Source organism: Gilliamella apicola (assembly GCF_003202915.1).
In the GTDB taxonomy this organism is placed as follows: domain Bacteria; phylum Pseudomonadota; class Gammaproteobacteria; order Enterobacterales; family Orbaceae; genus Gilliamella; species Gilliamella apicola_Q.
The window spans coordinates 1-57,671 of the sequence record NZ_QGLP01000003.1 but is presented as its reverse complement, the minus strand read 5'-3'; the positions used below and the strand labels follow the sequence as shown (position 1 = coordinate 57,671).

The following is a 57,671-nucleotide window of genomic DNA, read 5'->3' as shown; positions in this document are numbered from 1 at the left end:
TATTGCGCCAGAACTTTACTTAAAACGTTTAGTTGTTGGTGGATTTGAACGTGTTTTTGAAATCAACCGGAATTTCCGAAACGAGGGCGTATCACCAAGACATAATCCAGAATTCACAATGATGGAAATGTACATGGCTTATGCCGATTATAAAGATTTGATCGTATTAACCGAGGCATTATTCCGCCGCTTAGCTATTGCCGTAACAGGAAATCCAGTAGTGCAATATGGCGAACACACTTTTGACTTTGGTAAGCCTTTTATCAAAATGACTATGCGCGAAGCGATCTGCCATTATCGCCCAGAAACCAATAACGCTGATTTAGATGATTTTGATAAAGCGTGTGCAATTGCAAAATCAGTCGGTATCAAAGTTGAAAAAGGCTGGGGACTTGGTCGAGTAGTAACCGAAATTTTTGAAGAAGTTGCTGAAGCAAATCTTATCCAACCAACGTTTATTACCGAATATCCAGCGGAAGTATCACCACTTGCGCGTCGTAATGACGAAAACCCATTTGTCACAGATCGCTTTGAATTCTTCATCGGTGGTCGTGAAATTGGAAATGGGTTCTCAGAACTTAATGATGCCGAAGATCAGGCGCAACGTTTTGCTGATCAAGTATCGCAAAAAGATGCTGGTGATGACGAAGCAATGTTCTATGATGAAGATTACATCACTGCATTAGAACACGGCCTACCACCAACAGCAGGACTCGGAATTGGGATTGACCGAACTGTGATGTTATTTACCAATAGTCATACTATTCGTGATGTGATTTTATTCCCGACGATGCGACCTGTTAAATAGTCATTACTAATTTAATAAAACTCACTTATTTTTTAAATAAGTGAGTTTTTCAGTTTCAAAAACCTCGTTCCTCAACTTTTTAAAATCCATTCAACGCTTAAAGTTATTACTCACTTAATTTTATGCCACAAGACACTAAGTATTATGTTATTGATAAAAAATACGCTTTAAATCCAATACCTAAATAAGCATATTGATAGGAGAGTTTTTAGCAAAGTTGTTACTTGCTAACTAAAATTTGTTATTGCTAAACAAGATAATGAACGGCAAAAACAGCATTGCGCAACTTTTTTGAGAAACGTCATCAACACTTTTAGCCGTTAATCAATTTAATGATTAACGGCCACTTGACTTGACTTGATTAGTCAGCTGATTGGGTTTTATGAGGTAAAATTAAATTTAACACAATCGCTAAGATTCCACATAAACTTATACCTTGCAGTGCATAAGATCCAAAGTCAAAAATCATACCACCAATACCAAATACTAGTACTAACGAAACAATACACATATTACGTGATACGGAAAGATCGACTTTGTGTTTGACTAAAATGTTAATGCCAACTGATGCAATTGAACCAAACAGTAAAACCATGATTCCCCCCATCACTACTGTAGGAATCGAACTTAAAAAGGCACCAATTTTACCTATGAAAGACATTAAGATTGCCCAGATTGCTGCCCATGTCATTACTTGTGTTTTGAAATTACGCGTTAAAGTCACCGCACCAATTACTTCAGCATAAGTTATACAAGGAGGTCCCCCTAAAAATCCAGCCGTACTTGTAGCTAGGCCATCGCCTAATAATGTTCGTTGTAAACCTGGGTCGCGAGTATAATCTTTACCGGTTACTGAGCCAATTGCCATAATGTCACCTACATGCTCGATGGTTGGCGCAATAACAATGGGTATCATATATAAAATAGCTTGCCATTGAAATTCAGGGAAGGTGAAATCGGGTGTTTTAAACCATGGCGCGTCAATTACCGGTTGAAAATTAACAATACCAAAAACACAAGAAAGCGCGTATCCAACCACAATACCGGCAATAATCGGTACCAATCTAAAAAAACCTTTTGCCCAGATAGCGACAATTAATGTGGTTAGTAAAGAGCCCATTGAGATAATAATAAGTTGGTAATTTTCGGCTTGAAGTCCACTGTTTTTACCCATGGCCATCCCAACAGCAACGGGCGCTAGTGATAATCCGATTACCATGATAATTGGTCCAGTGACTACCGGAGGTAAGATCCGGTCAATGACATTGTTACCATTAATTTTTACTAAAAAAGCAAAAAACATAAATACTAAGCCAGCTGCCACTAATCCACCTAAGGTTGCTGGTATTCCCCATTGCGCTACCCCAAAAGATATTGGAGCAATAAAAGCAAAAGAAGAAGCTAAAAATACCGGTACTTTTCCTTTAGTGGTGAGTTGAAATAGTAAAGTTCCCACCCCTGCGGTAAATAGTGCTACGTTTGGGTTTAATCCTGTTAGAAGTGGTACTAAAACTAAAGCGCCAAATGCGACAAATAGCATTTGTGCGCCGGTGAAAACATCTTGCCAAGATGGCTTTAATTGCGAAATATCTTTTTGTATCTCGTCATTGGTGTTTTTAGCCACGTTATCCTCTCTTATTGAACTTCATGTTTAATATAATTTCATTGTTAACTAGCAGACATAAAAAAACCGGATAAACCGGTCTAAAATTTGAGATTTTATTTAGTGCCAAATATCTTGTCACCTGCGTCGCCAAGTCCGGGCAAGATGTAGCCTTTATCGTTTAATCGTTCATCGATTGATGCAGTATAAAGTTCAACATCTGGGTGAGCTTGTTCTAATACTTTAATACCTTCTGGCGCAGCCACTAAAACCAGTACTTTGATATTTTTACAACCGGCTTTTTTAAGTAGATCAATAGTAGCCACCATAGAGCCACCAGTAGCAAGCATTGGATCTACCACTAAAGCCATACGTTCTTCAATATCAGAAGTGAGTTTTTGGAAATAAGGAACAGGTTCGAGAGTTTCTTCGTTACGATAAAAACCAACAACACTAATTCTTGCACTTGGTATATGTTCTAAGACACCATCCATCATACCTAAACCAGCACGTAAAATAGGAACAACGGTAATTTTTTTCCCTTTGATGCGTTCGACTTCAACTGGTCCACACCAACCTTCAATCGTCACTTTTTCAGTCGGTAAGTCAGCTGTTGCTTCATAAGTCAGTAAACTGCCAACTTCACTGGCAAGGTCTCGGAAATCTTTTGTGCTAATGTCATGTTCACGCATTAAGCCAATTTTATGGCGAACTAGAGGGTGTTTTACTTCAACAATTTTCATTGGGGGCCTCAGTGTTATTCTTTGATGATCTAATTAGTAGGTATAAATAACCACTGAGAGGTAATTATAGCAGAGATATCAAATCATGAAAACCAGAAATCCCAACAAAGCAGATCGTTAATCTAGATTTTTAAAAAACTCTTTATTTTTTATAAACTTTCACCCTCTAGGTATGCAACAGGTAAGTCGATTACCTTTTGATCTATCTTTTCACCATTGATGCGTTTTAGGAGTAATTCGGCAGCAATGTTACCCATTTCTATTCTTGGCGTTTGTATGGAGGCTAATTTCGGATTCATATATTGGCCAATTTTGTGTCCATGGAATCCGACTATAGCTATCTGCTTAGGTATTTCAATACCAATACGTTGACATTCAAGTAATACGCCTATAGCTAAATCATCATTGGTACTAAAAATACCATCAACGCTTGGGGTTTCTTCTAGAACTTGGTGTAAAAATCTTGCACCTAATTCATAGGATGAAGCTTCTTTTGTCGCTAATGTTTTTGGCGTTAATCCCGCCTCTTGCATAGCTTTTTCATAACCTTGCTGGCGAATGATACTTCGCTGATCTTGTCTGGCACTAAAGTAGACAATATTACGTCGCCCTTTATCTATCATGTGATGAATCATATTTTTGGTGACGGTGAAATTATCAAAGCCAACAGCCATATCAATACAAGGTGAGACACTGTCCATAATTTCAACTACCGGCACACCTGAAATTTCGATCATTTTAAGTGTGGCGGGATTATGTATTCTTTCGGTCAAAATTAGTCCATCAATATTGTAAGACAGTAATGAGCGTACCCGTAACTCTTCTTTATCGGCGCTGTATCCGGTATGCGTGATCATGGTTTGGTACCCTTTTACATCTGTGACCATTTCGATACCTTTTAAAATATCGGCAAAAACTTGGTTGGTTAACGAGGGTAATACCACCCCAATAGCATAACTTTTGGCATTAGATAACATGTCTGGAGCTTTGTTAGGGATATACCCCAGTTTATCGATAGCCGATGAAATTTTTAATCGAAGAGATTCTGATACAAGATTGGGATCTCGCAAAAAGCGACTTACAGTCATTTTGCTGATACCAAGTAAATTGGCGATTTCTTGTAAGCCTGGTCGACGTTTTTTATTCATTACTTATTTTCCGGTAATCTTGGTTGCCAATCAATTGGCGTTTTACCATGTTGTAAAATAAAATTATTCGCTTTTGAGAAGTGTTTACATCCAAAAAATCCCCGATGAGCAGACAATGGCGAAGGATGTACAGCGGTTAATATATGGTGTTTTTGACGATCAATAAATTGACCTTTTTTTTGCGCCGGAGAGCCCCAAAGTAAAAACACGACACCTTGTAAATGTTTATCGATCGCTTCAATAACATGATCAGTAAAAGTTTCCCAACCTAATTTGGCATGAGAATGAGCTTGTCCGGCCTCAACAGTTAAAACATTATTTAACAGTAATACCCCTTGGGTTGCCCAATAACCTAAGTAACCATGATTTGGAATAGTAAAACCTTCAATATCGGTTGAGAGCTCTTTATAGATATTTAATAATGATGGGGGCGGTTTAACTCCCGGCAAAACAGAAAACGATAAACCATGAGCTTGGTTTGGACCATGATAAGGATCCTGCCCTAAGATCACCACTTTGATATTATTAAAAGCAGTAAAACGAAATGCATTAAACACATCGTGCTGAGGTGGATAAATAATTTTACCTTCAGCACGTTGTGTAGCAACAAACTGCATTACATGTTGAAAATAGGGCTTCTCTTTTTCAGAGCCAATAACATCATTCCAGGTTAATTGATTACTCATAATTTACCTTTACTATTATTTTATCTAGTATTGAGATGATAATAATTATACCTAAAAATAATAATAAACCTAATGCTAATCAATGTTGAACCATGTTAAATAAAGACCCTTAAATATTCAGTTAAACATAAAATCGCCATGGATTGACCATATGGCATCGATGTTAACGGAATATTTTTATAATATTCTAAATTGCTGCCCATTGCCGTTCCAAATGAAACATTTAAGAGCGTTCCTTTATCGTCAATATTTGTCATTACGCCTTTAATTGCTTTTTCTGCCATTAATGCATAATCTGACGAGATATAACGTTTTCTTATTGATTTTAAAATACCATAGGCAAAGCCCGCGGTTGCCGATGTTTCTAAGTAAGAATCGGGATCATCTATAATGGTGTGCCATAATCCACTTTGATCTTGATATTTATCAAGCGCTTCTATTTGCGCATTGAGTACTTCAATAAGTAATTTTCTAAAAGGATCATGTTGATCAAGATCAAGTAATTCAATAAATTCGGGAATGACGATTGTCAACCAACTATTTCCCCTTGCCCATCTTGCTTTAGCAAAATTGTGGTTACCTTCAAATGTCCATCCATGAAACCAAAGCCCGGTTTGGCGATCCATTAAATATTGGATATGAATGAGTATTTGATAAATTGCTTCTTGTATATATTCTGGCTTATTAAGTAATTTACCAATCTTGGCGATAGGTAATACACTCATCATGAGAGTATCATCCCAAAGTTGTTGGTGATTTTCATTGTTATAAACGATGTGTTGTAAACCACCAAATTTGGTTCTTGGCATTTCATACATTACCCAATCAGCCCAGCGTTCCAAATAAGGTAGGAAAACCGGATTTTTAGTTTCTTCATACCGATAAGCTAAAGTTAAAAGAGGGCAAACGGTATTAACATTTTTGGTTGGTGTCCCTTCTGATAAACGCTGTATAAACCAATTGTCTATAATGTCGAGAGTCGATTTATCACCGGTTTGTTGATAAAATTGATACATACCATAAAGTCCAATTCCATGAGTCCATTCCCAACCATTCCAACCCTTGGTATCAATTACGCGTCCATCATCTAATCGTAGTAGAAATTCACCTGTTTCATCTTTAATATTAATGAGATTATTAACAATTTTGTGAATCAGTTGTTTCAATTCAGAATGCGAAATTATATATTCTGGCTTGCAAAGTAATTTGCTATGTTTTACAGGAAATATCTGCATTTTTTACCTCTACTAATCATTAAAAACGAATTTATTTATTTTTTATAACCTATATTATTATTTCCCCAAAGTTGGGAAACCGGCATGCCTGTTAACATTTCAACAACAGGTTTACCTTCATCACTAATTCGTTTTTCAGAACTAGAGCCAATACCTTTTATGTTATTAATTTCATTGATTAGAATTTTGTGAGTGGTTAAATTTAATTTAAATTTTAATGAAATTAAAAATCCTAATGAGAGAACAAAGATTGTTCCAATCACTAATAAAAATAAGATGGTTAGTGAAACTTGTTCAGGTTGTTGATTTTGACCACTAACAAAACCAGACCATTGTAAACACACACCAATCAACATTACCGCACCAGCTTGCGAAGCTTTACGTGTGAAGGTCATTACGCCAGCAAAAATACCTTCGCGACGTTTGCCAGTAATAATTTCATCAACATCGGAAATATAGGTATAGATATTCCAAGGAACGTAATTGATACCGCCTCGACCTAGGCCTGTAATTGCTGAGATAGTAACGAGTAAGGTATGAACGTGACTTAAGTTGTAATACCAAATGACACCATACGAAAGGCAGCTTATACCGAAGATTGTGACGACAGCCCGGTATGCTGGCGCAGGACCATATTTGATGCATAATGGCATCATGCATAATACAGCAACGAATTGTGTGATAGACATTGTTCCAATTAGCATTGAAGCCACGGTTGGTTCTTGTAATAGAACGAAAATTACATAATAGGTAAATACCGCATTAAAAACATCCTGAGCAATATATCCGCCCAGATACATACCTAAATGCTGTCTAAAGATTTTTATTTTGAACGTGGATAATAATTCGATGACTAAATGGCGGATACTTTCTTTAAATGGTAATGAAGCAGCCAGTTGTTCGGCAAGTAATGCTTCTTTTGATTTAAGCTCATTCGGTCTTTCCCAGGTAAATAGGTATACCATGCAAAGAGCAAATGAACATAAGATTGAGAACACCAAACTGGCATAAAAAAATGATATTGCGTTATCTTTACCAAAATAGTTGAGTAAAATTCCAGGTAAGAATCCTGCTAATATTGCCGACAATTGTGCCATTGAAATTCTAGCACCAGAGAATTTCGTTTTTTGTTTAAAATCATCGGTCATTTCAGGGACTAAGGTTTCGTAAGGAACAAGCACCATAGTGTATACCATGTCGAAGAAAAGATAGGTGATTAAGTAGTAGAGATAATTCATACCGGGCGCCCACATTACGCTATAGCTAAATATGAGGGGAATACCAAGCAATATGAAGAATTTACGACGACCAAAACGTTTTCCTAATCGAGTTCGACCAAAGTTATCGGTTAAATAACCCATTAATGGACTAATCACCGCATCGAGAACCCTTGCGGCCGCGAAAATAAATGTGGCTTCAATTGGCGTTAGTCCACAAAAATTGGTATAAAAATACAATAACCATACAGCCGTCAATGCTGTTGTACCGGCACCTAAAAAATCACCCGCGCCATAGGCTAAGTAATTTTTTAATCCTATCACTCTCTTTTTCATATTTTCCCCACTCATTTTTCCTTATTCCAAAAGATAAATAACTTTTTTAATTACTGTGACTAGTCTATGGTGGGAGCTTGTCTTAAACTTTAATATACCTGCCAACTTTCCATAAAAATGGCAAAATTTTGAAAGTCGATGTGATTTTGTTCACATATATTTTATTTTTATAAAATAAATCCTACTTTCAAAAAAAATTTATGAAACAATGATTCAAATTTCAACCTTTATTGTGAGTTTTTATGATGCATGTCCCAAAAATAGCCATTTTGTTAGCTGAAGGTTTTGAAGAGGCCGAAGCAATTATTATTTATGACGCACTTTGCCGAGTGAAAATAGATGTCGATCTATTAGCCTGCCAAGATGATATTAAGGTAAAAAGCTATCATGGTATTGAGATGAGAGCTCATGCGTTACTTAAGAATAAACTAAGCACACTTTACGATGCGGTGATTTTACCAGGCGGACCTGATGGCACGGTTAATTTAGGTAATAATGCCAATGTGATTGATTTCATTAAACGCCACGATAAAGAAAATAAGTGGATTTGCCCAATATGCTCAGCTGCAGCAAAAGTTTTAAGTAAGAATAATTTATTAAATGGTCGGAAATATGTCTGCTCTGGTGATTTATATAAAAACGTATCAGATGGTATTTTTGTTGATCAGGATGTTGTCTGTGATGCCAATCTTTTTAGTGGTAAAGGATTAGGAATGGCATTTAAATTTGCTTTCACACTTGCAGAATTATTGAAATTAGATAAAGATGAGATTCGCTTTCAAGCCGATCATATTTATATCAATTACTGAACCACTGATAATTCATAACGTTATTGGAATATTTTTATTTATATCGACAAGATCCTAAATATCTAATCAACGGTAAAACTTATCAGATTAATAGTTTTTTTTGACTTTAATCAAATATTCAAAGTGCTATATTAAGCTTAAATAGTTTAGGACAATAAGGTCCCAATCCATTAGGAGGATTTAAAAATGATTACAGGTATCCAAATTACTAAAGCTGACAACCAAGCACTACTTAACTCATTTTGGTTATTAGATGATTCAACAAAAGAAGCTCGTTGCGTCGCTGCTAAATCAGTTTATAAAGAAGATCAAATTGTACCAACCGCAGAACTTGGTCAAATCGAATATCGTGAAATTCCATTAGATGTTGCACCAACAATTAAAGTTGAAGGTGGTCAACATTTAAATGTAAACGTACTTCGTCGTGAAACTTTAGAAGATGCAGTACAACATCCAGAAAAATATCCACAATTAACTATTCGTGTTTCTGGTTATGCGGTACGTTTTAACTCACTAACAGCTGAACAACAACGCGACGTTATTGCTCGTACTTTTACAACTAAAATGTAATTTACATATTTTAAATATTTACGTAGTATAAGTCAGATTAACCCAGTAATTATACTGGGTTAATTTTTTTAATGGCGATAATTTTGTTCTATTCTTTCTATTTCTTCTTTTTATCTTTCACTTTCGGTTATTTTCAGCGCGTTATTTAATTGTCCTTCAATTCAACGGAATTTTAAATTAAAAAGCTTATCTACTGGCAATATTACATTTAATTATTTCTCTAAATTTCTGGTTCATAAATATAATTTTTTAATATCCCTCTTACCGACAATTTCCAATATGATTCACTTATTCAATTCACATTTTTACAATTATAGCGACATTTTTAAAATTTATAGCCTAATCAAAACAGCCCACACATGATGGTCTGTTACTTTATTCCGCCCGTTTTTTACCAACGAAAATATATGCCATGATGAAAGAGGAGCAAATTGATATTAATACGCCCAATATTGCGAAAATAAAGTAAGGACCAATATAAGCAGGTAAACTAAAGATACTCGATAGAATATAGCCATATAACCTTACCCCAAATAATGCAATGAAGGCGGAGGCAATCGCACTACCGACAGTTGCAGCGATAAAAGCTTTTTTATACTTAGTTAATACTCCGAATAGTGCTGGTTCAGTGATACCTAATAATGCGGATACCGCGGCAGAAACAATCACCGTTTTTTCTTGTTTATTTTTCGCCTTAAAATACATAGCAGCAGTCGCTCCGGCAATTGCCATATTCGCCATAAACATCATCGGCATCAACATATCATAGCCTAATTCAGCAAAATTTTGCAGCGCTATAGGGGTCATCGCATGATGCATCCCAGTTAAAATAGCGACTGGTCGAATCGCGCCAACAATAGCACCAGCAAACACAGCAGAAACATCAAATAATGAATGGATAAACAGTGCTAATAATTTGCCTAAATAGATACCTATAGGACCAATTACGGTAAGAGCCAATAAACCAGCAATAAATAAAGTAACCGTTGGTGTGAAAACTGTTTTTAGTACATTAGGCATAATTTTATCAACAAATCGATAGATATAACTTAATGCCAGAACCGAGAAGATAATAGGAATAACACTACCAGCATAGTTAAAAATCGATATTGGTATCATATCCAAAAAATAATAAAAACTGGCAGCATCAGGATTAGTTACTAACAATTTTGCCGCATCAATTAAAGTTGGATACATCAAACACGCGGCGATAGCTGCGGCTAGATACTCATTAGTTTTAAATATTTTTGCTGCCGAAACCGCCAAAAAGAACGGTAAAAAGTAAAACACACCACTGGCGATTAAATCAATAATAATAACGGTATCACTGGTTTTAGGAACCACTTTTAACGCAATGAGACCCGCAAGTAACCCTTTAATCATCCCTGCTCCAGCAATTGCCGGTACGATAGGACCAAAAACACCAGAGACCGTGTCCATAAACAAAGAAACAATGCCTTTATGTTGTTTAGTTGATTGTTTAGCTTGATCATTTACTGGTGTTTGTAATCCTATTTCATCAGCCAGAATGTCAAAATAAGCTTTAACTTGAGTACCTACTACAATTTGGCATTGATCACTTTGAAATTGAGCTGCAATTACCCCAGAAATTTGTCTAATTTCTTCCCAATTGACCTTGGTTTGATCTACTAAATCAAATCGTAAGCGTGTCATACAATGCCAAGCATTTTTAATGTTTTCCTTACCGCCAATATTAGCAATAATTTTTTGAATACTTTCTTGTTTACTCATTAGAACCTCAATCGTCCTTAGAATTGGTTTATCTAAAATAATAGAAACTTTAAATTACCAATACAAGAATGAAAAATTTGATCTAGATCACAAAAAAAGCGGTTTTGACACTGAAATTTACTTTATTTTCCAATTGGTATGCTTTTTCTCAACAATTTTTATTTAAATTTGAACCAATAATTTTTCACCAATATTTTGCGCTTTACAGATGTGAAAAATATCGGTAATTATATAAAAAGAAAAAGTTTTAAAGAGGATACTAACCCTATGTTACCAACCCATATTACTGACATTGAATGTATCATTAGCAAACCAGATAGACATAATCTTGTTAGCGTAATTATTTATACGGATAAAGAGGTAATCGGTTATGGCTGTGCAACTTTTCAACAGCGACCATTAGCCGTAAAAACCATTGTCGATGAATATTTAAAACCATTGCTCATTGGCCGAGATGCCAATCATATTGAAGATATTTGGCAGATGTTAATGGTTAATGCTTACTGGCGTAATGGACCAATTATTAATAATGCTATTGCTGGAATTGATATGGCATTGTGGGATATTAAAGCTAAACTAGCGAATATGCCTCTTTATCAATTATTTGGTGGTAAATCAAAAGATGCGATAGAAGTGTATACCCATGCAACCGGTGAAACACTGTCAGAACTTTTTAAACAAGTTGACCAATGTATCAGCCAAGGTTATCGCCACATTCGTTGTCAATTAGGATTTTATGGTGGCAAACCAGATGAATTGCATAGTCCACAACAGTCAAGTTGTGGGGCTTACTTTGATCAAGATCAGTATATGCAAAATACTTTAGAGATGTTTAAAAAGTTACGAGAAAAGTATGGCTATAAAATCCATTTTTTGCATGATGTACATGAAAGATTATTTCCTAATCAAGCCGTCGCTTTTGCAAAACAAGTTGAACAATATCAGCCCTATTTTATTGAGGATATTTTACCGCCTAATCAAAACCAATGGTTGGATCAAATTCGTAGCCAAACTTCAGTTGCTTTGGCAACCGGTGAACTATTCAATAATCCATTAGAGTGGCAAGATCTGATTATTCAACGTAAAATTGATTTTATTCGTTGTCATGTTTCACAAATTGGCGGAATCACACCTGCTTTAAAATTAGCCGCATTTTGCCAACCATTTGGGGTAAGAGTTGCCTGGCATTGTCCACCAGATATGACACCAATTGCTGCAGCGGTAAATACTCATCTAAATATTCATTTGCATAATGCGGCAATTCAAGAATATATTCCTTATTCGACAAATACACAGGCAGTATTTCCAGGCATTGTTGCCGCCAAGCAAGGCTATTTATATCCAATCGAGCAAGTAGGTATTGGTGTTACACTTAATAAAGCTGAGGCAAGTAAATATCCTGTGGTTTATCGACCACATGAATGGACTCAAAGCCGTTTACCTAATGGGGTCATACATACGCCATAAATCAGGTTTAATGAAAGTTTTTTAAACTAGTTGACACCAAGTTGATGGGTAAATTTACTTTTTATCATCAACTAATCTTAATTCAAAATTAGGTTTATTAAATGGTGTGATATAGGTACAAGTATAGTGAATATCAATAATTTCACTAATGGCATAAATTGCACCATTATTTAAAAAACACCGATTGATAATTTTCATTGCAGGCATGCCTTTTTTGCATTTGAGTAATTCTGATTCCTGACGATTAATGGCAACAGCTTGATATTGCGTCAAATAATGGGATATTTCATAACCTTTACTTAATACATATTGTTGGATAGAGCTTTCAATGTTTTTTTGTTTTAGATCTGGAAAATATCGACAAGGTAACTTAGAAATCTCAATTTGGGTACCACGACCATCAACAAAACGAATACGATGAAACTCCCAAATATAATCATCGTCAATTAGATTAAAGGTCTGTTTCTCTTCTAACTGTGCATGTCTTTTACGAAATAAAATAAGTTTAGAGTTAATTTGATCGTAATGTTTTTCCGTCAGCGAATTATAAATTAATGGATTATTTTTAGCTTGTTGATTAATAAAAGCACCCGAACCTTTTTGAACCGAAATAATACCGATTTGCAGCAATTTTTCTAGTGCTTTACGTATTGTATGACGAGAGACGCCATAACTTTCTGCAAGCTCTCGTTCGGCAGGCAATTTTTGATTAGCAAAACTTAATTGCTGATAAATTCGCCCTAAAAGATCTTGAGCAATAAAATCTTTTTTCTTTATCTTCACAAGCTATTACCTTATAACTCACTCACCACAGAACAACAATATAATGTTACTGCTCATGCCTTTACGACTAAAATGTAAGTTTATACTTTTAATTAAATTTAATACAAAAAAGGATAATATTAAATATTATCCTTTTTTACATAACAGTAATAACTTTTTATATGGTTAAATAAATTTATATTACTAACTATGATTAATAGGCAGTTATGCTACTAGTTTTTCATTAGTTTAATACTTTTAGTAATTCAGATATATCAGCTCGTTCCATATAATTAGCATTAACATAAGCAAACTGAATCTTTTTATCCTGCCCAATTAAATAAGTTGCTGGTATTGGCAATGTATAACTATCATCATCATTAAAATCGAATAAATTAGCGCCTAAACTTTTATATAATTCTCGCATTTTTTCAGGTAATGTGAATACTAAACCAAATTGGTTAGCTATGTTGTTTTTAATATCTGATAGTATCGTTATCGACATCGATTTTTCTTTTTTTAACTGTCCACTAATTGAAGATTTCTGCGGTGAAATAGCAATGAAATGTGCATTTTTTTGCATCAATTTTAAGTTATTTTGAAAATGCTCCAATTCTTTTACACAAAACGGACACCAACTACCTCGAAAGAAACTAATGATTACCGGTTGAGTTTCCAGTAATTGGTATAAATTGATTTCTTCATTTTCAGTTGAGATTAATGAAAAGTCAGGTGCAATATCGCCACATCGTAAAGCATGACTTTCTAGTTTTTCACTTAGCATATCAGCTAGTGAGTTATCTAACATATTTAGTACATCGGGTGGTAATTGTGCTAATAGATCTTGTCTTAATATTTTTAAATCTTCAATTACTTTCATTTAATAATTTCCTTTTTTGATACATTTTCATGAATTTGGCTTAGTACTTTTCTGAATATAGCAACATCACTATCAGATAAGTTATTAGTGATTTTTTCGATCCAAACACTGTGTTCGTTTAACGTTTCCGTTAATAAATCCATTCCTGTTGAGGTTAGACAAATGATTGAAATTCTTTTGTCATTTTCATCATTTCTCTTTGACACTAGCCCATCATTAATTAAAGAGCTGACAAGCGTGGTTGTCGAAGCTTTAGTTATTCCTAATAATTTGGCAATTTCTTGCAAAGATAATTCTTGATATTCTTTCAGTAAAACTAAAATAATTAATCGACTTTCTGAAAGATGATATTTATCAAGACGTTTAGCACACTCTATATCGATCAGATTAGCAACAGATAATAATGTAAAGCATGTTCTAATCTTTTCTAAATCAACCGTATTTTGTTTTTTCAAAATATTGCAAAAAGATAAATAGCGATTTTCGAGCTGCATGTATTATCCTCCAAATTAGTTAGCCCCCTTACTAATTAGATATATTAAATACTATATGACTTAATGTCAAATTATGAATATTTAATAATAAAGGAAAAATTCAAGTTAACTGAAATGAAAAATATTAAGATATCAATAAGATAAAAAAAATCGAGCCTTAATCATAAGGCTCGATTGTATTATTAACGATTTATGTTATCCAAAAAACTTCTTCACTTTATCAAAGAAGCTTTTTTCTTTTGGACTATGTTTTGCATTTTTATCGGCTTTAAAACTGTCACCCAACTCTTTGAGTAACTCTTTTTGTTTGCCAGTTAAGTTTACTGGAGTTTCAACCACGACATGGCAATATAAATCACCTACTGTGCTACCACGTAATGATTTAATACCTTTTCCACGTAATCTAAACATTCTACCGGTTTGCGTTTCTGCTGGTATGGTTAAACTAACTTTACCATTTAGGGTTGGTACTTCAACTTCACCACCAAGGGATGCTAATACAATGTTAATTGGAATTTCACAATGTAAATTAGTACCATCTCGCTCAAAAATTGCATGTGGTTTTACTTGTACCTGAACATATAAATCACCCGCTGGTGCGCCATTTAGTCCTGCTTCCCCCTCACCTGAAAGTCGAATACGGTTTCCTGTATCAACCCCAGCTGGAATAGTAACGGATAACGTTTTCGTTTTTTGAATTCGTCCTTCACCACGACATTTTTTACATGGGTTTTTAACGATTTTTCCACGACCGTGACAGGTTGGACACTCTTGCTGTACCGCAAAAAAGCCTTGCCGCATTTGGACAACACCAGCACCATGACAAGTGTCACAGGTTACCACATCAGATGATTTTTCAGTCCCTTGTCCATGACATACATCACAAGTTACCCAGGTTGGTACTTTGATCTCTTTACTTACACCACTTGCTGCTTCTTCTAGCGTTAAGGAGATATTGTATTGTAAGTCATTGCCTCGTGACGCTGTTTGCCCTCGTCCTCGACCACCGCCAAAGAAATCACTGAAGATATCATCAAATGCCGAACCACCACCAAAGCCGCCAAAACCACCGAATCCTCCTGCACCAGCACCACCGTGCCCTTGTTCAAAAGCAGCGTGGCCATACTGATCATAAGCAGCTTTCTTTTGCGGATCGGTTAAGATTTCATAAGCTTCTTTGACTTCTTTAAATTTTGCTTCAGCTTCTGCTTTATTATCCTGATTTTTATCCGGATGATATTTCATGGCTAGGCGTTTGTAGGCTTTTTTTATCTCAGTTTCAGTGGCACTTTTACTTACGCCTAATGTTTCGTAATAATCTTTCTTCGCCATAATTAACCTTTACTTTAATCATTATATAAACAACTAAACGGGCTTGAGTTACCTCGCGCCCGTTTGATGTTTTACATGTTTAAAACTCGTTGCAATAACTCATTAAAAAACATATTAGTTAATGCTTATTTTTTCTCGTCATCAACTTCTTTGAAGTCGGCATCCACTACATCATCTTGCCCTGCAGAACTTCCGCTATTTGCTTGACCTGCAGATTGATCAGCCTGAGCTTGTTGCTGTGCTAACTCAAGTAATTTTTTTGACGCTTCCATTAATGCATTAATTTTAGCTTCGATCTCTGCTTTATCTTCACCGCGGGCAGCATTTTCTAAATCACTTACCGCGCTTTCGATAGCGTTTTTGTCATCAGCTGATAATTGATCGCCAGCTTCAGTCACTTGTTTACGAGTTGAGTGAACAAGGTGATCCGCTTGGTTACGAATTTGTGCTAATTCTTCAAACTTACGGTCAGCATCAGCATTTGCTTCTGCATCATTTACCATTTTTTGGATCTCTTCTTCACTTAATCCTGAAGAAGCTTTAATGGTAATGTTTTGCTCACGGCCAGTATTTTTATCTTTTGCTGATACATGTAAAATACCATCAGCATCGATATCAAAGGTTACTTCGATTTGTGGCATACCACGTGGTGCAGCTTGAATACCATCAAGGTTAAATTGACCTAATGATTTGTTGTCACTTGCACGTTTACGTTCACCTTGTAATACATGGATAGTTACAGCTGATTGATTATCTTCAGCAGTTGAGAATACTTGACTATGTTTTGTTGGGATAGTCGTGTTTTTCTCAATCAAGGTAGTCATTACACCACCCATTGTTTCAATACCTAATGATAATGGTGTTACGTCAAGTAATAATACGTCTTTAACATCACCACCTAATACACCACCTTGAACCGCAGCACCAACTGCAACTGCTTCGTCAGGGTTAACGTCTTTACGTGGCTCTTTGCCAAAGAAGTCAGCAACGGCTTTTTGTACCATTGGCATACGTGTTTGACCACCAACTAAGATGACATCTTTAATATCAGAAACAGAAAGACCTGCATCTTTTAATGCTGTTTTAACTGGCTCCATTGAACGTTTAACTAAATCTTCAACTAATGATTCAAGTTTTGCGCGAGTCACTTTGATATTTAAGTGTTTAGGTCCTGTTGCATCAGCAGTGATATAAGGTAAGTTAATATCAGTTTGTTGAGCTGATGATAATTCGATTTTCGCTTTTTCAGCCGCTTCTTTTAAACGTTGCATAGCAAGTGGATCATTTTTAAGATCGAAACCTTGTTCACGTTTAAACTCATCAACTAAGTAGTTAATTAAGCGTGAGTCAAAGTCTTCACCACCTAAGTGAGTATCACCATTAGTTGCTAATACTTCAAATGTTTTTTCACCGTCAACATCATCAATTTCGATAATTGAAATATCGAAAGTACCACCACCAAGGTCATATACTGCGATAGTGCGGTTACCCACATCTTTATCTAGACCATAAGCAAGCGCAGCTGCTGTTGGTTCGTTGATGATACGTTTTACATCTAAACCAGCAATACGACCAGCATCTTTGGTTGCTTGACGTTGTGCGTCATTAAAGTAAGCTGGAACAGTAATAACTGCTTCAGTAACCGGTTCACCAAGATAATCTTCTGCGGTTTTTTTCATTTTCTTTAAAACTTCAGCAGAAATTTGTGGTGGTGCAATTTTTTGACCTTTAACATCAACCCAAGCATCGCCATTATCTGCTTTAACAATTTTATATGGCATAATACCAACATCACGTTGTACTTCAGCGTCTTCATAACGACGACCGATTAAACGTTTAATTGCAAATAATGTATTTTGTGGATTTGTTACTGCCTGACGTTTAGCTGGTTGACCAACTAGAATTTCGCCATCTTGTGTGTAAGCAATAATCGATGGGGTTGTGCGATCACCCTCGGCATTTTCTAATACTTTTGCTTGGCCGTTATCCATTACTGCAACACATGAATTTGTTGTACCTAAGTCGATACCAATAATTTTACCCATAATCGTTTCTCCTCAAACCTGTATTTTATTCTCTGTATATAAGTCTTAAATATTCAATTTCAAGCCCTTATTTTGACAAAGATATGTAATTGTTTTCACATAGATGGGAACATTATTATTAATATCAAGGGGGCAAATAAAAATAATTTTTTTATAGACCTTGATTCCGATAATCTCACCTCTTATTATTGCAACCCATTTTTATTATTGTGTTTAAAAATAGGAATTTTATGCAACAAACTAAACTTGCCAATCCGGGACCATTGGGTCTTATGGGATTTGGTATGACAACAATTTTATTAAATATTCATAATGCAGGCTTTTTTTCGGTTACCACAGCCATCGTTGCTATGGGTATTTTTTATGGTGGACTGGCTCAAGTGATTGCCGGAATTTTAGAATTCCGTAAAGGCAATACCTTTGGCACCACAGCTTTTACTTCATATGGTTTTTTCTGGATAGCATTAGTCGGTATTTGGTATTTACCAACTTCATCAGCAACGGTAAACACTGATGCAACTTTTTTAGGTATTTTTCTAGCATTGTGGGGGATTTTTACCGCCTTTATGTTTATCGGCACCTTAAAAGCAAATCATGCATTGCAATTTGTTTTTGCTAGCTTAACGGTTTTATTTGCTTTATTAGCAATCGGTAACATCTCTGGTAACCATGACATTATTCATATTGCCGGCTTTGAAGGCATTATTTGTGGTGGGAGTGCAATTTATCTTGCTATGGCTGAAGTTCTCAATGAGCAATACGGCCGTACAATTTTACCAATTGGCGCGGCAAAAGGCGCAACACATTAAGCAATATTTTTTTGTGATAATAGCATTGTGAGCATTAAAAACGGGGAAATATCCCCGTTTTTTATTTTTCTTTACAATACTATTTATTTTTTATAAGCATCATTATGGACACCAACTGCTGCACGACCTGATGGATCATTTAGATTTTTAAATGACTCATCCCATTCAATCGCTTTCGCTGTTGAACAAGCAACGGTTGGACCGCCCGGTACACAATGTGCCGCACTTTCAACTGGGAATAGTTCGTCAAAAATTTCACGATACATATACGCTTCTTTTGAGGTTGGCGTATTGTATGGGAAGCGGAATTTTGCGTTTTCTAACTGTTGATCGGTAATTTTGCTTTCAGCAATCTCTTTTAAGGTATCGATCCAACTGTAACCTACACCGTCAGAGAATTGCTCTTTTTGGCGCCATACTACTGAAGCCGGTAAGTAAGATTCAAAGGCTTCACGGACAATGTGTTTTTCCATTTTACCGTTACTACCACACATTTTATCTGTAGGGTTAATGCGCATTGCAACATCTAAGAATTTTTTATCTAAGAATGGTACCCGAGCTTCGACACCCCAAGCCGCCATTGCTTTATTAGCACGAGCACAATCATACATATGAAGTGCAGCTAATTTACGAACGGTTTCTTCATGGAACTCTTTTGCATTTGGCGCTTTATGGAAATACAAATAACCACCAAATACTTCATCGGCGCCTTCGCCTGATAGAACCATTTTTATACCCATTGCTTTGATCTTACGCGCCATTAAATACATTGGCGTTGAAGCACGAATGGTTGTTACATCGTAAGTTTCGATGTAGTAAATGACATCGCGAATCGCATCAATACCTTCTTGAATAGTAAAGTTAATTTCGTGATGAACGGTGCCTAAATGGTCAGCAACAGCTTGCGCGGCTTTCAAATCTGGCGCACCTTTTAAACCTACTGCAAATGAATGCAATTGTGGCCACCATGCTTCTGATTTTTCATGATCCTCAACGCGACGCGCAGAAAACTTTTTGGTAATCGCAGAGATAACTGAAGAGTCAAGTCCACCTGATAATAAAACCCCATAAGGCACATCAGACATCAGGTGGCTTTTAACAGATTCCTCTAATGCAACACGAAGTTCATTGATATCAGTTTTGTTATCTTTGACATTATCGTATTCCATCCAATCACGTTTGTAATAGGTTTTGATTTCACCTTCAGTGCTAGATAAATAACAGCCTGGAGGGAAAGCCTCAATAGTTTTACAAACTGGGACTAATGCTTTCATTTCAGAGGCAACATAAAATGTGCCGTTTTCATCATATCCCATATACATTGGGATAATACCGATATGATCACGACCAATAAAATAAGTACCTTTATTAATATCATAAAGGATAAACGCAAACATACCTTGTAAATCATCAAGACAATGAATACCTTTTTCTTGGTATAAAGCTAAGATCACTTCACAGTCAGATCCTGTTTGAAACTCATAACGATCTTTATACTGATTTCGGAGTTCTTGATGATTATAAATTTCGCCATTTACCGCTAAAACGAGTGTTTTGTCTTTATTATAAAGCGGCTGAGATCCTGTATTAACATCTACAATTGATAGACGTTCATGGGCTAAAATAGCTTTATCAGAAGCAAAAATACCAGACCAGTCAGGTCCACGATGACGTTGTAGACTTGATAGTTCTAATGCTTTTGTTCGTAGTTGTTCTGGATCTGATTTAATATCAAGAATACCTAAAATCGAACACATTGAATTTCTCCATTTAAAATCGTTAAAACGATACTATTTACTAATAAGATTTATTTTAAATATTATTACAAGCAAAGCATAAAAATGACAGCATACACATTATTGGTTAACAATTAAAGTACAATATCATTATACTTTTTCTATTTCAGTAAAAGTTGACTATTATTTTTTTAACCATTGCCCTTGCTGTTTAATATATTGACCAGCTGGTGTTTTTTCTTGTGCTTTAGTTCCTGCTCTATTTTGAACTTCCACTAATGGCACATTACTTTGAGCTGATACTTTTTGATACTCTTGTTTACGAGCCTGATTAATTAACTGGGCAATTTCGCTGGCATTACCTTCATTTTTTACTACCCCTAAATAACCATCAGCTTGTTCTCCCACTAACCCATTGGCTTTAGCTTGGCCTAGTGAATCAATCGCTTGATCTAAATTTAAAGCAAATACTGGCAAAGCTAAGGTGATTGATAATAATGCTACTGTTGCTTTTTTATAGATATTCATAACAGACTCCTTATTAAATACATCATATTAAAATGAGATGAATATGTGTAAAAACGATTAAACTTTAAATCTTTCGCTGTAAAGGTCAGTTTCATTAACCAATAACAACAAATACTATTATCAAGTTAATATAATCCTGATTTATTGATAATATTATCTAGGGCTTTATCCACTTTGATATTAATTTCGTGATCAATTTTAACGTTCAAATTGATATTAATTGGTTCGTTAGGCGCTTGTACTTTAACCGTTGGCGTACAACCCATTAGTACAGCACTACACACTATAATAGTAATAATATTTTTAAGCATAGATTAACCTCTTATCTATCAAGATTTCCTTTTTAAATACGCTTCAATACGTTTTCGAATAGGTTCGTTTATTTGATCAGCAAGTTGTAAACTGATTATTAATTTTGCAATATTTTCTTCAAGATTAATATTTAAATTTACTGCTTTATCATTCTCAACATCACGGTTACTTCCTTGAATGTTTAGTCCTAATTTAGCAATTTCATTGGCGTAATTAACGGTACCAGATAATTTAGTATAATGAAAATTCTTAATAAGATCAGTGAGAATTTTCATATTAGGATTTGCAAGCGCGTAATTTTTCAGGGCAGAATTATCGAACCGCAAGGAACCTTCATTAACCGTAACTAATTGACCATTTTTGATAATTACTTCCGTTAAAGCCGACCCTTTTTTACTCGATGGTAATAGTGTTACCGGCAAAGTTCCATCAATAGCGCCATCACCAGCTAAACCTTCCGCCGGATATTTAGCAAAGATATCCTTTAATTGTAACTTTTTTAACCTTAAATTAAATTGTTGAGGTAATTTAGCAAAGTTCAATTGTCCTTTATCAAGAAAAACTAAACCAGAAAAAATAGTAGCTTGAGCTAATTGCCATTTTACAATACCGTTAAGCGGTTTATCTAAAGATGCCAAATAACTACCAGCAAGTTTAACTTTCTCGAAACTTACACCAATATTAACTTCTTGAATAGTTAGTGACGAAGTCGAAATAGAAAGTTGATTATTTTTTACTAAAATGCTGATATCACCAACTGCAGATTTAATTGCACTCGCTTTATATATCCCATTAAATTGGTTGATAATTAACGCCACATTACCATTGATCTGTCTTGATTGGAATGGAATCGGTATGACTAATTCAAATACAAGTTTACCAACTAGTTTTTGCACCAGTAAATCATCTGAAAATTTAGCTTTATCGATATTAAGTAATGCTTTGTCGCTACTTTTTAAAGTAAGTTGTTTATCGGTTAAAACTCCGCTAAATGGTAAAGTTAAATTACCTTTTTCGATACCAAAGTGGTGTAAAGAGGTAGTCAAAATGCCACTTTCAATGACAAAACAAGAATGAGATTGATTGAATGAGACATTGCCCGCAAGCGTTGCCATATCCTGAGTATTGCTTGCTAGATTGAGCTCAATAGTGTTTTGATTTTTAGTGGCTTCAACCTTTAGATTAACTAACTCATTTTTTTGTTGATAAAATTTTAACGAATCGACTTTAATTGTTTTCGGTAACCAATAAATGACGGTAGATATAAGCGAAGAGTTGAATCGGGATTGCTCGAGTTGTTGGTTAACATTATCTGCCACCTTTGGCAAAGTGGATTTGTCAGTTAACCCGATAGGTTGCCAATAAATATCAATACTTTTTGCAGTTAAAGTTGACCAAGATAGTTTAATATTGTTTGCTTTTAACGATAATTGTGGTTGTTGAGAAATACTGAGTTCAGCAAAAGATAATCCGTCAAGGCTGATATCGAGACCTTGCCAGTCTACAGAAAGATTATGTTCATCCTTAAATGCTAGCCAATATCGCCAACCATATAAGCTTACTATTACTATAATAAGTAATATAATGGCTGGAATCCAATAACGTTTCTTTAAGCGAGTCATCATAAACTCTCTATAAGTGAGTCGCCGAATATTATCGGCGACGGAATATGATTATGCTTGAGTTTGCTCTCTGTTAGCAATATAAGCTAATGCTTTGTCAATTCTTGCTAATGTGCGTTTTTTCCCAACAGCATAAACCGTTGCATCAACAGAAGGTGATTGACCTATCCCCGTTACTGCAACACGAAGTGGCATACCGACTTTTCCCATACCAACTTCAAGTTCAGTTGCGGTTTCCTCAATAGCATGATGAATTTTATCAATTTGCCAATCGAAATCGGAAATCGCTTCAATTTTGGCTTTAATTGCTTCTAAAGGTTCTTTGGCGACCGGCCGTAAATGTTTTTTAGCCGCATCACTATCAAACTCATCAAAATCTTGATAACAATAATGACATGATTCAGCCATCTCTTTTAATGTTTTACAACGTTCACCAAAGAGTTTAACGATAGTAATTAAATCTGGACCTTGGGTTAAATCATAACCTTGTTGATTCATATGCCAAACTAAATGTTGGGCAACATAATCAGCATCTAAATGGTTAATATAATGATGATTTAACCAGAGTAATTTTTCAGTATTAAAGGCACTGGCTGATTTGCTAACGGCTTCTAGCGAGAAGAAATCAATCATTTCTGGTACTGAAAATATCTCTTGATCGCCATGCGACCAACCAAGACGAACTAAATAGTTAAGCAAGGCTTCTGGCAAATAGCCATCATCACGATATTGCATCACGCTCACTGCGCCATGACGTTTCGAGAGTTTTTGACCATCATCACCTAAAATCATCGATACATGACCATATTCAGGCAGTGGTGCCCCTAATGCTTTTAAAATATTAATTTGTCGAGGGGTATTATTGATATGATCTTCACCACGAATCACATGGGTGATTTCCATATCCCAGTCATCAACAACAACACAAAAGTTATAAGTTGGAGAACCATCAGTACGACGAATGATGAGATCATCAAGCTCTTTATTGGCAATTTCGATCGGTCCACGAATTAAATCATTGAAAATCACAACGCCATCAACCGGATTAGCAAAACGAACAACATGCGGTTCGCTATGGGAATGTTGTTTTTGCACTTCATCACAACGGCAATGGCCATCATAACGTGCTTTTTCGCCTTTAGCCATTTGCTCTTCACGCAATTTTTCTAGGCGATTTTTTGAGCAATAGCAACGATAAGCCGTTCCCTTCGCCAACATTTCTTCAATAACTTGATTGTAGCGATCAAAGCGCTTAGTTTGGAAATAGGGACCTTCATCCCATGATAATTTTAACCAGTTCATACCTTCCATAATCGCATCAATGGCTTCTGGTGTTGAACGTTCAAGGTCGGTATCTTCAATACGCAATACAAAGGCGCCATGTGCATGGCGGGTATAAAGCCAAGAATAAAGCGCAGTACGAGCACCACCAACATGTAAGTAACCTGTTGGGCTTGGCGCAAAACGGGTTTTAATTTTCATGAAATAATCCTATAAATAACAAAAAAGAACACTAGAACATCAATTCGTCACTCGCGCTCTTTTTTATTCAAACTTTTCCCGTAAATGGGAAAGACAATAATATTTTGTGATAAATTAGATTTAGTTGCCTATTCTAACATGCCAAAAGGTTTCAGCAAGCCACTAGTCAAAGGCATAATCAGTAACTTATTTTAACTATTTACTCAATATATATTCTAATATAAAAAAACACACTATATACTATCGGATGAAGTTAATTTAAAAATTAATGCGCTTCATCCCAATTATTACCTACACCGACGTCTACTTTTAATGGTACTGACAGTTGGTAACAATTTTCCATAATTGATTTAATCAATGCACTATATTCACTCACCAACTCTTCTTTAACCTCAAACACCAGTTCATCGTGCACTTGCATCACCATTTTGATATTACCGGTCGGTTGATTTTTTATCCACTCACTCATCTTAATCATAGCGGTTTTGATGATATCTGCTGCAGTACCTTGCATTGGCGCATTAATTGCGGCACGTTCAGCTCCTCGTTTTTCAATAGCATTGCCAGAAATGATTTTTGGTAAATATAATCGTCTTCCTGATAGAGTTTCCACATAGCCTTGTTGTGCTGCCAATTGGCGTGTTTCCTCCATATAAATTTGTACACCAGGATAACGTTCAAAATAACGATCAATATAGAATTGAGCTTCTTTACGAGGAATATTAATTTGTTTCGATAATCCAAAAGCACTCATACCATAAATCAAACCGAAATTGACCGCTTTAGCGCGTCGTCGCTCTTCGGCTGTCACATCTGCTTCTGGTTTACTTAATACTTCACTCGCGGTTACTCTATGAATATCTTTATCATTAGCAAAAGCGCTAAGCAGACTTTGATCTTGTGATAAATGCGCCATAATGCGCAACTCTATTTGCGAATAATCGGCTGAAATAATCTTATAATCTTGTGGTGCAATAAATGCTTGCCGAATTCGCCGCCCCTCTTCATTACGAACTGGAATATTTTGTAAATTTGGATCATTTGATGACAGCCGTCCTGTTACCGTACCAATTTGGTTGTAATTGGTATGAATTCGGTGGTCGATTGGACTCATCATCAAAGGTAATTTATCAGTATAAGTATTTTTCAGTTTTGCCAAGCTACGATAAAACAAAATTTTACGTGGTAAAACATATTGCTCAGCAAGCTCACTGAGCACATCTTCACTCGTTGATGGATCACCTTTTGGGGTCTTTTTTAATACGGGTAGTTGGTGTTTATCAAATAAAATAGCTTGGATCTGTTTTGGTGAAGAAGGATTAAATTTTTCACCCGCTAGAAATTGCAATTCAGCTTCTATTTCTAGCATTTTTTTATTTAATTCTGTGGAATACTCATTTAACTGTTTAGCGTCAATTAACACCCCTGTTCTTTCCATATCGGCCAACACAATCGCCAGTGGCATTTCAATATCGGTAAATAATTTGGTGAGCTTTTGGTCTTTTTCCAGTTCCGGCCATAGTTTCTGATGAAGTTGCAGAGTAACATCGGCATCTTCAGCGGCATACTGTGTGGTTTTTTCAACCTCAATAGCATCGATGGTGACCTGTTTTTTATCCACCTTGGTTAATTCATTATAGGTAATAGTTTTAAGATGCAAATAACGATTTGCCATACTATCCATATCGTGTCGTTCAGTACTGTTTAACACGTAAGACTCTAACATGGTATCATAAGCAATACCTTGCACATGGATACCATAATTAGCTAACACACTATAATCAAATTTGGCATTTTGAGCGATTTTTTTAATTTTAGGGTTTTCTAATATTGGTTTTAACTTAGTTAATACCTCATTTAATGGTAATTGATCTGGCACACCAAGATATTGGTGATTAATTGGAATATAAGCAGCTTGATGAGGTGTAACACTTAGCGATATGCCAACCAATTTAGCATGAATATGGTCAACATTATCCGTTTCAGTATCAAAAGCAAACTGCTGACAGTTAGCTAATTTACTGAGCCAATCATCGAACTGCTCATGGGTTAATATGCATTGATAATCGGTGTCAATCTTATCTTTAACGGTATCGCTTTTCTGTGAGAACAACGACATATTATTAATATCAGTAGCCGTTAGTTTTTGTTGTTTTAAAAAATTACCCGCTATTAATTCTTTTTGCCAACGATGAAAACCATAATAAGCGAATAATTCGACTAACTTATTTACATCAATATCTGTAACAAGTAGTTGTTCATTGGTAAAATCTAATGCCACATCGGTTTTAATGGTTGCTAATAGATAAGAAAGCTCAGCATCTTTTTGATTGTCTATTAATTTTTGCTTTAATGATTTAGCGCCTCGAATCGATAATTTTTCAATATCATCTAAATGGTTATAAATATCTTTTACACTATCAAAAGCGGTTAATAAAGCCTGTGCTGTTTTTTCTCCAATCCCTGCTACACCTGGTATATTATCGGAATTGTCGCCTCTTAATGCTAAATAATCGATAATTTTTTCTGGCGGCACTCCAAATTTATCCATAACACCTTGCGGATCAAGCACTGTATTATTCATAGTATTAATCAGTGTAACTTTATCACTCACTAATTGCGCTATATCTTTATCCCCAGTACTAATGAGTACCTCAAGATTTTCTTTTTCTGCTTGTCTGGCTAAAGTTCCTATTACATCATCAGCTTCAACACCATCAACGCAAAGCAAAGGCAATCCCATTGCTTTTAAAATAGTATGAATTGGTTCGACTTGTGGGCGTAAATTCTCAGGCATTTCGTCACGTGTTGCTTTATATTCGCTATAAATTTCATTTCGAAATGATCCACCTTTGGCATCAAATACTACTGCAATATGGGTAGGATTATATTGATTCATCAAACTACGAATCATATTGATAACCCCGAAAATAGCCCCAGTTGGTTCACCTTTGGCATTAGTTAAAGGAGGACAAGCAAAAAAAGCTCGATAAAGATAAGAAGAGCCATCAACTAAAATAATTGGCGTATTATTTGGCATTAATAGTTACCTAAAAAATGTTATTTTATGCAATTGTTATCAGTATAACCTAATTAGTAGTAATATTCTTGTGGACCACGATAATATAGTATAAAAATATTCGCTATAGCTAACGCTTTATCCTCAATTGATTGGTTAAAAATACTGTATATCGCTATATCTGTATTATATAATGCGATATCTATTTTCGTCTGAGTATTGAATAAATGACAGAATTAAGTCTTGCTGCGCAAGAAGTCAAAAAAGCACTAGCAGCTAAAAATCTTGAAACCCCATCATGTCGTTTACCTATGGACAGTAACGAACGGAAAACCAAAATTGAAGAACATTTCCGCGAAATCATGAAACTCATGGAGCTGGATTTGAGTGATGATAGCCTTAGCGAAACGCCACATCGCGTTGCCAAAATGTATGTTGATGAGATCTTTTCCGGACTTAACTATCATAACTTTCCCAAAATTACCCTGATTGAAAACAAAATGCAGGTTGATGAAATGATTACCGTTCGGGATATTACTTTAACCAGCGTTTGTGAACACCATTTTGTTACCATTGACGGAAAAGCTACCGTTTCTTATATCCCAAAAGATAAAGTGATCGGTCTATCGAAGATTAATCGGATTGTTGAATTTTTCTCCCAGCGCCCGCAAGTACAAGAAAGATTAACCCAACAAATTTTGGTTGCCCTGCAAACATTATTAGGAACAGTCAATGTTGCCGTTTCAATTGACGCTACCCATTATTGTGTGAAAGCTCGTGGTATTAAAGATTCCAATAGTTTAACCACCACCACCGCATTAGGTGGGGGATTTAAAACGAATCCTAGTACTCGACAAGAATTTTTAAGAGCGCTAAAACACTATTAACAAAATCATCAGAAATATCCAGTAGCAAAAATGCCAAAACGCTTGGTATCCACATCAAGCGTTTTCAATTTACTCATCACAGAATTTTGCTTATCTAAAAGCCCTATTGATATTAGGTGCATCTTTGCGAAAGATTGGTATAATCCACAACTATTTATGTTAAAACATCACAATTAATAACACGCTTTCATGAAGATAATCCGCGGTATAGCTAATTTAAACAATCAATTTTCTCAATGTGTACTTACATTGGGCAACTTTGATGGCGTGCATTTAGGACACCAACAATTAATTAACCATTTAATAGAACAAGGTAAGAAATTAAACTTGCCAACAGTGGTTATGTTATTTGAACCTCAACCTTTAGAGTTTTTTAGCAAACAAAATGCTCCGGCAAGATTAACGTCATTTAAAGAAAAAGTGCAGTTAATCGAAAAACTCGGTATCGACTATATTATCGCGGTTCCATTTACCCAAACCTTTGCCAATATGTCAGCCGCAAATTTTATTCAAGATTGGTTGATAAACCAATTACAAGCTAAATATATTGTTATTGGTGATGACTTCCGGTTTGGCCATGAGCGTAAAGGTGATATCACTCTTTTACAACAGTATACGCATAATAATCAATTTGCCGTAGAAAGTATGCCAACGTTTGTATACAACACATTAAGAGTCAGCAGCACAGCGATTCGTGAAGCTTTATTTAATAGTGATTTTAAATTAGCTCATTGCCTTTTAGGCCGCGATTACGCAATTCAAGGCAAGGTGGTTCATGGCAATGCGTTGGCAAGACAATTAGGTTTCCCGACAGCCAATATTCATTTAAATCGCAGTAAGCCAGCTTTGCAAGGCGTCTATTTGGTTAAAGTCAGGAATTATTGTGATGATCAACATTATCATGGTATTGCCAATATCGGTATCAGACCAACTATTCAAGGTAAAAAAGCGATTTTAGAGGTGAATCTATTTGACTTTTCAGGTGATATTTATGGACAATATTTAGACGTTACCTTTGTTCGTAAATTACGCGACGAGAAAAAATTTGATTCTCTAACCGATTTACAACAACAAATTGCACAAGATGTTTGCACTGCGCAACAGATCAGTGCAAAATTAACCAATTAAAAAGTAGTATCAACAAAATTAACTGGAATAAATTAGCATGACAGACTATAAAAATACATTGAATTTACCGGAAACCGGATTCCCTATGCGAGGTGATCTTGCTAAACGTGAACCGGCAATGTTGCAAAATTGGTACGATAAAGAACTTTATCGCAAAATCCGTCAAGTGAAAAAAGGTAAAAAAACCTTTATTTTGCATGATGGCCCTCCTTATGCAAACGGAAAACTTCATATTGGTCATGCCGTTAATAAAATAATTAAAGATATTATTATCAAATCAAAAGGCTTGAGTGGTTATGACTCCCCGTATATTCCAGGATGGGATTGTCATGGTTTGCCGATTGAGCAAAAAGTTGAAGAACAAGTTGGTAAACCTGGCGTAAAAGTAACACCGGCCGAGTTTCGCCAGATTTGCCGCGATTACGCTGCTTCACAAGTTGAACTACAAAAAGCTGATTTTATTCGTATGGGTGTACTTGGCGATTGGCAAAACCCATATCGTACAATGAACTATGATACTGAGGCGAATATTATTCGGGCTTTAGGTAGAGTGATTGAAAATGGTCATTTAGTCAAAGGTGCTAAACCAGTTTATTGGTGTACCGATTGTATGTCAGCGTTAGCTGAAGCCGAAGTTGAATATTATGATAAATCATCACCAGCAATTGATGTCAAATTCCGAGCCACCGACAATCAAGCGGTAGCGAGTAAATTTGGTATCAATACCGATTTAACCATTTATGCCGTTATCTGGACCACTACACCATGGACACTTCCAGCTAGCCGAGGAATTGCACTTAATGCAACAGTAGAATATCAATTAGTCCAAATCAATGATAAAGAGTGCTTAATTTTAGCTGCCGATTTAGTGGAATCAGTAATGAAACGCGCTGAAATAACTGATTGGAAAATCTTAGGCGCTTGCCAAGGTGATGCGCTTGAATTATTGCGATTCAAACATCCGTTCCTCGATTTTGATGAGCCAATTGTACTTGGTGAGCATGTTACGGTTGATGCTGGTACTGGTGCTGTGCATACTGCGCCAGGTCACGGTGCAGAAGACTTTATCGTTGGTCAAAAATATGATCTTGAAGTCGCTAATCCTGTTGGTGGTAATGGTTGTTACTTACCTGGAACTGGCGCTGGTTTAGATGGCTTATTCGTTTTTAAAGCCAATAAAGTAGTAATTGAATTATTAAAAGAACATAATGCATTACTACACTTTGAAAATATTGAACATAGCTACCCATGCTGTTGGCGACATAAAACCCCTGTTATCTACCGTGCAACACCACAATGGTTTATCAGCATGGATAAACAAGGTTTACGTGCACAATCACTAAAAGAGATTAAACAAGTTCGTTGGATTCCAGATTGGGGACAAGCTCGAATTGAAACCATGGTAGCTAACCGCCCTGATTGGTGTATCTCACGTCAACGTACCTGGGGTGTACCAATGACGCTATTTGTACACAAAGAGACTGAAGAGTTACATCCAGACACATTACAGTTAGTCGAAAAAGTGGCGAAATTGGTGGAGCAAAACGGTATTCAAGCATGGTGGGATGCCGATATTAAAGATCTATTAGGCCCCGATGCGGATGATTATCGTAAAGTACCAGATACGCTAGATGTATGGTTTGATTCAGGTTCAACTTTTTACTCTGTTGTCGGGGTTCGTCCTGAATTTGCTGGCCACGAAGCCGATATGTACTTAGAAGGTTCAGATCAACACCGTGGTTGGTTTATGTCTTCGTTAATGTTGTCTACGGCAATTGATAACAAAGCACCTTATAAACAAGTATTAACACATGGCTTTGTGGTCGATGGACAAGGTCGTAAAATGTCTAAATCGCTAGGTAATATCGTTACACCACAAGAGGTAATGAATAAATTAGGTGCCGATATTCTACGATTGTGGATTGCTTCAACCGATTATTCGGGTGAAATGAGCTATTCGGATGAAATTATTAAACGTGCCGCCGATAGTTATCGTCGTATTCGTAATACCGCCCGTTTCTTACTGGCTAACTTAAATGGCTTCGATCCAGCTAAAGATATGGTTAAACCAGAAGATATGGTTGTACTTGATCGCTGGGCAGTCAGTGTGGCAAAAGAGGCTCAAGAACAGATCATTCAAGCTTATGAAAACTACGATTTCCATAGAGTTGTACAACGCATTATGCAATTTTGCTCAATTGAGATGGGTTCATTCTATTTAGATATTATCAAAGATCGACAATATACAGCGAAAAGCGATAGTATTGCGCGCCATAGCTGTCAAACGGCTTTATATCATATTGCGCAAGCAATGGTTCGTTGGATTGCACCTGTTTTATCATTTACTGCAGATGAAATTTGGCAATATCTACCTGCAACAGAAAAATCAGAATTTGTGTTTGAAGATGAATGGTACACATCACTATTCAGCCTGTCTGAGAGTGAAACACTAAATAGCGCTTACTGGGCACAAATTTTAACTATTCGTAGTGAAGTGAACAAAGTGTTAGAGCAAGGTCGTAATGATAAAGTTATTGGTGGATCGCTTGAAGCTGCTGTTACACTTTATGCCAATAGCGAAATTGCGACAGCACTAGCTAAATTAGAAAACGAATTACGGTTCGTATTACTGACTTCACAAGCAAGTGTGAAACCTTTAGAAAACGCGCCACAACAAGCGGTACCAAGCGATATTCAAGGTCTAAAAATTGAGCTTGTTAAAGCCCAAGGCGATAAATGCCCTCGCTGTTGGCACTATACCGTTGATAACAACCCAACTACTCACTTATGTAAACGCTGTGAAGAAAATATTCATGGTAATGGTGAAGTTAGACATTTTGCCTAAGTGATAAAAAATAAACCGGGCTATAAACATAATATTATAGCAATTAAGTATACTTACCGCCGACGATTGTCGGCGGCATTATTATAATGAGAACTATATGAAAAAAGATACCGGACTTTACTGGTTATTATTTGCGGTAATCGTTTTTGTGATAGATATCGCAAGTAAGTTTTGGATTCTTAACCACTTTTTCTTATATGAATCAGTAAATCTTTTGCCCTTCTTTTCGATCACCTATGTACACAATATCGGGGCTGCTTTCAGTATTTTTGAAGGTCAGCGTTGGATGCTTGCCGCAGTGGCATTTGTTGTCAGTGTAGTGATTGTCTATATGCTATACCGCAATAACCGACAACAAAAATTAGAAAACATTTCATTAGCGTTGATTTTAGGTGGCGCCTTAGGAAACCTGTTTGATCGGCTTTATCATGGCTTTGTGGTCGATTTTCTAGATGTCAATTTTGGTGATTGGCATTATCCAACTTTTAATATTGCCGATTGTGCAATTTGTTTAGGTATTGGATTATTCATCCTAGGCAATTATGCAAAACCCCAAAAAACAGTCTAACATGCAGATTATATTAGCTAATCCTCGTGGCTTTTGTGCCGGCGTTGATCGAGCTATAACTATTGTTGAACGCGCACTGGAACTATTTGGTGCTCCGGTTTATGTTCGCCACGAAGTTGTGCATAACCGCTACGTAGTTAACCGCCTTAAAGAGCTAGGCGCAATATTTATTGAAGAGATCCATGAGGTACCGGACGGCAGTATCCTTATTTTTTCCGCTCATGGCGTATCTAAAGCGGTTCGTGATGAAGCAAAATGCCGTCAACTACGCATATTTGATGCTACATGCCCATTAGTAACCAAAGTTCATATGGAAGTCGCCAGAGCGAGCTATCGAGGTGAAGAGGTTATTCTTATTGGTCATGCGGGTCACATTGAAGTTGATGGCACGATGGGACAATACAGTAACCCTGCAGGTGGCATTTATTTAGTTGAATCGATTGAAGATGTAGAAAACTTACAAGTCAAAAATGATAGTCATCTCTGTTTTACCACACAAACCACCTTATCGGTTGATGATACAGCAGAGATTATTGAAGCGTTAAAAAATCGATTTCCCAATATTCGTAGTCCCCGTAAAAACGATATCTGTTACGCAACCACCAACCGTCAACAAGCGGTTAAACAGTTATCATCACAAGCCGATATTGTTTTAGTCGTTGGTTCTAAAAATTCATCAAACTCAAATCGATTGGCTGAACTTGCACGGCGCAACAGTAAAAATGCCTACTTAATCGATTACGCCTCTGACATTAACCTAGAATGGTTGACCAATGCTCGAAGAATTGGTGTAACCGCTGGTGCATCTGCCCCAGATATTTTAGTCAAACAAGTTATTGATCATCTAAAAGGTTTAGGCTGTACATCAATGATTGAAACCGAAGGTATTTCTGAAAATATTACTTTCGAAATTCCAAAAGAGTTACGCATTGAAATTAAAACAACAGACTAAGAAGAATGGGTCAGTTGCTTAAATTTTTCCAATAACTCTTCTTGGCTTTCCACATGGTCTGGATCTGCAATAATTGCATTTTGAATCGGACAAACGCGTTGACAAGTTGAATGATCATAATAGCCTACGCATTCGGTGCATTTATTGGGATCAATTTCATATGTATCAAACCCCATCGAGATGGCTTCATTTGGACACTCAGGTTCACACATATCACAATTAATACACTTATCAGTTATTTTTAACGCCATTGCTATAATATCTTTAACGAATAAAAAATTTGCGCCATTATAACGCAATAGCAAATAAATCCTAATACGGATCCACGTTAACATTGAGCATTGACAAAATTTTTGCAAAAATTTTTGAGGATCGGGGTTGGGCAAGTTCTAAAAATTACCCAAAGTAAGCGTTACTAATCAAATAAATATTGATCGTAACGCTTATTGATATTTATTATTGTGGAAGTTTATAGGCTTGACGTGCGAGTAGTTTCCAATCACTATCAACTTTTTTGAAGACTAACATCACACCAATTTTTACTTTACCGATTTTACCACTATTGTTGGTATCAGCAGAAAAAACGTGCCTAACAATGGCGGTATCACCTTCAGTCGTGATGGTTTGATCTTGAAATTCAAGCGTGGTAAAACCAGAACGTCCACTGACTATTGCATCAACAAATTCTGCTTTATTCTCAATAATAGCACTAGAATGGCCATAAGTTAATGAAGGTAATGCAACATTTTCTAACTGTGCTTTATCGGCACTAAGCATGGCTAATCGCATAGTTTCTACAGCTTGTTCTACCGTGCTTTGATTTGGAGTAGCGGCATGACTATAACCAATTGATAACACGATAACTAACATAAAACTTAAAATTTTTTTCATACTATTTCTCCCTAATTACTTTTGTTTATTCACTTTTTGACGAAGGAATTAACTCTTCCTCATTTTTAATTAAATTTGGATTGAATTTTTTTGCCCAAATTGAAGTGATAATTGGTACCACAACTGATGTAACAATCACACTTGTAGCTACCATTGCCGTTGCCGCAGAAGCAACAGGAGCAAACTCAGGTACCATTTCAGCAATCAATAAAGGTGTTGCCACAGCGGCCCCTGCAGAACTCGAGGCAGCAACCCCCGCGGTACCATTTCCTTTACCAAGAAATTTATCAGATAAGATAAGCGGAATACCGGTAATAACTATGACTAATAAGCCTAATAAAATTCCGGCTAAACCTGTTTCAAAAATAACCTGTAGTTTTATGCTATTACCTAGTGCAAAAGCAAAGAACGGAATTAATGTCTGTACTGCGTTACCAAATAATTTTCGAAGATCAGAGTCTAAATTACCAAGCATAAAACCAATTAAGAAAGGTAATACCGCACCAACAAACAGTCTTGGTTCAAATGAAGCAACGCCAGAAGTCCCCAAAATAACCATTGTCATTAGTGGGCCTGATTCTAAAGACATTAATACAAAAGCACCGGCTTCTTCTTTTGAACCATACTGATTCATCAAAGCAGCATATAAACCACCATTAGTCATATCCATTGAAGCAACTAAGGCAAGAATTGAGAAACCAGCAAATATGCCACCTTCTACCATATAACCATTCGTCCAAAAAGTACCGGCAATAAGGGCTACAAACCATGCGGTCGCGATTTTAGTGACGACTAATACACCTGATTTTCTTAGCATCATGCCAGTAGCTTTAAGCTCAATAGAAGCTCCCATACAAAAAAACCATACGGCTAATATAGGTACTGTTCCTGAAATTAATCCATTAGAAAAAGATCCTAAATATTTTCCTCCACCAGGAAAAACCGTATTACATAAGGCGCCAAGAAAAAGAGGAATTAACATTAATCCTCCTGGGACTTTATCAATAAACTTTTTTATTTTCATTTATACATTCCTAAAAATTAACAATATGATTTAAATAAATTAATTTAACTTACATAAAAAACACTTTAAGCAAAATTACATATTCGGAATATCATTCCTTTTTTGAATATACAAAATAATAAAATAAAATCAATTTTGATTCTTAATTTTGTGATAAACATCACCAATTAAAAATCAACATATTATTTTTTAATATTATTTTTTTAATTGATAAATTAATTAAATTAACAAACTCGATTGAATATTGTTTATAAAAGCTAGCGATAGAAAAAATAGTAAAAAAACGCCAAACAATAAAATATATAAATAAAAACAAAATAAACAAATGGTTAATATTTATGATGTTAATAATGGATTAAAATTTTATGTGACGCAGATCACAATAAATAATAAATGAAATATCATTCTTTTAAATTCTTAATTATGATTATTTCGGAATGATATTCCATTTAACAGAGGTAAACGAATGAAGATTTATATTACAGATTGTGACCATGAATCCATGGACATTGAAAAAAAGACTTTTACTAAAGAGGGTGTGGATTTTGAAATCTTAAACGTCACACAACCCGAAGATATTATTCGATCTTGTCACGATGCAGATGCATTGATTTTACAATATGCGACTATTTCCCATAACGTATTGAGTTCTTTAAAAAATTTAAAAGGTGTTGTCCGTTATGGTGTTGGTGTTAATACCATTGATATTGAGTCAGCAACTAAAAATAACGTAGCGGTTTGTAATGTCCCTGATTATGGAACAAATGAAGTTGCTGATCACGCCTTGGCTCTTATTATGGCTTTAGCCAGAAAGTTGCCATTGTTGATAAAAGATACAAAAAGCAATATTTGGGCTTATGAAAAAGCTATTCCTATTTATCGATTACAAGAACAAACTGTTGGCATTGTTGGTTTAGGAAGAATTGGCTTGTCATTAGCCAAAAAACTTCATGGTATTGGATTAAAAGTAATTGGTTTTGACCCGTTAGCTAAAAAAGAGCAACTTCCAGATTATATCGACTTTGTTAGTTTAGACGAGTTATTAGCCCACTCAGATATTATTTCGCTTAATTTACCATTAACAAAGAGCACCGAGAACTTAATTGATAGTAAAGAATTCTCAAAAATGAAAAGCAATTGCTATTTAGTTAATACCGCAAGAGGCGGCATTGTAAATGAAGAAGCGCTTTATCAAGCATTATTAAATCATACCATCGCTGGTGCAGCGCTTGATGTATTTAAGCAAGAACCGCCAACAGATAGAAAATTATTCAGCTTAGATAATTTCATTGCTACGCCTCATGCTGCTTGGTATTCAGAACAATCTCAACAAGATTTAAAAAGAAAAGCGGCTGAAGAAGCAATCCGCTTAGCAAAGGGTGAAAAACCACTCTATTGTTTAAACAAATAAGAATATCTATCAATTACAGGATATAAAACATGAAAGCGATAATTTATAAAGGTCCAAATGATGTAGCTTGTGAGCAAACCGTTGAACCGGTAGTTAATGAAAATGAAGTATTAATAAAAGTAAGTCATGCGGGAATTTGTGGTTCTGATCTTAATATTTATTTAGGGGTACATCCTAGAGCCAAAGCACCATTAGTATTAGGTCATGAATTTTCAGGTTATGTCGTTAATGGCGATGAGCAATTACCAACTGGAACTAAAGTATGTGTGCGCCCACTTATTTCTTGCGGTAAATGTTCTGCGTGTGAATCAGGTAATAGTCATGTCTGTAAAACACTTAAACTTTATGGCATCGATACCGCTGGGGGGATGGCTGAATATGTGAAAGTAGATAGAAGTAAAATTCATGTTTTACCAAATGATTTTCCGATGGATTTGGGGGCTTTTGTTGAACCATTAGCGGTAGGTATTCACGCTGTAGCAAGAACACCTTTTAAGATAGGTGATAGCGTTGTTGTGTTTGGTGCTGGCACAATTGGCCTTTGTGTAGCAAGTGTGCTGAAACTAGCTGGCGCCAAACAAGTGATTGTTATTGAAACCAATGATTTCCGCATTAATTTAGCTAAAGATCTCGGTTTTACGGTGATCAACCCGAAAAAAGATGATGTATTAAATACAGTATTAAAATTAACCAACCAAGTCGGTGCTGATATTGTTTATGACTGTGCCGCACACCCTTCTGTTGCTTTGCAATTAACTGATTTAGTCAGAGTTCAAGGTACGATTGAAATTGTTGGTTCATATAAAAAACCTACAGAATTTAAATTACTCGACATTGAGTTTAAAGAACTCAACATCATTGGTACCAGAGTGTATGAAGCAAGGGATTTTGAAACTGCAATCCAATTCATACAACAAGATTTTCCATATAAAAAATTACTCACCATATTGCCTCCAGAGGAAGCAAAACAAGGATTTGCTAATGCTTTAACCGGTGAAAACGTAATTAAAACAATATTTAAATTTTCTGATTAATAAGATTATAAATTTAAGGTATACCATTATGAAAAATAAAAACCCTTTTGACTTAACCGGTAAAAACGCCATTGTGACAGGAGCCTCTCGCGGAATAGGTAAATCTCTAGCAATGAGCTTAGCTAATGCCGGCGCTAATATTATTATCATCGATGTTGCTCGTGATGAACAAACTGAGTTAGCGATAAAACAATATAACGTATCTTGTGAAACTATTACATTTGACCTAGCTAACTTTGATAAATATGAAAATCTTATTTCGGATATCATTAAAAAATACCAACATATTGATATTTTAATCAATAATGCCGGTATACAGCGTCGTCACCCTTCCGTTGATTTTCCGAAAAATGATTGGGATCTCGTCATTAATATTAATATGAATGCAGTATTTTTTATGTGTCAACAAGTGGGTAAACACATGATTGAGCAAGGTTACGGAAAAATAGTCAATATTGCTTCTTTATTGGCGTTCCAAGGCGGATATACCATCCCAGCTTATACAGCTGCTAAATCGGCAGTGGCTGGTTTTTCAAAATCACTATCCAATGAATGGGCATCTAAGGGGATTACCATCAATTGTATCGCCCCTGGTTATATTGCTACCGAAATGAATACGGCATTGATGAATGATGAAACGCGTAATCGTCAAATTCTAGAACGGATTCCGGCCGGACGATGGGGAAATCCTGAGGATTTGGGTGGTGCCGCAGTATTCTTATCCTCTAGTGCATCTGATTATATCAATGGTTTTACCATTGCTGTTGATGGTGGATGGTTAGGTAGATAGTCGTTTTTTTAAATTAATTTTATCTTAATTATTGGTTAACAGTTAACACCAATAATTAAGATGTCTAGGAGGACATTATGATTATTGGCAATATTGAACATCTTGAGTTAATCCCTTACTTACCAAATAAACTCAAACATGCAATAGAAACAGTAAAAAAAGAGGTCAATGATAATACAGAAAATGGACGTTATACCATTGATGGTGATGATGTTTTTTATATGGTTTCAGAAACCTTATCGAGAACTCAAGAAGAAGGTAAATATGAATATCATGCTAAATATATTGATATTCAAATTGTATTGTCTGGACAAGAAGGTATGGCAGTATCTACGCTTCCACCTCATTCTGAGGTAATTGAAGATAAACTAATTAATGGGGATATTGCATTTGTAAAAGCGCCAGTAGAAGAGACAATGTTTGTTATGCAACCTAAGGATTTTGTCATTTTTTATCCTAAAGAAGTACATAAACCACTGTGTATTGTTGGTGGTAAAGCAGAAAAAATTCGTAAAGTGGTTGTTAAAGTCGCTATAGATTGACTTGTAACTAATTGTAACAATAACTAAAACAGGTTCATATGACTTCACCTGATTTGGTTATTTAGATTATCAACAATACCTGATAAGGAATAGTGATGAGTATAAATATCGCGGTAATCGGAGAGTGCATGATTGAACTCTCAATTAAAGATAATTTAACAACTAGAAGTTTTGGTGGTGATACTTTAAATACATCTGTTTATTTGTCCCGTTTATTTCCCAATGACCAAGCCTCTATTCATTATGTCACCGGGCTCGGTATTGATCCATTTAGCCAAGAGATGTTAGATCAATGGCAAAAAGAGAACATCAAAACCGATCTCATCCAACAATTAGATAATAAAATACCGGGATTGTACGCCATTATGACTGATAGTAATGGTGAGCGATCATTCTATTATTGGCGTAATGATGCTGCGGCAAAGTTTTGGTTAAAAAGGGAACAAACAGAACAGATCTGTGAAAAAATAACCACATTTGATTATATTTACTTAAGTGGAATTAGTATTGCTATTTTAGATGAATATAGTATAGATAAACTGATCGAGTTATTAGAAAAATTTAAAGCCAATGGCGGTAAAGTGATTTTTGATAATAACTATCGCCCTCGATTATGGCGTAGTCAGGAATATGCCCAAAATGTTTATTCTAAAATTCTTTCTTATACCGATATAGCATTTTTGACGCAGGATGATGAACAGTTACTTTGGGGCAATACCCACTATCAAGATAGTATTATTCGTAGTAAAAAGTTAAATGTTTCTGAAATTATTATCAAAAGAGGAAGTGAAAGCTGTATAGTCGAAACTTTAAATGAACGTGTAGAAGTACCAGCTAATGTTATTACTAAAGATAAAATCGTTGATACTACTGCCGCCGGTGATTCATTTAGTGCCGGTTATTTATCCGTTCGATTAAAAGGTGGAACAATTGAAGATGCAATCCAAAAAGGTCACGATTTAGCGGGAACCGTTATTCAATATCGAGGAGCCATCATTCCTCCTGAAGCTATGAATAACTTAATTTAAACGATAAACGTTTTAACAATAAAATGAAAACCACCTAATCAGGTTATTTGGTTGCAATATATCCTAATCTGGAAGAAATTGAATTAGTCGTCTCTTTTAATAAAGAGGCGCATTTTTTCATTTGGTTTTGCATTCGATTGCTAGGACCAGTAATACTTAATGCTGCAACGACATCATTGCTGTAATTAAAAATACCTGATGCTACGCAAATAAGTCCTTCTTCAACCTCTTCCCAATCATAAGCAATATTTTCTTGGCGAACTTTATCTAAAATATCATAAAGTTTTTGGGTATCTGTTATGGTGTTTTTAGTATGTTTTAATAATGGAGAAAGCAATACCCTATCGATCTCTTGTTGAGATTGATGTGAAAGTAATATTCGACCTAATCCGGTACAGTAGGCTGGGCGCATATGGCCTAAATTGGAGCTGGTGTGAATAGCATTATTCCCTTCACTCTTATATAAATAGACAACATTACCACTATTATAGACCCCTAAAAAACAGGTTTCATTTATTGTATTTGAAAGTGATTTGATAAATGGAATAACAACATCCACAATATTAACATTTACTAAACCTGATATACCTAGTTCAAGTGATTTGAACCCTAATGTATATTTATCTGATTTTTCATCAAAAAAAACATATTCTCGATCAAGTAATGTTTTTAATATCTTCTTAATGATAATTTTATTTAGTTTGGTCGCTTCAATGATTTCATTAATTGTCACACCTGCAGCGCAATTACTAATCACATCTAAAACTGAAATAGCCTTATCAATTGCTGATGTTGCTTCTTTTTGAATCATAATTTTAAACCTTTATAAAAATAGTCAGTCATTAATTCAACCTACCGATCACATTAATTTTTCTTTTTTAGTTCAATTGAAATTGATGATGAAATATTTTTTAACTCGTTAATAATCAACTCTTTTTTCTGTATAATTCGAAAAGAAGATCCAGCAACACTAATCGCTCCAACAACTTTATTTTGTTTTATAAAAATTGGAACTGCTATGCAAGACAATCCTTCTTCCACTTCTTCATCATCCATGGAATAACCGTCGATGCATACTTTGGCTAAACTATTATGAATCATTTCACGATCGATAATGGTTTTATCTGTAAATTGAACTAAGGGGCGACTTAATACTTTATTAATTTCGACTAATGGTTGGTAAGCTAATAATGATTTGCCAAGTCCTGTACAATAAACAGGCATTCGGCTTCCTATGTGTGAATTAGTTTTAACAGCCAGTTCACCTTCAGCTTTATATAAATAAATAACACTGCCATCATGATAGACGGCAAGAAAACACGTTTCATTAATTTTTGAAGCCAACTTTTTTAAAAAAGGGATTGAGATACCAACCAAAGAGATATTCATTAATCCCTTTACACCTAATTCAAAAGCTTTAACGTCTAAAGAATATTTTTCAGTATTTGCATCGTAACTAAGATATTGCCTTTTTTTGAGAGTATCTAAAATTCTAAATACTGTTGTTTTTGCCATTCTACTTAATTTGACAATTTCAGCTAGAGAAATGCCTGATGAATAATGACTAATTATTTCAAGCAAAGTTAAGGCATTATCTAAAGTGGATTGTTGTTTTTCAAATGACATTTATTAAACCCCAGACCATGATATTATCTATCCAATAGATTGATTAAAAACAATACAATAAATAATTAAGATGCACTTTAAAAAGGCAATTTTTAGAATACAATTTTTATCTAATTATATGTATAAATTCAGCTTAGCGGTTACATATTACTAGAATAATCATTTTTTTTCTATTAATTCAATAACATCTTTACTATTTTGCATAGTTAAAAATTTTCATAAAAATTACAATTTATTATCTTTGCTTATCATTGCAAATTGAATTAATACGATACAATGCTCAAAAAATAACAAAAAAATAAAGGATGAAAAGATTGGCAAAATTCATAAGATTCAAATATATCGTTATCACGATTGCCGCTTTAGTATTGTTGTTTATAGTAAAAGCTATTTTTTTCCCTGTGGAAAAAGCGGTCAATTATATTACATCGCCAGTCACTAAAGGGAATGTTGAGAAAACGGTGCTTGCTGATGGCACCATAAGTGCCTTTAAACAAGTTAGCGTAGGTGCGCAAGTTTCTGGACAGATAAAAAAACTGTATGTTGAGCTTGGTGATGAAGTTAAACAAGGTGATATGATTGCTGAGATCGACGATCTTAAACAAAGTAATGATCTTAAACAATCGGAAGCATCGCTTAATAGCTTAGAAGCCCAGCGAACTTCAAAGAAAGCTAAATTAGTCAACTATCAATTAATCTATGAACGTCAATTAAAGTTGGTTAAAAAAGGGGTCGGCGTCCAATCGGATTTAGATTCCGCCAAAGCTGATCTTGATGCGATTAAGGCCGATATTGCCGCCCTCGATGCTGATATCGTCAGTGCTCAAGTGGCGGTTGATACGGCAAAAGTTAATTTAGGTTACACTAAGATACGTTCACCGATTGATGGTGTGATAGTCGCCATTCCGGTTGATCAGGGACAAACAGTAAACTCGGTACAAAGTGCGCCAACTATCGTTAAAGTTGCCCAACTGGATAAAATGACCATTGAGGCGCAAATTTCAGAAGCCGACGTTATTGGTGTTAAAAAAGGTATGCCGGTTTACTTTACAATTTTGGGACAACCCAATAAGCGTTTTGATGGATTGACATTAAGAGCGATCGAACCCGCACCCGACTCAATTAATACCGAAAGTTCGACTTCAAGCTCAGTATCTACCACCAAAACTGCTATTTACTATAATGGATTGTTGGATGTTGATAATCCTGATCGTATTTTACGGATATCAATGACGGCTCAAGTGTATATTGTGTTAGCAGAAGCGAAGGATGTACTTACGATTCCATCTCAGGCTATCCAAAAAAATATAGGCACTAATAAAGCAATTGTTTATATTCTAAATCAATCCAATGAGATCGAGGAACGGGAAGTCAATTTAGGGATTAATAATAATATTAATGTTGAAATCAAATCAGGTCTTAAAGAAGGAGAAGTTGTCGTTGTTAGTAGCGCAAATGGTGCAACATTTAATCCCAATAGCAAAGGACCAAGGATAAGATTCTAAGATGACCAATACTCCATTAATTAAACTTGAAAATATTATTCGTGAATTTCCCGCTGGAGAATCAACGATACAAGTTCTTAAAGGCATCAATTTAACCATCAATGCTGGAGAAATGGTTGCGATTATTGGTGCTTCAGGCTCAGGCAAATCGACACTAATGAATATTCTCGGTTGTTTGGATAAGCCAACCAGAGGAACTTATTCAATTAGTGGGCGAACCACCAATCAATTATCACCTGATGAGTTAGCAGAACTACGCCGTGAACATTTTGGATTTATCTTTCAACGTTACCATTTATTAAATGCATTAACGGCACAAGGTAATGTTGAAATACCAGCCATTTATGCAGGTGTTACCAATGAACAACGTCAAAGTCGAGCGGCTAACATATTAGCACGTTTAGGCCTTGCTGATAAAATAAATAACAAGCCTAATCAATTATCGGGTGGACAACAACAACGTGTTAGTATTGGCCGTGCATTAATTAATGGCGGACAAATTATTTTAGCTGACGAACCAACCGGTGCCCTCGATCGTAAAAGTGGTTTAGAAGTCATGACCATTTTACGAGAACTACATCAACAAGGGCATACTGTTATTATTGTTACCCATGATCCGAATATTGCACAAAGTGCACAACGGATTATTGAGATTAGTGATGGTAATATTATTTCTGATTCAATTAATCCCAATTACTCATCTGATCAAGTTGATAATCGACAAGTTAAGCAAATCGAAATAACCAAAACGCAAGATAATTTTTCCGCCAAATATTACCGTTTTCGTGATGCATTTAAAATGGCAATATTATCCATGTTGTCACAACGGTTACGCACGTTTTTGACTATGCTAGGAATTATTATTGGTATTGCTTCTGTGGTATCTATGGTTGCTTTAGGTGAAGGAACAAAACAGAAAATACTATCCAATATTAATTCGTTAGGTACAAGTACATTAGAAATTTATGCCGGTAGCGGTTTTGGTGATCGTAACGCGGATAAAATCACAACTTTACGTTCTTCAGATGCCGATTTTCTCGCGCAACAAAGCTTTGTTCATAGTACAACACCAAATCTTTCCACTAGCGTCTATTTTCGAATAAATAATTTAGCTGTGACCGGTACGGTGAATGGTGTAGGTGAACAATTTTTTGCCGTACGAGGCTATACCATTAGCCAAGGAATAGCCTTTAATCAAGAGGCTGTAAACGCATCAGCTCAAGAAGCGGTAATTGATGAGAACACTGTCAAAAGGCTGTTTAGCGAACAAAATCCAGTAGGCAAAATTCTTATGGTTGGTCAATTACCGGTTAGAATCATCGGAGTTGCCACTAAACAACAGCAAGGGTTTGGTAGTAACGAAAGCCTTAATATTTGGTTACCTTACACCACTGTGATTAATCGTATGGTAGGGCAAACATCATTAAAAAGTATTACCGTTCGAATAAATGATAATATTGATTTAAGTGTGGCAGAACAAGCGATTAATAAAATTATGCTGCAACGCCATGGCACTAAAGATTTCTTTATCTTTAATTCCGATAGTATCCGAGAAACCGTCAATTCATCAGCTTGGGTTTTAACTTTGCTGATCTCAACTATTGCTTTAATTTCTCTCGTCGTTGGTGGTATTGGGGTAATGAATATTATGCTGGTATCTGTCACAGAAAGAACGCGAGAAATTGGTGTTCGTATGGCAGTTGGTGCGCGTTCGAGTGATATTTTGCAACAATTTCTTATTGAAGCAGTACTGGTTTGTTTAATCGGTGGTACATTAGGGATCGTATTGTCATTTTTAATTGGTTTTATTTTTAATTATTTAGTGACTTCGTTTGCTATGAGTTTTTCTATTATTTCTATTATTGCCGCATTTAGCTGTTCGTCGATGATTGGGATTATTTTTGGCTATGTTCCAGCAAAACGAGCGGCAAAACTTGATCCAATTTATGCATTAGAAAGAGAATAAAAAATCCCATTAAAATAAAATCCCTTTGTACTAATTAACGACAAAGGGATCTCAATTTTCATAATAAACAATTAAAAACGTCAACTAATTATTTTTTTGACTTGTCTTCATTTGCCGATTTTTTATCGTTTTCAACCTTAATATTAGGATCTAAACCAACTAAGTAAGCAGTTACTCTCGCATAATCATTGATAAAATTAGAGGTACTTTTAACATTTAGGCCTTGTGAATTCACAAAAAACTTACGGTTAACCACAACAGTTGGAATTGAATCTGGACTTAATTGCTTAATTGCCTCTGTTTGTTGTGCCATAAATGCTTTTACTAAAAAACTTTGTCTAGTTTTATCAAATTTTTCAGCATCAACACCCAAATCAGCAAACACAGCTTTAATATCTTCCGCGGTTTTTATTTTACGATCTTTTTGTACCGCTTTATAAAGTGCATCAGAAGCTTTATCTTCGATACCTAAAACATTAGCAACTGCCCACGCTTCAGCTAACTCTTTAGCTAAAGGGCCAAAATTTTCTAAATGATAACGTTTAAATTGAGTACCATTAGGTAATGCTTTAGCAATTTCACCTGGTACATGATATTCGCTTTCAAATTTGAAACAACTAGGACAATTGAATGAGAAAAATTCGACAACTTCTTTGTCTGGAGATGGCTGAAATGGCAAAACACCATATTGTTTACCACTTTCAATCGGTTCTAATTGTGAGACGGCACTTGCTGTAGCTGGTTGAGTATCATTCTTAGTATTTATCGGTGCTTCGTCAGCAAAGCTACTCATAGAAGTTAGTAATACTCCAATAGCAATGAGCGTTTTTTTCATTTAGTTCATTCTCCTTATTCTTGAATAATTCCGCGAGCTTTTAATATTGCTGATTTAAAATCATCTTCATAATCTTTTTTTAATCCAGGAATGGCTTCATTTTTATCTGAATTACGCATTTTTAAATGATAAATTAAAACTTCATCACTAAGATCTTTTAAATCACCATCAAAACCAGCTTCTTTACCCAATTTATCTAAAAGCTGTAACAAATTGAGATCGGAATCGTTTTCCCAAGCTGGTTGTAATAACTCAATTAATTCATCAATACGATGACATTTCATAATAATTACCTTTTTAATTATTCAACTATGTTGAAGATGATGATATAAACCTTTATGTTAATCTTTATATTGCAATCTGTATATTAAAAAGCTTCTAGTTTATACTTGGCTTTTAATCTAATGAGAACATAAAGACTGTATAAACGGATAACTAACGCTAAATTTTGTATCTAAAAATAACTTTGCTATATAGTAATGTTATTTTGTTTTTTAGCAATGTAAAAGAGAAAGTATTTATGGAAAAACTGCCTGTGACAGCCATTATTTTAGCTGGTGGCCAAAGTAACCGTATGAATGGTGTGGATAAAGGCTTAATGTTATTAGCTGAAAAACCACTTTTTCAGCATGTTATTGATCGAGTTAAGTCGCAAGTCGATTTTATAATGATTAATTGTAATCGTCATACTGATCAGTATGGTGCGTTAGATTACCCAGTTTTTGGTGATGATTTACCGGGATTTTTAGGACCTCTTGCCGGTATCTATAGCGGCTTATCGCGCAGCTCGACAGATTGGAACTTAGTTGTTAGTTGTGATACCCCTTTTTTACCGGTTGATCTACTAATTCGTTTAGCAAAATTCACTACAACCCATCAAGCGATTTTCCCTTTTGATGGCAAGAATAATCACTCAACCGTTTTATTAATCAATAAATCCGTCATCCCACAACTAAAAAAATATTTGGAAAATGGTGATCGTAAACTGATGTTATTTTTAAAACAAATTCATGCAACTGCGGTTGACTTTAGCGATACGCCGGCTAGTTTTACCAATATTAATACAATTGAAATGCTCGAAAGTGCTAATTTGGCAATTAAAGCGAATAAGTAAATCCTATCTAAAGCCGTTCCTCAACATTTTTGCAAATACAATTTTTAATTTCCTTAGATTAGCAATACTTTTAGTAGATAAGTTCATTGCCAAGCTTAGCTGGTATAAATAGGATTTTTAGCGATCTCATAGTTTAAAAACCTTGCTTCTCAATTATTTATAATACTGTTTTGGCCTTTTTGAGCACTAATGCTTTTAGGAGATTACATGATTATAAAGCTTAGCTGATGTAACTGGGGTTTTCAGCCATACAAGATTTCCAAAATCCCATTCCTCAACTTTTTTTATTTTTAAGCAGCTTCTTTAGTTGTGTAGCAAAGTTTTCTATTTCGATTTCTTGGGTCGACCATGAAGTACAAAAGCGTAAACAAATATGGTCTAGATCGCTTTGTCCTAAATTATCCACCGCATAAAGCGACACAATTTTGTTGGCTAGTTGATTGGGCAATTTAACAAATAACTGATTGGTTTGTGGTGTTGCTGCAAAAGTAAATCCTTGATTGTCAAATAAGGTTATCAGTTTTTCAGCCATGGTATTACTATGTTTACCTAAAGAAATATAGAGGTCATTTTGCATTAATGCTTTAAATTGCACGGCTATAATCCAACTTTTCGCTAATATTGCCCCTTTTTGTTTCATATTAAAGCGGAAGTCATGATTGATAGTATGATTATTAAATACCAATGCTTCACCAGCAAAAGCACCAACTTTAGTACCACCAATATAAAATACATCAGTATATTTAGCTAAGTCAGGGAAAGTAATGTCATTATCTTTCGCACCTAATGCCATTGCTAAACGAGCACCATCTAAATAAAGGTAAAGGTGATTTTTTTGACAAAATTGATACAGTTCTTTCAGCTCTTGCTTGCTATATAGAGTACCTAATTCGGTAGTATTGGATATGTACACCAGTTTGGGGTGAACCATATGTTCGTCACAATGATAATCTAAAATCGGTTTTATTAATTCTGGGGTTAATTTACCATCTTCGGTTTTAACTGTTACCACCTTATGCCCTGTCGCCTCAATAGCGCCAGTTTCATGCACATTGATATGTCCGGTCTCGGCTGCAATCACTGCTTGATAAGGTTTTAAAATATGGGAAATTGTCGTTAAATTGGTAATGGTTCCTCCTGCCATAAAATGGATATCGGCATTCGGTGAATTTAATATTTGTCTAATGTGATTGATGGCATCATTACAACAATCATCTAAGCCATAACCACTCAATTTTTTATTATTGATATCGATAAATTCTTTTAATAATTGAGGGTGAACCGTTTGGTTATAATCATTTAAAAAATCGTACATACCATTACCTTTAATCTTGTATAAAATGATGTAATATTTGCACTTAAATATAACATGATAATGTTGAAAATCTATGAATGGTAAAAAAATTATTGGGATTACTGGATATAGTGGATCTGGTAAAACTACCTTGTTAAAAAAAATTATTCAGTTAATGGTGTTGCAAAATGTTAAGGTGGGGTCACTAAAACATGCCCACCATGATATTGAGTTAGATATCCCCGGTAAAGATAGCTATGAGTTACGCAAAGCAGGTTCACTACAAACGATTATTGCGTGTGATAAACGTTATGCATTGATTGAGGAAACACCAGATATTCCTGCCGATTTAAAAACGTTGATTGATCGTTTTACTGATGTTGACGTGATATTTATTGAAGGATTTAAAGATGAGCAAATTCCCAAAATTATGTGCCATCGTAAAGCCAACGCCAAACCATTATTTATTGATAATTTTACCATTGCCGTTGCCAGTGATGAGTCTTTAAACATATCTGTACCAGTATTAGATATAAACCAACCAGAACAAATAGTTAAGTTTATAAATAATAGTTTATTTAAATGTTAATATAGCGTATCTTTCTTAACGTTTTTTTTGCTAGATTAATTCTTTATTTAACTATTTTTAACTAATCATATTTGGACTACTATGAAACGCAAATTAAGGAAAACATTAAACCTCATAAAAAAAATCATACTTGGATTTATGCTTGTTTCGGTTTTTCTTATTTTATTAATGCGTTGGTTTAATCCGTTTGGTTCAATGTTGATGGTGGAAAGAAAGATCGCTCATTGGAATATCACTCAGCAACGCACCTGGAAAGATTGGGATCAGATTTCAGATAATATTAAAATTGCGGTGATTGCCGCTGAAGATCAACATTTTGCCGATCATTGGGGGTTTGATTTTAAAGCCATTAATCGCGCATTAATTCATAATCAAAAAAACCAAAAGATGATTGGCGCGAGCACCATAACTCAACAGGTGGCAAAAAATATATTTCTATGGCCTTCGCGAAGTTGGATCCGTAAAGGTTTTGAGTCATGGTTTACCGTTTGGATTGAGGTTCTTTGGTCAAAACAACGTACGCTTGAAATCTATTTAAATAGCGTTGAATGGGGTGAAGGAATTTTCGGCATTGAAGCGGCCTCTCGTCACTATTTTAATGTCAGTGCTAGCCAATTAACGCCACATCAAGCGAGTTTATTAGCTGCAACCCTGCCAAATCCAAGAAAATGGAACCCAGCTAATCCTAATGATAGGATCCAAAAAAAGGCTGAATGGATTCGTCAACAGATGACCAACTTAGGTGGTAAAAATTACTTGAAACAGCTCAATTGATATTATTTATTAAATAAATTTTTTAATATATTCTGGCACCACTTGACTTGCAGGGCCATAAATTTTAGTTTGAAATAAGTTTTCACCTAAACTTGGCTCTAAATTAAGTTCTACCGTTTTAACGCCAAATTGATTCGCCATTTGCACAAATCCAGCCGCTGGATAAACATTTCCAGAAGTACCAATTGAAATAAAATAATCAGCATTTGAGAGCGCATCATAGATTTCATCCATCTGTAATGGCATTTCACCAAACCAAACTATATGTGGGCGAATCAGTTTGTTTTCTTCATAATTGACATCTTGATAATAATCAAGAATCTGTCCGGTTTTTTCATTGCGAACCTTTAATAATTCACCATGCATGTGGATGATATTTTTTGAACCGGCTTTTTCATGCAGGTTATCCACATTTTGGGTAACAATTAATACATTATCCGAGCCTAAGGTCTGCTCTAGTTGCGCTAAGGCAAAATGAGCCGCATTGGGTTTTACCTCAGGATTTTGTAACTTATTGCGTAGCATATTATAAAAATTATGTACACCAATGGGATCACGCAAATAACCTTGGTAGGTGGCAACATCATCCACATTATGACCTTCCCACAATCCATTTTGGGCGCGAAAAGTTGATAAGCCAGATTCAGCAGAGATACCGGCACCTGTTAAAATGACTATTTTAGGTGTTTGCAACATATTTGTTTGCCTTTTATTAATAAGTTAAATCATCTACTATAATTAAACATCATTATTGACTATATTCTGTGGTAAATATATGTAAAGCGGGTTTGCTTAACTTTTGATATTGGCTATAAGCCGTTGCTACTTTAAGCCTTGTTTCATCTTTTGCTTCACCATTCAACAAACTACTAATCATAGCATGAATACTATAAGCTTCCGGTGCCATACGGTGCAGGGTTAAAATAAGTGGTGTTATACCTAATCGAGATAATGGCGGCGTAAAATACTTCTGACTTTTACAGGCAAATACGGCTGCATAGCGTGTTTTTTGTTTCTCTTGTTCTGCTTTTGAAAGGGTATACCAACGCCAACTATCTGGTAAATAATTCCACCAAGACCATTCCATTAATGCATCATGTCCAACATAAACAACTAAATGAGCTTTTGCTCCCGCCTCAATTTGAGTTTTATCGATTAAAAAGGACGCTGATTTTTTTCCGGCTGAATAACTAATAAAATCATCTACTGTATCGTTGATATATTTACCATCATATGCCTGAGCAATAAGATAGACATCCTTGCTTTGATGTTTGTAAATTATTTCTTCTAATATCTTGCCTTTATTGGGTTTATTAACTTGTAGAACTTGCCACTCTTTTTGTTTAGCAAAATAGGTTTTAAAACCATAAGCCGCGCCCCAATAAAGATTATTTTTCGGATCTTGACCATTACCAATTGCCGCAGGTACTGGAGCGATAGCCTGATATTTGTTATCACATAATGCCACCAACACATGGATCACTTTTGGTTCAGCCAAACATGAAAATGATAACATCAGCAATCCAAATGAGAGAAATGCAAAATAGTTTTTATATTTTTTCATTAATAATGATCATCCATTTATCAACCAACGGCTACAATGAGTTTTTTAACTCATTTACTACAACGCTCTGATAGTTGATGATATTTTATTCTAATTCATCATCTTTACATACTAATAATTATAATTAATAATCAATTACTACTAGCTAGTAACGAAAAAAATATTATGGAGTATTAGAAATGAAAACAATTGGATTAATTGGTGGCATGAGTTGGGAGAGTACCGTTACTTATTATCAAGTTATCAATCAAGTTATTGGCAAATCACTTGGTGGATTACATTCAGCCAAAACACTATTATATAGCGTCGATTTTCAAGAGATAGAAAGTTGCCAAGCGAATAATGAATGGGATAAAAGCGCGATTATTTTAACCGATGCGGCTAAAAGATTAGAATTAGCCGGCGCTGATTTTATTATTATTTGTACCAATACTATGCATAAGGTTGCAGACCAAATTCAAAAGGCGATTACTATTCCTATCATTCATATCGCAGACGTAACAGCCAAACATTTGATTAAAGATAAAATAAAATCAGTTGCATTACTTGGTACCAAATACACCATGGAGCAAGACTTTTACAAATCAAAACTAATTGAAAAAGGTTTAAATGTTTTAGTTCCTGATGAACAAGATAGAATAATCATCAATAATATTATTTATGATGAACTTTGCCGAGGAAAAATTAAGTCAGAATCCAAGCAAGTTTACCTCAATATTATTAATAAACTCGTTAAGCAAGGTGCTGAAGGGGTGATTTTAGGCTGTACCGAGATCGGTTTATTAATATCCCAACAAGATTATGCCATTCCTTTCTTTGATACAGCCCTATTACATGCTCAAGAAGCTGGATGGTTAGCGATTAATTCGTAACTTCTTCAATATATTACAATATATCAACAGGTTGGCAATATAAATAGTTACAGATTGCCTCTAGTGTTGCTAGCCCAAATATTTTTACTTTACCTTATTTAAATAAATCAGATTATAAAAAAGCCCCACTTTAACCAAAGTAGGGCTTATTTATTATTAATAAAAAATCAATTATGCTTCTATAGCAACTCGTAGTTTTTTCATGGCATTTTTTTCAAGTTGACGTATACGTTCGGCTGAAACGCTATATTTGTCGGCCAATACTTGCAATGTTGATTTACTATCATCTGCATCTAACCAACGCGCTTTAATAATATCTTGGCTACGTTCGTCTAATTGAGATAAGGCATCATGTAGCTTATCGGTTGCATCATTCTCCCAATTGTCATTTTCAATCGATTTTGAGAAGTCAGAATTGCTATCTTCTAAATATAGTGCCGGTGCAACAATTGAATTATCATCATCATCATTATCAATGTCAAATGACATGTCTTGCGCTGCCATTCGTGACTCCATCTCTAAGACATCTTTACGACTCACGCCTAGCTCATCGGCAACCAGATCGACTTCAGCACTATTAAACCAACCTAAACGTTGTTTATTTTTTCTTAAATTAAAAAATAATTTTCTTTGTGCTTTAGTGGTTGCAACTTTAACAATACGCCAGTTTTTTAATACATATTCATGAATTTCAGCTTTTATCCAATGCACGGCAAAAGAGACTAAACGCACGCCCATTCCTGGATTAAATCGACGTACCGCTTTCATTAAGCCAATGTTACCTTCTTGAATTAAATCAGCTTGTGGCAAACCATAACCAGAATAGCCACGAGCAATATGCGCAACAAAGCGTAAATGCGATAAAATCAATTGTCTTGCTGCATCGACATCATCATGATAATAAAGTCTTTCACCTAGAGACTTTTCTTCCTCAGCTGTTAGCATCGGATAGGTATTTATCATGCGAAGGTATGATTCGATATTTCCTTGTGGGATTAAAGCACCTGCTTGCATTTTTAAATCAGTAGTCATTTAATTCCCCCTTAAATTAAACTAATTTTGCTACACGTTATTAATGTAGCAATTTAAAATCTTTCTGTTTAGTTAGACCACCAAAATGTGATTTAGTTCACATTTTTATCATTATATTTGCAGTAAAGCATCCAATAAAAACCGTAGATAATTAATCTACAATTATGAGACTATCACCATTTCGTTCAAATACTTTTTAGTGGCAATAAATGCTGAAAGCCAACCTATAATTATCGAAAATAAAATAATTAATAAACTTTCATCCCATGAAAGACCATTTATACTAACTATTTTTCCAAAAACATTGGATACTTGCAACATGGTTGAATCTATTTGAAGAATAAATACTTTCGATAGAATGAGAGCAAAAATAGCACTTATCAATCCTGTGAAAATGCCATTATATAAAAATGGTCGTAAAATAAAACCTTCTGTTGCACCAATTAATTGCATAACGATAATTGTCTGCCTTCGAGCAACTATATTCAAGCGGATACTATTACCAATAACTAATGATACCGCAATAACCATAAAAATTGAAATGGTCCAAACTATGGATTTTACCATATTAGTTAATGCCATTAATCGAGTAAACCAACTATCATCAAGATGCACATCATCAACCCCTACTATTTTCTGTAGTTGTGCTTGTAATGCATGTAATTTATTGGTTTGTTTAGCTGTTTCAATTGGAAAGATAATAGCAACCGCCGGTAATGGGTTTTCAGTCAGTAAGTCAAGAGCATCATCAAATCCAGACCAAGCTCTGAATTCTTCACGAGTTTCATTGCGAGAAAGATAAATAACATTTTCGACTTCAGAAATTGCCTTAAATTTATCAATTAAATCTTTGCTTTGCTCTTCACTTAATGTTTTGTCGATATATACCGTTAAATTTGGTGTTGGATACCATTGTTCTGCAGCTTGATTGGCATTTTTCAATAATATATAGCCGATTGTCGGTAATGTAATTGAAATAGCAATAACAAAAATTGTTAGCAACGAGGCAAAGATGTTTTGGTAAAAATAGTTAAACACATTATGCCATGCGTAACCAATCTGTCTTTGCCAGCGCCCTAAAAAACTATGGCTCTTGTGTTTTTTTTGTTTAGATGGCTTAAACTTTGCCTTTATCATCAATTTTTAACCTCTAAACGTCCTTGATTCAAATTTAATATTCGGTGATGTTTTCGACGAATAAGCCCCATATTATGGGTTGCCATTAACACCGTTACCCCCGTTTGATTAAATTCTTCAAATAATTTTAGTATATCTTTTGACAGTTTATTATCTAAATTCCCCGTCGGTTCATCAGCAAGTAGTACAGTTGGTCGATTGACAATTGCTCGGGCAATACCTACTCGTTGCTGTTCGCCACCAGATAACTGTATTGGATAAAATTTCATTTTATCAATCAAACCAACTTTATCTAAGGATGCTGAAACACGCTTTTTAATTTCGTCAGCAGGCTTACCTAAGATAATCAATGGAAAAGCCACATTATCATAAACAGTATGGTCAAATAACAATTGATGATCTTGATATATCATACCAATTGTGCGACGCAAAAATGGCATCTGATGTTTTTTTAATCGGGAAACATCAACACCATTCAATAATACTTTACCATCATTCGCTTTTTCTAAACCACAAATCAAACGCATCAATGTGCTTTTACCTGCACCTGAATGACCGGTTAAAAAGGCCATTTCCCCAGGTGATAAAGTAAAAGTTATATTTTGCAAAGCTGGCTTGCCACCAAGGTAAACTTTGCTAACACGTTGAAATTGGATCATGATTTATCTCTACTCTTCTGTTTCATCAAACAGTGCATCAATAAAATCATCCGCAACAAATGGTCTTAAGTCTTCGATTTTTTCACCGACACCAATATAACGGATTGGAATATTAAACTGATCAGCAATGCTGAATATAATACCACCTTTTGCAGTACCATCTAACTTAGTTAATGTCATCCCTGTTACACCCACAGCTTCATTAAATAATTTCGTTTGGCTAATGGCATTTTGACCGGTCCCAGCATCAATGGTTAACATGATTTCGTGTGGCGCAGTTTCATCTTGTTTTTTAATTACTCTGACTATTTTTTTCAACTCATCCATTAGATGAGATTTATTTTGCAAACGACCAGCTGTATCTGCAATTAATACATCAATATTTTTCGCTTTTGCCGCCTGCATAGCATCAAAAATTACTGACGCTGAGTCAGCATTAATATGCTGAGCAATGACAGGGATATTATTACGCTCACCCCATACTTGTAACTGTTCAACGGCAGCTGCACGAAAAGTATCACCAGCGGCAAGCATAACCGATTTTCCTTGTTGTTGAAATTGACGGGCCAATTTACCTATGGTTGTGGTTTTGCCAACGCCATTTACACCAACCATTAATATAACGAAAGGCTTATGCTCTTCTAAATTCAACGGTTGTTGAGCACCATCTAAAATAGATTTCATTTCATTTTTTAATAGATCATGTAATGCATCGGCATCTTTTAACTCTTTTCTCGAAGCTTGCTGCGTTAACGTAGTTATTAATTTTTGTGTGGTATCAAAACCAACATCCGCAATAAGTAATTGTTCTTCTAATTCTTCAAATAGCTCATCATCGATCTTTTTTCCTTTAAATAAGCTAAGAAAACCAGATCCTATATTTTGTTTAGTTTTAAAAAGACCTTTTTTTAAACGAGAAAAAAAACCTTCTTTCTTTTTTTCAATCATAAATAACTTATCCCATGATCAATGTTGGTGATCATTTTATCTTATTTTAGTTTAAAGCCCAACGGATTCGAGCAAAGAGAATCATATTATTGATCTATTTGATCCTACAAAAATAGAATTCTTTAAGGATCATAAATTAATTATCTAATATAAAGATCGTTAATATTAATAGATCGCCATTCGCCTAACGGTAAGTGATGAGTAAATAAATTATAGTTACCAATCTGAACGCGAATTAAGCGTAAACAAGGAAATCCAACAGCAGCACACATTCTTCTAACCTGCCGATTTTTTCCTTCGGTTATGGTAATAGTGATCCATGAAGTCGGAATTGTTTTGCGTTCTCTAATAGGTGGGACTCGTTGCCACAAATTAGTTGGCTCATCGAGAAAAGTCACTATTGCCGGTGCCGTATGAAATTCCTTTAGTTGAACACCTCTGGTTAATTTATCAATCGCTTGGTTATCAATTAGCCCCTCCACTTGTACCCAATAAGTTTTAGGTAATTTAAACTTTGGCGAACTTATTTTTGCTTGTAATTGACCATCGTTGGTGAGTAATAATAATCCTTCACTATCAGTATCTAAACGGCCAGCAGGATAAAATCTTGGTAAGGATATATAATCTTTTAACGTCTGATATTTTTCATGAGCAGAAAATTGCGTCACAACATTAAACGGTTTGTTAAAGGCGATTAAGGAACTCATCTTATCCCCAGAAGAATTAAATAATCTTAGAACGCAAAAAAGCCCAACATTGCTGCTGGGCTCGTATATTTAAAAGTCTGGCGGCACCCTACTCTCACATGGGTAATACCCACACTACCATCGGCACTACGGCGTTTCACTTCTGAGTTCGGCATGGGGTCAGGTGGGACCACCGCGCTATTACCGCCAGACATATTCTGTCTTCTCTTCTTCCAATTGCTGCGCATTATCTCATATCCGCAACAATCTCTCAATCCGGAACAAACTGTTCGATTATCTCATAATCAATCTTTATCTTCGCGTACCCAAAACAACTCCGAGTTGTAAGGTTAAGACTCTCGGTTCATTAGTATCAGTTAGCTCAATGTATCACTACACTTACACACCTGACCTATCTACGTCTTAGTCTCAAACGGACCTTACTGATTCTCATCAGGGAAAACTCATCTCGAGGCTAGTTTCGTACTTAGATGCTTTCAGCACTTATCTATTCCGCACGTAGCTACCGGGCAATGCAATTGGCATCACAACCCGAACACCAGCGGTGCGTTCAC

At 35.3% G+C, this 57,671-nt stretch carries 54 protein-coding genes, 2 rRNA genes and 1 pseudogene (1 of these 57 running past the window's edge); 21 read left to right on the top strand and 36 right to left on the bottom strand.

Features of this window, described 5'->3' with window-relative positions:
• Positions 1-808 carry the 3' portion of a lysine--tRNA ligase gene (lysS, locus tag DKK79_RS00430; protein WP_110422410.1) on the top strand. Its footprint begins 707 nt before the window's first position, so the window shows 808 of its 1,515 coding nt (coding positions 708-1,515); its start codon lies off the left edge, out of view; the stop codon is at positions 806-808.
• Between the two features lie 361 nt (positions 809-1,169).
• On the opposite strand, the gene DKK79_RS00425 is transcribed toward lysS, so the two are convergent.
• The 6 genes from DKK79_RS00425 to DKK79_RS00400 form a co-directional block, all read right to left on the bottom strand.
• Entirely contained in the window at positions 1,170-2,432 is a 1,263-nt protein-coding gene (locus DKK79_RS00425) for a uracil-xanthine permease family protein (RefSeq protein ID WP_220018952.1), read from the bottom strand.
• 95 nt (positions 2,433-2,527) lie between these two features.
• Positions 2,528-3,154, bottom strand: a complete 627-nt coding sequence (upp, locus tag DKK79_RS00420; RefSeq protein WP_034883276.1) for a uracil phosphoribosyltransferase — start codon at positions 3,152-3,154, stop codon at positions 2,528-2,530.
• Positions 3,155-3,303: 149 nt separating this feature from the next.
• Entirely contained in the window at positions 3,304-4,302 is a 999-nt protein-coding gene (gntR, locus tag DKK79_RS00415) for a gluconate operon transcriptional repressor GntR (protein WP_110422409.1), read from the bottom strand.
• Positions 4,302-4,988 (bottom strand): uracil-DNA glycosylase, encoded by a 687-nt coding sequence (ung, locus tag DKK79_RS00410; RefSeq protein WP_110422408.1) that lies wholly within the window; start codon positions 4,986-4,988, stop codon positions 4,302-4,304. Before ung ends, gntR begins: the two co-directional genes overlap by 1 nt.
• Positions 4,989-5,083: 95 nt before the next feature.
• Complete coding sequence (gene bglB, locus DKK79_RS00405; protein ID WP_110422407.1) at positions 5,084-6,223, bottom strand: beta-galactosidase BglB; 1,140 nt, start codon at positions 6,221-6,223, stop codon at positions 5,084-5,086.
• Positions 6,224-6,258: 35 nt separating this feature from the next.
• Complete coding sequence (locus DKK79_RS00400; RefSeq protein ID WP_110422547.1) at positions 6,259-7,776, bottom strand: MFS transporter; 1,518 nt, start codon at positions 7,774-7,776, stop codon at positions 6,259-6,261.
• A 242-nt stretch (positions 7,777-8,018) separates the two neighbouring features.
• Between DKK79_RS00400 and DKK79_RS00395 the strand changes: the two genes are divergently transcribed.
• Both DKK79_RS00395 and grcA read left to right on the top strand, forming a co-directional pair.
• Positions 8,019-8,585, top strand: coding sequence for a DJ-1/PfpI family protein (locus DKK79_RS00395; protein WP_220018951.1), 567 nt, complete (start codon positions 8,019-8,021; stop codon positions 8,583-8,585).
• A gap of 186 nt (positions 8,586-8,771) precedes the next feature.
• Positions 8,772-9,155, top strand: a complete 384-nt coding sequence (gene grcA / locus DKK79_RS00390; protein WP_034883287.1) for an autonomous glycyl radical cofactor GrcA — start codon at positions 8,772-8,774, stop codon at positions 9,153-9,155.
• A gap of 375 nt (positions 9,156-9,530) precedes the next feature.
• Here grcA and DKK79_RS00385 read toward each other — a convergent pair whose 3' ends face one another.
• Entirely contained in the window at positions 9,531-10,907 is a 1,377-nt protein-coding gene (locus DKK79_RS00385) for a PTS transporter subunit EIIC (protein WP_110422406.1), read from the bottom strand.
• 267 nt (positions 10,908-11,174) lie between these two features.
• Between DKK79_RS00385 and DKK79_RS00380 the strand changes: the two genes are divergently transcribed.
• Positions 11,175-12,374 carry an enolase C-terminal domain-like protein gene (locus tag DKK79_RS00380; protein ID WP_110422405.1) on the top strand — a complete coding sequence of 400 codons (1,200 nt, stop codon included), beginning with the start codon at positions 11,175-11,177 and terminating at the stop codon, positions 12,372-12,374.
• A gap of 54 nt (positions 12,375-12,428) precedes the next feature.
• Here DKK79_RS00380 and DKK79_RS00375 read toward each other — a convergent pair whose 3' ends face one another.
• The 5 genes from DKK79_RS00375 to dnaK all read right to left on the bottom strand — a co-directional run bounded on the left by DKK79_RS00375 (position 12,429) and on the right by dnaK (position 17,887).
• Positions 12,429-13,151: a GntR family transcriptional regulator gene (locus DKK79_RS00375; protein WP_110422545.1), complete on the bottom strand. Its 723-nt coding sequence runs from the start codon at positions 13,149-13,151 to the stop codon at positions 12,429-12,431.
• Positions 13,152-13,380: 229 nt separating this feature from the next.
• Positions 13,381-14,016: a peroxiredoxin-like family protein gene (locus DKK79_RS00370; protein WP_110422404.1), complete on the bottom strand. Its 636-nt coding sequence runs from the start codon at positions 14,014-14,016 to the stop codon at positions 13,381-13,383.
• Positions 14,013-14,510 (bottom strand): MarR family winged helix-turn-helix transcriptional regulator, encoded by a 498-nt coding sequence (locus tag DKK79_RS00365; RefSeq protein ID WP_110422403.1) that lies wholly within the window; start codon positions 14,508-14,510, stop codon positions 14,013-14,015. Before DKK79_RS00365 ends, DKK79_RS00370 begins: the two co-directional genes overlap by 4 nt.
• A gap of 195 nt (positions 14,511-14,705) precedes the next feature.
• Positions 14,706-15,842, bottom strand: a complete 1,137-nt coding sequence (dnaJ, locus tag DKK79_RS00360; protein WP_110422402.1) for a molecular chaperone DnaJ — start codon at positions 15,840-15,842, stop codon at positions 14,706-14,708.
• 125 nt (positions 15,843-15,967) lie between these two features.
• Positions 15,968-17,887, bottom strand: a complete 1,920-nt coding sequence (gene dnaK, locus DKK79_RS00355) for a molecular chaperone DnaK (RefSeq protein WP_110422401.1) — start codon at positions 17,885-17,887, stop codon at positions 15,968-15,970.
• A 230-nt stretch (positions 17,888-18,117) separates the two neighbouring features.
• Here dnaK and satP point away from each other — a divergent pair, with 230 nt between their 5' ends.
• The gene (satP, locus tag DKK79_RS00350; RefSeq protein ID WP_110422400.1) at positions 18,118-18,696 is read left to right on the top strand and encodes an acetate uptake transporter; all 579 of its coding nucleotides are present in this window, start codon (positions 18,118-18,120) and stop codon (positions 18,694-18,696) included.
• 83 nt (positions 18,697-18,779) lie between these two features.
• Here satP and asnB read toward each other — a convergent pair whose 3' ends face one another.
• The 6 genes from asnB to polA all read right to left on the bottom strand — a co-directional run bounded on the left by asnB (position 18,780) and on the right by polA (position 27,416).
• Positions 18,780-20,453 carry an asparagine synthase B gene (gene asnB / locus DKK79_RS00345; protein ID WP_110422399.1) on the bottom strand — a complete coding sequence of 558 codons (1,674 nt, stop codon included), beginning with the start codon at positions 20,451-20,453 and terminating at the stop codon, positions 18,780-18,782.
• 162 nt (positions 20,454-20,615) lie between these two features.
• Entirely contained in the window at positions 20,616-20,960 is a 345-nt protein-coding gene (locus DKK79_RS00340) for a YdbL family protein (RefSeq protein ID WP_110422398.1), read from the bottom strand.
• A gap of 125 nt (positions 20,961-21,085) precedes the next feature.
• Entirely contained in the window at positions 21,086-21,271 is a 186-nt protein-coding gene (locus DKK79_RS00335; protein WP_110422397.1) for a YnbE family lipoprotein, read from the bottom strand.
• 18 nt (positions 21,272-21,289) lie between these two features.
• Positions 21,290-22,897, bottom strand: coding sequence for an intermembrane phospholipid transport protein YdbH family protein (locus tag DKK79_RS00330; RefSeq protein ID WP_110422396.1), 1,608 nt, complete (start codon positions 22,895-22,897; stop codon positions 21,290-21,292).
• 48 nt (positions 22,898-22,945) lie between these two features.
• Positions 22,946-24,376 (bottom strand): glutamate--tRNA ligase, encoded by a 1,431-nt coding sequence (gltX, locus tag DKK79_RS00325; protein WP_110422395.1) that lies wholly within the window; start codon positions 24,374-24,376, stop codon positions 22,946-22,948.
• A 265-nt stretch (positions 24,377-24,641) separates the two neighbouring features.
• Positions 24,642-27,416, bottom strand: a complete 2,775-nt coding sequence (gene polA / locus DKK79_RS00320) for a DNA polymerase I (RefSeq protein WP_110422394.1) — start codon at positions 27,414-27,416, stop codon at positions 24,642-24,644.
• 206 nt (positions 27,417-27,622) lie between these two features.
• On the opposite strand from polA, the gene folE reads away from it, so the two are divergent.
• The 5 genes from folE (at position 27,623) to ispH (ending at position 33,775) form a co-directional block, all read left to right on the top strand.
• Positions 27,623-28,282, top strand: coding sequence for a GTP cyclohydrolase I FolE (gene folE, locus DKK79_RS00315; protein WP_110422393.1), 660 nt, complete (start codon positions 27,623-27,625; stop codon positions 28,280-28,282).
• A 189-nt stretch (positions 28,283-28,471) separates the two neighbouring features.
• Positions 28,472-29,410, top strand: a complete 939-nt coding sequence (gene ribF, locus DKK79_RS00310; protein ID WP_110422392.1) for a bifunctional riboflavin kinase/FAD synthetase — start codon at positions 28,472-28,474, stop codon at positions 29,408-29,410.
• A gap of 37 nt (positions 29,411-29,447) precedes the next feature.
• Positions 29,448-32,255 (top strand): isoleucine--tRNA ligase, encoded by a 2,808-nt coding sequence (gene ileS / locus DKK79_RS00305; RefSeq protein ID WP_110422391.1) that lies wholly within the window; start codon positions 29,448-29,450, stop codon positions 32,253-32,255.
• Positions 32,256-32,352: 97 nt separating this feature from the next.
• Entirely contained in the window at positions 32,353-32,823 is a 471-nt protein-coding gene (gene lspA / locus DKK79_RS00300) for a signal peptidase II (protein WP_110422390.1), read from the top strand.
• A 1-nt stretch (position 32,824) separates the two neighbouring features.
• The gene (gene ispH / locus DKK79_RS00295; protein WP_110422544.1) at positions 32,825-33,775 is read left to right on the top strand and encodes a 4-hydroxy-3-methylbut-2-enyl diphosphate reductase; all 951 of its coding nucleotides are present in this window, start codon (positions 32,825-32,827) and stop codon (positions 33,773-33,775) included.
• Here ispH and DKK79_RS00290 read toward each other — a convergent pair.
• The 3 genes from DKK79_RS00290 to kdgT all read right to left on the bottom strand — a co-directional run bounded on the left by DKK79_RS00290 (position 33,772) and on the right by kdgT (position 35,690).
• Positions 33,772-34,026 carry a YfhL family 4Fe-4S dicluster ferredoxin gene (locus tag DKK79_RS00290; protein ID WP_110422543.1) on the bottom strand — a complete coding sequence of 85 codons (255 nt, stop codon included), beginning with the start codon at positions 34,024-34,026 and terminating at the stop codon, positions 33,772-33,774. The two genes, ispH and DKK79_RS00290, sit on opposite strands and share 4 nt — an antisense overlap.
• 205 nt (positions 34,027-34,231) lie before the next feature.
• Positions 34,232-34,666 (bottom strand): nuclear transport factor 2 family protein, encoded by a 435-nt coding sequence (locus tag DKK79_RS00285; RefSeq protein WP_110422389.1) that lies wholly within the window; start codon positions 34,664-34,666, stop codon positions 34,232-34,234.
• 25 nt (positions 34,667-34,691) lie between these two features.
• Complete coding sequence (gene kdgT / locus DKK79_RS00280) at positions 34,692-35,690, bottom strand: 2-keto-3-deoxygluconate transporter (protein ID WP_110422388.1); 999 nt, start codon at positions 35,688-35,690, stop codon at positions 34,692-34,694.
• A 466-nt stretch (positions 35,691-36,156) separates the two neighbouring features.
• On the opposite strand from kdgT, the gene DKK79_RS00275 reads away from it, so the two are divergent.
• The 5 genes from DKK79_RS00275 to DKK79_RS00255 all read left to right on the top strand — a co-directional run bounded on the left by DKK79_RS00275 (position 36,157) and on the right by DKK79_RS00255 (position 40,495).
• Positions 36,157-37,101, top strand: a complete 945-nt coding sequence (locus DKK79_RS00275) for a C-terminal binding protein (protein ID WP_110422387.1) — start codon at positions 36,157-36,159, stop codon at positions 37,099-37,101.
• 29 nt (positions 37,102-37,130) lie between these two features.
• The gene (locus DKK79_RS00270) at positions 37,131-38,135 is read left to right on the top strand and encodes a zinc-dependent alcohol dehydrogenase (protein WP_110422386.1); all 1,005 of its coding nucleotides are present in this window, start codon (positions 37,131-37,133) and stop codon (positions 38,133-38,135) included.
• Positions 38,136-38,163: 28 nt separating this feature from the next.
• Entirely contained in the window at positions 38,164-38,925 is a 762-nt protein-coding gene (gene kduD, locus DKK79_RS00265; RefSeq protein WP_110422385.1) for a 2-dehydro-3-deoxy-D-gluconate 5-dehydrogenase KduD, read from the top strand.
• A gap of 77 nt (positions 38,926-39,002) precedes the next feature.
• Complete coding sequence (locus tag DKK79_RS00260; RefSeq protein WP_110422384.1) at positions 39,003-39,467, top strand: YhcH/YjgK/YiaL family protein; 465 nt, start codon at positions 39,003-39,005, stop codon at positions 39,465-39,467.
• Positions 39,468-39,562: 95 nt separating this feature from the next.
• Positions 39,563-40,495, top strand: coding sequence for a sugar kinase (locus tag DKK79_RS00255; RefSeq protein WP_110422383.1), 933 nt, complete (start codon positions 39,563-39,565; stop codon positions 40,493-40,495).
• Positions 40,496-40,538: 43 nt separating this feature from the next.
• On the opposite strand, the gene DKK79_RS00250 is transcribed toward DKK79_RS00255, so the two are convergent.
• Positions 40,539-41,306, bottom strand: coding sequence for an IclR family transcriptional regulator (locus DKK79_RS00250; protein WP_034885199.1), 768 nt, complete (start codon positions 41,304-41,306; stop codon positions 40,539-40,541).
• A 53-nt stretch (positions 41,307-41,359) separates the two neighbouring features.
• Positions 41,360-42,121: an IclR family transcriptional regulator gene (locus DKK79_RS00245; RefSeq protein ID WP_110422382.1), complete on the bottom strand. Its 762-nt coding sequence runs from the start codon at positions 42,119-42,121 to the stop codon at positions 41,360-41,362.
• Between the two features lie 305 nt (positions 42,122-42,426).
• On the opposite strand from DKK79_RS00245, the gene DKK79_RS00240 reads away from it, so the two are divergent.
• The gene (locus DKK79_RS00240) at positions 42,427-43,626 is read left to right on the top strand and encodes an efflux RND transporter periplasmic adaptor subunit (RefSeq protein WP_110422381.1); all 1,200 of its coding nucleotides are present in this window, start codon (positions 42,427-42,429) and stop codon (positions 43,624-43,626) included.
• 1 nt (position 43,627) lies between these two features.
• On the top strand, positions 43,628-45,592 hold the full coding sequence (locus DKK79_RS00235; protein ID WP_110422380.1) for a MacB family efflux pump subunit: 1,965 nt from the start codon (positions 43,628-43,630) through the stop codon (positions 45,590-45,592).
• A gap of 88 nt (positions 45,593-45,680) precedes the next feature.
• Here DKK79_RS00235 and DKK79_RS00230 read toward each other — a convergent pair whose 3' ends face one another.
• Positions 45,681-46,427: a DsbA family protein gene (locus tag DKK79_RS00230; RefSeq protein ID WP_110422379.1), complete on the bottom strand. Its 747-nt coding sequence runs from the start codon at positions 46,425-46,427 to the stop codon at positions 45,681-45,683.
• Between the two features lie 14 nt (positions 46,428-46,441).
• Complete coding sequence (locus tag DKK79_RS00225; RefSeq protein ID WP_034884473.1) at positions 46,442-46,711, bottom strand: YihD family protein; 270 nt, start codon at positions 46,709-46,711, stop codon at positions 46,442-46,444.
• Between the two features lie 236 nt (positions 46,712-46,947).
• Here DKK79_RS00225 and mobA point away from each other — a divergent pair, with 236 nt between their 5' ends.
• Positions 46,948-47,541 carry a molybdenum cofactor guanylyltransferase MobA gene (mobA, locus tag DKK79_RS00220; RefSeq protein ID WP_110422378.1) on the top strand — a complete coding sequence of 198 codons (594 nt, stop codon included), beginning with the start codon at positions 46,948-46,950 and terminating at the stop codon, positions 47,539-47,541.
• 274 nt (positions 47,542-47,815) lie between these two features.
• Here mobA and DKK79_RS00215 read toward each other — a convergent pair whose 3' ends face one another.
• Positions 47,816-48,856, bottom strand: coding sequence for a threonine aldolase family protein (locus tag DKK79_RS00215; protein WP_110422377.1), 1,041 nt, complete (start codon positions 48,854-48,856; stop codon positions 47,816-47,818).
• Between the two features lie 73 nt (positions 48,857-48,929).
• Here DKK79_RS00215 and mobB point away from each other — a divergent pair, with 73 nt between their 5' ends.
• Both mobB and mtgA read left to right on the top strand, forming a co-directional pair.
• A complete protein-coding gene (gene mobB, locus DKK79_RS00210; protein ID WP_110422376.1) occupies positions 48,930-49,424 on the top strand; it encodes a molybdopterin-guanine dinucleotide biosynthesis protein B in 495 nt (164 codons plus the stop codon).
• 81 nt (positions 49,425-49,505) lie between these two features.
• Positions 49,506-50,198: a monofunctional biosynthetic peptidoglycan transglycosylase gene (gene mtgA, locus DKK79_RS00205; protein ID WP_110422375.1), complete on the top strand. Its 693-nt coding sequence runs from the start codon at positions 49,506-49,508 to the stop codon at positions 50,196-50,198.
• A gap of 9 nt (positions 50,199-50,207) precedes the next feature.
• On the opposite strand, the gene cobB is transcribed toward mtgA, so the two are convergent.
• On the bottom strand, positions 50,208-50,894 hold the full coding sequence (gene cobB, locus DKK79_RS00200) for a Sir2 family NAD+-dependent deacetylase (protein ID WP_181415205.1): 687 nt from the start codon (positions 50,892-50,894) through the stop codon (positions 50,208-50,210).
• Between the two features lie 52 nt (positions 50,895-50,946).
• On the bottom strand, positions 50,947-51,762 hold the full coding sequence (locus DKK79_RS00195) for a hypothetical protein (RefSeq protein WP_110422374.1): 816 nt from the start codon (positions 51,760-51,762) through the stop codon (positions 50,947-50,949).
• A 179-nt stretch (positions 51,763-51,941) separates the two neighbouring features.
• Between DKK79_RS00195 and DKK79_RS00190 the strand changes: the two genes are divergently transcribed.
• Entirely contained in the window at positions 51,942-52,634 is a 693-nt protein-coding gene (locus DKK79_RS00190; RefSeq protein WP_034884557.1) for an aspartate/glutamate racemase family protein, read from the top strand.
• A 13-nt stretch (positions 52,635-52,647) separates the two neighbouring features.
• On the opposite strand, the gene DKK79_RS00185 is transcribed toward DKK79_RS00190, so the two are convergent.
• From DKK79_RS00185 to DKK79_RS00150, 8 genes and pseudogenes are all read right to left on the bottom strand, one after another.
• On the bottom strand, positions 52,648-52,716 hold the full coding sequence (locus tag DKK79_RS00185) for a helix-turn-helix domain-containing protein (RefSeq protein ID WP_110422541.1): 69 nt from the start codon (positions 52,714-52,716) through the stop codon (positions 52,648-52,650).
• Between the two features lie 89 nt (positions 52,717-52,805).
• Positions 52,806-53,666: an RNA polymerase sigma factor RpoH gene (rpoH, locus tag DKK79_RS00180; RefSeq protein ID WP_110422373.1), complete on the bottom strand. Its 861-nt coding sequence runs from the start codon at positions 53,664-53,666 to the stop codon at positions 52,806-52,808.
• A 162-nt stretch (positions 53,667-53,828) separates the two neighbouring features.
• Positions 53,829-54,803: a permease-like cell division protein FtsX gene (gene ftsX / locus DKK79_RS00175; RefSeq protein WP_110422372.1), complete on the bottom strand. Its 975-nt coding sequence runs from the start codon at positions 54,801-54,803 to the stop codon at positions 53,829-53,831.
• A complete protein-coding gene (gene ftsE, locus DKK79_RS00170; protein WP_110422371.1) occupies positions 54,803-55,462 on the bottom strand; it encodes a cell division ATP-binding protein FtsE in 660 nt (219 codons plus the stop codon). Before ftsE ends, ftsX begins: the two co-directional genes overlap by 1 nt.
• 9 nt (positions 55,463-55,471) lie before the next feature.
• A pseudogene (gene ftsY / locus DKK79_RS00165) lies at positions 55,472-56,395 on the bottom strand (signal recognition particle-docking protein FtsY); the annotation flags it as partial.
• 155 nt (positions 56,396-56,550) lie between these two features.
• On the bottom strand, positions 56,551-57,117 hold the full coding sequence (locus DKK79_RS00160) for a pseudouridine synthase (protein WP_110422370.1): 567 nt from the start codon (positions 57,115-57,117) through the stop codon (positions 56,551-56,553).
• Between the two features lie 75 nt (positions 57,118-57,192).
• Positions 57,193-57,308: ribosomal RNA gene (rrf, locus tag DKK79_RS00155) — 5S ribosomal RNA — on the bottom strand.
• 134 nt (positions 57,309-57,442) lie between these two features.
• A 23S ribosomal RNA gene (locus DKK79_RS00150) occupies positions 57,443-57,671 on the bottom strand; the annotation flags it as partial.

Excerpts from the sequence above, each read along its gene's own strand:
- mobA (WP_110422378.1), top strand. The coding sequence starts at position 46,948 with ATGGAAAAACTGCCTGTGACAGCCATTATTTTAGCTGGTGGCCAAAGT.
- gntR (WP_110422409.1), bottom strand. The coding sequence starts at position 4,302 with ATGAATAAAAAACGTCGACCAGGCTTACAAGAAATCGCCAATTTACTT.
- dnaJ (WP_110422402.1), bottom strand. The coding sequence starts at position 15,842 with ATGGCGAAGAAAGATTATTACGAAACATTAGGCGTAAGTAAAAGTGCC.
- DKK79_RS00330 (WP_110422396.1), bottom strand. The coding sequence starts at position 22,897 with ATGATGACTCGCTTAAAGAAACGTTATTGGATTCCAGCCATTATATTA.
- DKK79_RS00260 (WP_110422384.1), top strand. The coding sequence starts at position 39,003 with ATGATTATTGGCAATATTGAACATCTTGAGTTAATCCCTTACTTACCA.
- dnaK (WP_110422401.1), bottom strand. The coding sequence starts at position 17,887 with ATGGGTAAAATTATTGGTATCGACTTAGGTACAACAAATTCATGTGTT.
- DKK79_RS00385 (WP_110422406.1), bottom strand. The coding sequence starts at position 10,907 with ATGAGTAAACAAGAAAGTATTCAAAAAATTATTGCTAATATTGGCGGT.
- gltX (WP_110422395.1), bottom strand. The coding sequence starts at position 24,376 with ATGAAAATTAAAACCCGTTTTGCGCCAAGCCCAACAGGTTACTTACAT.
- ileS (WP_110422391.1), top strand. The coding sequence starts at position 29,448 with ATGACAGACTATAAAAATACATTGAATTTACCGGAAACCGGATTCCCT.
- DKK79_RS00290 (WP_110422543.1), bottom strand. The coding sequence starts at position 34,026 with ATGGCGTTAAAAATAACTGATAAGTGTATTAATTGTGATATGTGTGAA.
- DKK79_RS00255 (WP_110422383.1), top strand. The coding sequence starts at position 39,563 with ATGAGTATAAATATCGCGGTAATCGGAGAGTGCATGATTGAACTCTCA.
- DKK79_RS00335 (WP_110422397.1), bottom strand. The coding sequence starts at position 21,271 with ATGCTTAAAAATATTATTACTATTATAGTGTGTAGTGCTGTACTAATG.
- ftsE (WP_110422371.1), bottom strand. The coding sequence starts at position 55,462 with ATGATCCAATTTCAACGTGTTAGCAAAGTTTACCTTGGTGGCAAGCCA.
- DKK79_RS00225 (WP_034884473.1), bottom strand. The coding sequence starts at position 46,711 with ATGAAATGTCATCGTATTGATGAATTAATTGAGTTATTACAACCAGCT.
- rpoH (WP_110422373.1), bottom strand. The coding sequence starts at position 53,666 with ATGACTACTGATTTAAAAATGCAAGCAGGTGCTTTAATCCCACAAGGA.
- ftsX (WP_110422372.1), bottom strand. The coding sequence starts at position 54,803 with ATGATAAAGGCAAAGTTTAAGCCATCTAAACAAAAAAAACACAAGAGC.
- DKK79_RS00160 (WP_110422370.1), bottom strand. The coding sequence starts at position 57,117 with ATGAGTTCCTTAATCGCCTTTAACAAACCGTTTAATGTTGTGACGCAA.
- DKK79_RS00395 (WP_220018951.1), top strand. The coding sequence starts at position 8,019 with ATGATGCATGTCCCAAAAATAGCCATTTTGTTAGCTGAAGGTTTTGAA.
- DKK79_RS00235 (WP_110422380.1), top strand. The coding sequence starts at position 43,628 with ATGACCAATACTCCATTAATTAAACTTGAAAATATTATTCGTGAATTT.
- DKK79_RS00285 (WP_110422389.1), bottom strand. The coding sequence starts at position 34,666 with ATGAAAAAAATTTTAAGTTTTATGTTAGTTATCGTGTTATCAATTGGT.
- DKK79_RS00370 (WP_110422404.1), bottom strand. The coding sequence starts at position 14,016 with ATGAAAGTAATTGAAGATTTAAAAATATTAAGACAAGATCTATTAGCA.
- DKK79_RS00340 (WP_110422398.1), bottom strand. The coding sequence starts at position 20,960 with ATGAATATCTATAAAAAAGCAACAGTAGCATTATTATCAATCACCTTA.
- ribF (WP_110422392.1), top strand. The coding sequence starts at position 28,472 with ATGAAGATAATCCGCGGTATAGCTAATTTAAACAATCAATTTTCTCAA.
- folE (WP_110422393.1), top strand. The coding sequence starts at position 27,623 with ATGACAGAATTAAGTCTTGCTGCGCAAGAAGTCAAAAAAGCACTAGCA.
- asnB (WP_110422399.1), bottom strand. The coding sequence starts at position 20,453 with ATGTGTTCGATTTTAGGTATTCTTGATATTAAATCAGATCCAGAACAA.
- polA (WP_110422394.1), bottom strand. The coding sequence starts at position 27,416 with ATGCCAAATAATACGCCAATTATTTTAGTTGATGGCTCTTCTTATCTT.
- DKK79_RS00215 (WP_110422377.1), bottom strand. The coding sequence starts at position 48,856 with ATGTACGATTTTTTAAATGATTATAACCAAACGGTTCACCCTCAATTA.
- ispH (WP_110422544.1), top strand. The coding sequence starts at position 32,825 with ATGCAGATTATATTAGCTAATCCTCGTGGCTTTTGTGCCGGCGTTGAT.
- kdgT (WP_110422388.1), bottom strand. The coding sequence starts at position 35,690 with ATGAAAATAAAAAAGTTTATTGATAAAGTCCCAGGAGGATTAATGTTA.
- mobB (WP_110422376.1), top strand. The coding sequence starts at position 48,930 with ATGAATGGTAAAAAAATTATTGGGATTACTGGATATAGTGGATCTGGT.
- satP (WP_110422400.1), top strand. The coding sequence starts at position 18,118 with ATGCAACAAACTAAACTTGCCAATCCGGGACCATTGGGTCTTATGGGA.
- DKK79_RS00245 (WP_110422382.1), bottom strand. The coding sequence starts at position 42,121 with ATGTCATTTGAAAAACAACAATCCACTTTAGATAATGCCTTAACTTTG.
- DKK79_RS00250 (WP_034885199.1), bottom strand. The coding sequence starts at position 41,306 with ATGATTCAAAAAGAAGCAACATCAGCAATTGATAAGGCTATTTCAGTT.
- DKK79_RS00400 (WP_110422547.1), bottom strand. The coding sequence starts at position 7,776 with ATGAAAAAGAGAGTGATAGGATTAAAAAATTACTTAGCCTATGGCGCG.
- DKK79_RS00195 (WP_110422374.1), bottom strand. The coding sequence starts at position 51,762 with ATGAAAAAATATAAAAACTATTTTGCATTTCTCTCATTTGGATTGCTG.
- DKK79_RS00380 (WP_110422405.1), top strand. The coding sequence starts at position 11,175 with ATGTTACCAACCCATATTACTGACATTGAATGTATCATTAGCAAACCA.
- kduD (WP_110422385.1), top strand. The coding sequence starts at position 38,164 with ATGAAAAATAAAAACCCTTTTGACTTAACCGGTAAAAACGCCATTGTG.
- grcA (WP_034883287.1), top strand. The coding sequence starts at position 8,772 with ATGATTACAGGTATCCAAATTACTAAAGCTGACAACCAAGCACTACTT.
- lspA (WP_110422390.1), top strand. The coding sequence starts at position 32,353 with ATGAAAAAAGATACCGGACTTTACTGGTTATTATTTGCGGTAATCGTT.
- DKK79_RS00365 (WP_110422403.1), bottom strand. The coding sequence starts at position 14,510 with ATGCAGCTCGAAAATCGCTATTTATCTTTTTGCAATATTTTGAAAAAA.
- DKK79_RS00275 (WP_110422387.1), top strand. The coding sequence starts at position 36,157 with ATGAAGATTTATATTACAGATTGTGACCATGAATCCATGGACATTGAA.
- ung (WP_110422408.1), bottom strand. The coding sequence starts at position 4,988 with ATGAGTAATCAATTAACCTGGAATGATGTTATTGGCTCTGAAAAAGAG.
- upp (WP_034883276.1), bottom strand. The coding sequence starts at position 3,154 with ATGAAAATTGTTGAAGTAAAACACCCTCTAGTTCGCCATAAAATTGGC.
- cobB (WP_181415205.1), bottom strand. The coding sequence starts at position 50,894 with ATGTTGCAAACACCTAAAATAGTCATTTTAACAGGTGCCGGTATCTCT.
- DKK79_RS00230 (WP_110422379.1), bottom strand. The coding sequence starts at position 46,427 with ATGAAAAAAACGCTCATTGCTATTGGAGTATTACTAACTTCTATGAGT.
- DKK79_RS00270 (WP_110422386.1), top strand. The coding sequence starts at position 37,131 with ATGAAAGCGATAATTTATAAAGGTCCAAATGATGTAGCTTGTGAGCAA.
- bglB (WP_110422407.1), bottom strand. The coding sequence starts at position 6,223 with ATGCAGATATTTCCTGTAAAACATAGCAAATTACTTTGCAAGCCAGAA.
- mtgA (WP_110422375.1), top strand. The coding sequence starts at position 49,506 with ATGAAACGCAAATTAAGGAAAACATTAAACCTCATAAAAAAAATCATA.
- DKK79_RS00240 (WP_110422381.1), top strand. The coding sequence starts at position 42,427 with ATGAAAAGATTGGCAAAATTCATAAGATTCAAATATATCGTTATCACG.
- DKK79_RS00190 (WP_034884557.1), top strand. The coding sequence starts at position 51,942 with ATGAAAACAATTGGATTAATTGGTGGCATGAGTTGGGAGAGTACCGTT.